Here is a 56,321-nt window from a genome sequence, read left to right on the forward strand (position 1 = left end):
CTCAGCCGAATCCGAATCCGCATCTGAATCCGTATCCGCATCTGAATCCGCAGCCGAATCCGGGAGGACCCTCACCATGGCCATCAGCGACGACCTGCGCAAGACCTTCAGCGACCCGACCCCCTTCTACTTCGCCGCCGGTACCGCCGACCTCGCCTACCAGCAGGCCAAGAAGGTGCCCGCGCTGGTCGAGCAGTTGCGGTCCGAGGCACCGGCCCGTTTCGAGGCCGTGCGCAACACGGACACCAAGGCTGTCCAGGAGAAGGCGGGCGCCCGCGCCAAGGAGGCCGGAGCCCGGGTCAAGGAGACCCAGGAGAACGTCCAGACCAAGGTCAACGAGTTCATCAACAGCCTCGACGGCGACCTCAAGAAGCTCGGCACCACCCTCGACGCCGATCTGAAGAAGCTCGGCGAGAGCGCCCAGGACCTCGCCCTGCGCGGTGTCGGCGTCGCCGCCGAGTACGTCGTCAAGGCGCGCGAGACCTATGAGCGGGTCGCCGAGCACGGTGAGCAGACGGTGAAGACCTGGCGCGGCGAGGCCGCCGAGGAGATCGAGGAGATCGCCGTCGCCGTCGAGCCGGTCGGCGAGCCGAAGGCCACGCCGGTCGCCGAGCCGCCCGTCACCGACTCCGCTGAGTCCGCCGAGTCCGCCGAGGGCGGGTCCGCCAAGTCCCCCAAGGCCGCCGCCGTCAAGAAGGCTCCCGCCAAGAAGGCCCCGGCCGCGCGCCGGACGACCGCGAAGAAGACCACGCCGCCCGCCAAGTGAGAGGCGTGGTTCCGGGGCGGGCCGGGCACTTACCGGGTGCCCGGTCCGTTGATCCGGGTGGCGCCGACACCGTTGGGGGTACGGTGACGGGGTAACGGTGACGGGGTAGAGACGACGATCCGATTCGGGTGGTGGACGTAGTGCTGATGCAGGGCTTCACCGGTTTCCTGTGGCTGCTGAACCTGGGATTGACCGTGTTCAGCGCCTTCGCGCTGGTCGACGCCGCCATTCGCCGCGAGGACGCCTATCGTGCGGCGGACAAGAAGACCAAGCCGTTCTGGCTGATCATCCTGGCGCTCGCCCTCGTGGTGAACCTGATCTTCGGCATCCTGTCCTTCCTGCCGATCATCGGCCTCATCGCGACGATCGTCTACATGGTCGACGTCCGGCCCGCCCTGCGCGCCCTCCCGGGCGGCGGTCGCCCCAACCGGGGCTCCAGCAGCGACGGCCCTTACGGCCCGTACAACGGCGGCAGGTAGAGACACTCTCGGGGTGTTCGGGGTGCCCGGGGCGCTTGGGGCCCCGGGGTCGCGGCTCCGGCGGGCAGTCGGTCCGCGCACCGCCCCGCCTCGCACCACACCGCCCCGCACCGCCCTATGGCAGGCGGAGCCCCCCGCCCCCTACCGCTCCAGCAACACCACAGCCACGTCATCCGTCAGCTCGCCCCCATTGAGCTGCCGCACCTCCTGCACGGCCGCCCGCAGCAGGGCCTCCCCGCGCAGCCCCTCCGCCAGCTGTCGGCGGACCATCTCGACCATGCCCTCCTGGCCCAGCCGCTCCCGGCCACCGCCGATCCGGCCCTCGATCAGCCCGTCCGTGTAGAGCATCAGGCTCCACTCCGGCCCCAGCTCCACCTGCATCCGCGGCCACCTCGCCCCGGGCAGCAGCCCCAGCGCCGGGCCGTTGTTGTCGTACGGCAGCAGCCTCGCCGGGCGGCCCGCGCGGGCGATCAGCGGGGCCGGGTGCCCGGCCAGGCACAGCCCGGCCCGGCGGCCGTCCGGTGCGATGTCGACCGTGCACAGCGTCGCGAAGATCTCGTCGTCGTCGCGCTCGTGCTCCAGGACCTGCTGGAGCGTGCTCAGCAGTTCGTCCCCGCACAGCCCGGCGAAGGTCAGCGCCCGCCAGGCGATCCGCAGCTCCACGCCGAGGGCCGCCTCGTCCGGCCCATGGCCGCAGACATCGCCGATCATGGCGTGCACCGTGCCGTCGGGCGTGCGCACGATGTCGTAGAAGTCGCCGCCCAGCAGCGCGCGGGAGCGCCCGGGGCGGTAGCGGGCCGCGAACCGCAGCGAGGAGCCCTCCAGCAGCGGCGTCGGCAGCAGCCCGCGTTCCAGGCGGGCGTTCTCCTGGGCCCGCAGCCGTCCCTCGGCGAGCCGTCGCTCGGCGGTGTCGGAACGTTTCCGCTCGACGGCGTACCGGATCGCCCGGTTCAGCAGGCGGCCGTCCAGTTCGTCGCGGAAGAGATAGTCCTGCGCGCCCACCCGTACCGCCTCGGTGCCGCGCTCGGCGTCGCCGGACGCGGTGAGCGCGAGCACGGCGTGGCGGGGCGCCAGTTCCAGGACGTCCCGCAGCACGGCCAGCTCGTCACCCCGGCCGCCGCCTTCCTGGCCAGGAAGGGAGGACGTGGCCGCGCCCGAGCCGCCGGAGGCGGGCAGCGCCAGGTCCAGCAGAATGCACTGCACATCGTGAGTGAGCAGCCGCGCGGCCTCGGTGAGATTCCGGGCCGTACGGATCCGGATCGGCTGTCCGGAGGAGTCGAGCATCTCCGGCACGATCGCCGAACCGCCCGGGTCGTCCTCGATCAGCAGCAGCGTGAGGGCTCCAGCGGCGCCGGGGTCTTTGACGGGACCGCCGCTCGCCGGACCGCCGCTCAGCAGGTCGCCGATCACCCGACCCCCGCTCGCCGGATCGCCGTCCACCGGGCCTCCGATCGCCGGATCACCGCTCACCGGGCCGAGCGGGCCGACCGGGTCCACCGTCGCCCCCTCGGGCGCGGCGCCCATGACGGACCCCATGACCGCCCCCGGGACGGAGCACGTGGGCGCTGGCGCGGACGCGGGCGCGGACGCTGACGCAGGCGTGGCGTTCGCCTGACCACTCTCCACAGCCGGGACGGCTCTCTGCCGCGGTACGGGTACGGGCATGGTCCTGGGTTCCTTCCCTCCCCCCGAGGGCACGGCGGACCGAGGGTGCTCGGTCCACCGACGGGGACCATAGCGGGTGGTGGCGCCCGATTGGAATGGTGTGAGGCACGTCGCTCGGCACGGGGCCGCTGTCATATGCCGCGATCCCTACCGCAGTTGGGCAGGGCGCCCACCTGCACGGAATGACGAAGGTCACGTCCGGCGGGGGTTTGGCCCGGACCGGGCGTGCGCCCGGTCACACGGCACCGGTCATGACCGGCCACCGTACCCGTCCGTCCCCCCGCCCGGAAGGCTCATCCCCCAGGGCGCACAACCCCCAATATCGGCATGGAACCGGCACCGGCGATCGTCACCGTCCGCCCCGGACGCGGGGAGTGGACCATCGCCCCGTCGCCCACGTACATCGCCACATGGCTGGCGTCGGAGTTGTAGATGATGAGGTCGCCGGGGCGCATATCGGCGAGGTCGACGCGGGGGAGCTGCCGCCACTGCTCCTGCGAGGTGCGCGGGATGGGCGTACCGGCCGCGGCCCATGCCTCGGAGGTGAGCCCGGAGCAGTCGAAGGTGTCCGGGCCCTCGGCGCCCCATTCGTACGGCTTGCCCAGCTGGGCCTTGGCCCAGGTCACCGCCTGCTCGCCCGCGGCGCTCGCGCCGGCGGGCAGCTCGTCGAGTATCCCGGTGTCGACCCAGGCGGTCTGGGCGCGGGCGGCGGCCCGCCGCTCCAGCTCGGCCAGGCGCTCCTTCTCCTCCTTCGCCAGCCGCGATTCCAGCTTCTCGGCGGCGGAGATCTGCTTCTCGATCTCCTTTCTCGCCGTGTCCTCGGCCTTGCGGTTGGCCTCCAGCTCGTCCCAGCCCGCGGCGGCGTCCCTGGCGTACAGCTCCAGGTCGTCCTGGGTCTGCCGGAGTTCGGTGAGGGTCTTGTCGGTGGCCCGCTCGCCCTGGAGGATGCGCCCGGCGCCGTTCAGGAACTGGCGCGGGTCGTCGCTCAGCAGCAGCTGCGCCTCGGGCGGCAGCCCGCCCGTGCGGTACTGGGCGCGGGCCGCCGCGCCCGCCCGCTCCTTCAGCTCCGCCAGCTCCTCCTCGCCCTTCTCGATCCGCTCGGCCAGCGCCGCGATCTCCTCGGACTGCTGGTCGGCCAGCTCCTCCGCCGCGTTGTACGCGTCGGTGGCCACGGCCGCGTCGTGGTACAGCGTTTCGAGCCGTTCGCGGACGGTCTCCAGCTCGGCGTCGGTCGCCGGGGCGGCGTCCGCGACCGGGTCCGGGACGGTCACCGAGGCGGGCGGGCCGCTCGGGGACGGGTCGGGGGCGGGGGCGGCCAGCGCGCCCCCCGGTATGGCCAGCACGGTCGCCGCGCACACCGCGCAGACCACCATGACCGCCGCCGAGAGTCGCCCGCGCTTGCCCGGTGCCATACCCACCATGCCCCCCAACTGATGAACCGTCAGTAATCTGCGGCGCCCGAGGGATCGTGCCACGCCGCGGCACGAAACGACAGAGGCGGTAACTGCCTCCCCCGGTCACCGCGTCGTACGACGATCTCCCCGACTTTGTGACGAACGACTCAGTCAGATCGTTCCTCGTGGCCGACTCCGCCGGGGGAACGAGAGGGAAATCCGTTACGTCCGGGACCTCAACGGCCGCCATTGCCCCACTCCGCGCCTAGCCGCCCGGCGCCGACCGGCCTCCCCTCGCGCCTAGCCGCCCGGCGCCGACCCGCCTCACCCCGTGCCCAGCCGCCCGGCACCGACCCGTCCCACCCCGCGCTCATCGGCGCGGCGCCGACGCCCTCGCCGGGCCCATCCGTTCGGGCCCGACGCCCCTCGCCGTTCCTTTGTGCGCGGCCGAAGCCCTCCGCCGTGCCCAGGGGATGTCTGACGGATCTCCGCGGCGCCTACCTGCGTGGGCCGAGCCCTCCACCGTGCCTAGCCGCCCAACGCCCACGCCCTCCGCAGTACCTGCCTACGCAGGCCGGACGCTCCCGCCGTGCCCACCCGCCCCGCGACGGTGACGCCTTTCCCGCCCGCCCGACGCCGACGCCCTCCCCCCGTGCCTACCTACGCGGCCAGACACCCCCACCCCGCGCCTACCTCCACAACCCCAACGCGCCCCACCCCGCCCACCTCCACGGCCCCGACGCACCCACGCCCACCTACCCCCGCGGCGCCAACGCCCCCCACCCCACCGTCACTTCCCCCTGCCGCCACCGCCCCGGACGGTCCATCACCGGCCAGTCGGCGGCCAGTTCGCGTACCGCCCGTATCCACCGCTGGCGGGCCCCGTACGCGGCGTAGGGCGCGGCGGCGGACCAGGCGCGGTCGAAGTCCCGCAGGAAGGCGTGCACCGGCTCACCCGGCACATTGCGGTGGATCAGCGCCTTGGGGAGCCGCTCGGCGAGGTCGGAGGGGCGCTCCAGGGAGCCCAGCCGGGTCGCGAAGGTGACCGTCCGCGGCCCCTCGGGGCCCAGCGCGACCCAGACATGCCGGCGCCCGATCTCGTCGCAGGTGCCCTCCACCAGCAGCCCGCCCGGCGCGAGCCGCCCGCACAGCCGCTCCCAGACCCCCGCCACCTCCCCCTCCTCGTACTGCCGCAGCACATTCGCCGCGCGGATCAGCAGCGGGCGCGCGGGGAGCGGGATCTCGAAGCCGCCATGCCGGAAGGACAGGCCCTCGCGCGCGTAGGGCCGTGCCGCGGCGACCCGCTCCGGGTCGATCTCGATCCCGGTGACACGGACGCCGGGCGCGGCGGTGCGCAGCCGCTGGAGCAGTTCGACCGCCGTCCAGGGAGCCGCCCCGTAGCCCAGGTCGACGGCCATCGGGTCAGCCGCGCGGCGCAGCGCGGGGCCATGGGTCGCGGCGATCCAGCGGTCCATGCGGCGCAGCCGGTTGGGGTTGGTCGTACCGCGCGTCACCGTGCCCACGGGGCGGGAGGTCGTACGGGCGGTCATGGCTACGAGGGTAAGCGCCGCCTCGGCATCCTTGGTTCTCCCGGCACCCTTGGGACTCCCGGCGCCCAAGGCACTCCCGGCGACTCCGGTGACCCCGTCGCCCTCGGTGCTCCCGTCGCCCCCGGTGCTGCTCCCGGCCCGCCCGGCACCCTTGCGCACTCCCGGCGCCCCAGGCCCCGCATCACCCCCAGGCACCCCCATCACCCCCGAGCCCCCCATCACCCCAGGCAGCCCCCGCCCCCGAGCCCCCCCCGGGTCTCCCCCCGTCCCCCCGCCGGGTCCCCCCCATCCCCCCTCGAACGGTTGAGCGACCACCGGTAATGATTAGGTAAAAAAACCGCCGACCCAAACACCATGGAAATGGAGCACGGCCTTCCGGCGTTGCACCCCCGTGGAGGGCGCAGGCCGCCCTCCGAGGCATGCCCGCGGCAGGGAGGACGGCACGTGAGCCACTACGTCAGCAGGCTCGGTCGGCGCTCCCCGTCGACCGCCGCCCGACTGAGCGGCAGGCGCCTCGGCCATCGCCGCCCGCGCCGCGTCGCGATGCTCTCCGTGCACACCTCCCCCCTCCACCAGCCCGGCACCGGCGACGCCGGCGGCATGAACGTCTACATCGTGGAGCTGGCCCAGCGCCTCGCCGCGATCGACATCGAGGTCGAGATCTTCACCCGGGCGACCTCCGCCGCCCTCCCGCCCACCGTCGAACTCGCCCCCGGCGTCCTGGTCCGCCACATCGACGCCGGACCCTACGAGGGGCTGGCCAAGGAGGACCTCCCCGCCCAGCTCTGCGCCTTCACCCACGGGGTGATGCAGGCATGGGCCGGACACCGCCCCGGCCACTACGACCTCGTCCACTCCCACTACTGGCTCTCCGGCCATGTCGGCTGGCTCGCCGCCCAGCGCTGGGGCGTCCCCCTGGTGCACGCCATGCACACCATGGCCAAGGTCAAGAACGCCAACCTCGCCGACGGCGACACCCCCGAGCCCGCCGCCCGGGTCATCGGCGAGACCCAGATCGTCGCCGCCGCCGACCGGCTGATCGCCAACACCGCCGAGGAGGCCGACGAACTCGTCCACCACTACTGCGCCGACCCCGGCAAGGTCGCCGTCGTCCACCCCGGCGTCAACCTCGGCCGCTTCCACCCCGGTGCCGGACGCGCCGCCGCCCGCGCCCGGCTCGGCCTGCCCCAGGACGCGCTGATCCCGCTCTTCGCGGGCCGTATCCAGCCCCTCAAGGCGCCGGACGTACTGCTGCGCGCGGTCGCCGTCCTCCTCGACGAGCGCCCCGAACTCCGTTCCCGGATCGTCGTCCCGGTCGTCGGCGGGCCCAGCGGCAGCGGCCTCGCCAAGCCGGAGGGGCTGCACAAGCTGGCCGCGCGGCTGGGGATCGCCGATGTCGTACGGTTCCGGCCGCCGGTCGGGCAGGACCAGCTGGCCGACTGGTTCCGGGCCGCGTCCGTGCTGGTCATGCCGTCCTACAGCGAGTCGTTCGGGCTGGTCGCCATAGAGGCGCAGGCGGCGGGGACACCGGTGCTGGCCGCGGCGGTGGGCGGGCTGCCGGTGGCCGTGCGGGACGGCGAGACGGGGTTCCTGGTGCGGGGGCACGATCCGGCCGCGTACGCCCGGCTGCTGGGCCGGTTCGCCGACATCCCGGGGCTCGCCGACCGGATGGGCGCCGCCGCGGCCCGGCACGCCCGCTCCTTCGGCTGGGACGCGGCGGCAGCCGCCACCGCCGAGGTCTACACCGCCGCCGTACACGCCCACCGCCGCCGCCCCCGCACCCGCCCCGCCTGACGCCCCCCCGGTTAACCAGAAGGAACCACCCCCCTGACGTACGCTCCCCCCATGGCGGAAGCACAGGCGGAGGCGCAGCGGCGCGCGGCCCAGGTCATCGAGGGTGTGCTCGGTGACGACGACATCGAGTGGGAGAGCCCCGAGCCCGGCCACTACGTGGTCAAACTCCCCGGCACCCGCAAGCTGTCCACGACCGTCTCCCTGATCGTCGGCCGCCACTCCCTCTCCCTCAACGCCTTCGTCATCCGCCACCCGGACGAGAACGAGCCCGCGGTCCACCGCTGGCTGCTGGAGCGCAACCTCAAGCTCTACGGCGTGAGCTACGCCGTCGACCCGCTCGGCGACATCTATGTCACCGGCAGGCAGCCGCTCGCCGCGGTCACCCTGGAGAGCGTCGACCGGCTGCTCGGCCAGATCCTGGAGGCTGCCGACGGCGCCTTCAACACCCTGCTCGAACTGGGTTTCGCCACCGCCATCCGCAAGGAGTACGCCTGGCGGACCGAGCGCGGCGAGTCGACCCGCAATCTGGACGCGTTCATGCATCTGATCCAGCGCCCCTCGGACTGACCGAACCCGACCGCTGCGCACCCCCTACCCGGCCTCACCCTCCCGTGGCATGCTCACCATCGACGTGCATATGAACATAGTTCACATCCTTGAAGAGCTGACAGGCGACGGCGGCCGGGCGGCGGCCGTCAGGAGAAGGGCGGACGAGCATGGGCCACGCGCACGACGGCATCACCCGACGCACCCTGCTGGGCACGGCGATCACCGTCGCCGCGACGACCGCCCTCACCCCCCACCCCGCCACCGCCCTCGCGGCACCCGCACCCGCGCCCGGCACCCAGCCCACCACCCCACCCCCCACCTCACCCGCCACCCCCCAGATCCCGACCCCCCAGACCCAGAACCCGACCCCCCAACCCCCCACCCTCTGGCGCGAATTCACCCACACCCCCCACACCCACCCCCAGATCCCCTACATAGCCCAGGCCGGTCACCGCGCGGGAGCGCCCCGCTTCCCCCGCCCCCGCGTCGTCGCCGACATCCGCGACTTCGGCGCGGTCCCCGACGGCACCACCGACTCCGCCCCCGCGATCAACCGCGCCCTCGCCGCCGCGGGCGCGGCCGGGGGCGGTACGGTCACCGTCCCGCCCGGCACCTTCCGTATCGACGACGTGATCCGCCTCGGCCACTCCGACGTCGTCCTGCGCGGCGCGGGCAGCACCCGGACGACCCTCCTCGCCACCCGCAGCCTCACCGAGCTGATCGGCGTCTACGGCTCCCGCTACGGCGGCGACAAGTCGTCCTGGTCCTGGGCGGGCGGTCTGATCTGGCTCGCCCCCGAGGCCCGCTACGCCTCCCTCACCGCCGCGATCCGCGCCAGGGCCTGGCCGTTCGAGGGCTGGACCGGCAACAAGCGCGACGCATGGCGGACCCTGACCGCCGTCGCCCCCGCCCGCCAGGGCGACCGCACGGTCACCGTCACCGACCCCCGCCCCCTGCGCCCCGGCGACCTGGTCCTCCTCCAGCTCGCCGACGACCCCGCCCACTCCCTCCTGAAGCACATGTGCGGCGACGGCCCCGGCACCGACGCCTACGACTGGCCCGCGATGACCAAGCTGACCTCCTACGTCCCCTACGAGTGGCCCGTAAGGATCACCCGGGTCAAGGGCCGCCGGGTCACCCTGGAACGCCCCCTTCCGCTCGACACCCGCCCCGAGTGGAACCCCCGCCTCACCACCCATGTCCCCGCCCTCACCGGCTCCGGCGTCGAGGCGCTCACCCTGGAGGCGGTCCAGACCCCCCAGCAACCCCACCTCCTCGACAAGGGGTACAACGGCGTCACCCTGCAATGCGCCTACGACTGCTGGGTGGACGACGTCACCGTCCGCCATGTCGACAACGGGTTCGGGCTGGTCGCCGCCTCCGCCTGCACCCTGCGCCGCACCCGGGTCGCCGGCCGGGGCGTCCACCACCCCTACTTCTGCCGCGAGGGCTCGCACGACAATCTGATCGAGGACTTCACCGTCGAGCGCCGCACCACCCCCGCCCCGCCCGGCACCCAGCTCCACGGCATCAATGTCGAGGGCCTGTCCTCCTACAACGTCTGGTCGCGGGGCGTGATGGAGATGGGCACCTTCGACAGCCACCGCGGCCTGCCCTTCGCCAACGTCCGCACCGACATCACCGTCGAGAACAACGGCCGCCACGGCGGCGACGCCATCGCGGGCCCCCTCTTCGGCGCCCGCTTCACCCACTGGAACATCCGCGTCACCAACGGCCGCGCGGGCCTGATGAAGATCGACGGCCTCGCCCCGTACTCCGCCACCGTCGGCATCAACGAGGTCCGCGAGTTCGACCAGATCGACGTCCCCGACTTCACCGGCGACCTGAACTCCCGCCTGGAGCTGTACGGCACCACCGGCGCCGTACACCCGCCGAACCTGTACGACGCTCAGCGCGCGCTGCGCTGATACCGGCCCGGGGTCACCCCCACCAGCCGCCGGAAGTGCCGGGTCAGATGCGCCTGGTCGTAGAACCCGGTGCCGCTCGCCGCGTCCGCCGGACGTGCCCCCGCCAGCAGCAGCGCACGGGCCCGTTCGACGCGGCGGGCGGTCAGATACTGGTGCGGGGCGATGGCGTAGGCGGCGCTGAACGCCCGTACGAGATGGGCGGGGTGGGCGTCGAGCAGGGCGCCCGCCTCCGCCAGACCCACCCCCTCGGTCACCCGGGCGTCGAGGAGTTCACGCAGCCGCCGGGCCGGCGCCGGGCCGGTGCCCGGGGCGACGACGGCGGACCGGGGGCGCAGCAGGGTGCCGAGCCGCTCGGCGACGAAGGTCAGCCGGCTCTCCGCCTCCAGTTCCTCACCGGGGCGGGCCAGCGCCGTGTGCAACTGCCCGACCCGGCGCCGCAGCGGCGGATCCCGCAGATCGGGCCCGTCGACGGCGGCGCCGATCAGCTCCTCGGGCAGCCGGGAGGAGTCCAGGTACAGCACCCGCTTGCGGAAGCCGCCCGGGGTGGCGGGGGAGCCGTTGTGCGGGATGTGCGGGGGCAGCAGGGAGACGGTGTCGCCGGGGGTGCCGTGCCGGTGCCGCTCCAGGTCGTAGCGGACGGCCCCGTCGTCCACGATCAGCAGCGTCCACGCCTCATGGACATGCATCGGATAGGCGTACGCGGTGAAATGGGCGTGGAAGACCTCCACGACGCCCGGGACCGGCGGGCGCCAGGCGGAGACGGTGGCGTCCTGCCGCGAAGGGGCCATGCAAAGAACGTACAAGACCGTCCGGCGGCCCAGCGGCGAGGCTGCCGGTCATGAGCGCTTCCGATATCGCCGACGTCCGCTTCGACACCAAGATCGCCGTCCTGCTGCGGGACGACCTGGCGACCTGGCAGCGGCTGAATGTGACCGCGTTCCTGGTCAGCGGCCTGGGCACGGAACTCCCCGAGGTGATCGGCGAGCCCTACGCGGACGCGGACCAGATCGCCTATCTGCGGATGTTCCGGCAGCCGGTGCTGGTCTTCGAGGGCACCGGGGAGACACTCCGGGCGGCCCACACCCGCGCCCTGGCCCGTGCGCTGCCGCGCGCCCTGTTCACCGCCGACCTCTTCACCACCGGCAATGACCGCGACAACCGGGCCGCCGTCCGCGCGGTCGGCACGGCGGACCTGGACCTGGTGGGCCTCGCGGTGTACGGCCCGAGGAACGGGGTGGACAAGGTGGTGAAGGGCGCGCGGATGCACCCGTGAATCCGTGATCCCTAGCCGGTACTGACCCCGGCGGCGGCCGGCGCGGCGGCGGGTACGGCAGCCGGCTCCCCCTCCGGCAGGGCCCGCATCAGCGCCGCGTACCCGGCCGCCGTGACCATGCCCAGCACCGCGCACAGCCCCCACAGCCAGTCCGCGCCCCAGCGGTCGATGACGAAGCCGGACATCAGCGGGGCGATCAGCCCGGCGACCGACCAGGACATGGTGTACATCCCCTGGTAGCGCCCGCGCCCATGGGTGGGGGAGAGCCGGACGACGAGCCCGGTCTGGGTCGGCGCGTTGACGATCTCCGCGAGGGTCCAGACGACGACGGTCAGCGCGAACACCCCGACCGACCCGGCGAACGCGGTCAGCCCGAACCCGTACCCGGCGAGCAGCGAGGACACCACCAGCAGCCGGCGCGGGTCGCGATGCTCGATGAGCCGGGTGATGGGGATCTGGAGGGCGACGATCAGCACCCCGTTGACGGCGAGGGCCATGCCGTAGTCGGCCGGGGTGAACCCGGCGGCGCCCATGGCGACCGGCAGCCCGACGGCCCCCTGCTGGAAGATCAGCGCGATCAGGAAGGACAGCCCGACGACCCCCATGTACCGTCCGTCGCGCAGCACCGTCCCGAGGCCGACGGCGTCGTGCGCGGCGGCCTCCTTCGCGGTCCGCTCGGGCCGGGACTCGGGCAGCTTGATGAAGATCAGCACCGCGCAGACGGCGGTCATCGCGCCCTCGATCAGGAACCCGGCGAGATAGCTGAACTCGGCGATGAACCCGGCCCCGGCCGCCGAGATCGCGAAGCCGAGGTTGATGGCCCAGTAGTTGAGGGAGAAGGCCCGCACCCGGTCCTCGGGCCGCACGATGTCGGCCATCATCGCCTGCACGGCCGGGCGGGAGGCGTTGGAGGTGGCGCCCACCAGACAGGCCACGGCGGCGATGGCCACGGGGTGCTGCATAAAGCCCAGCAGGGCCACGGAGACGGCGGTGGAGCCCTGCGCGATGACCAGGGTGGGCCGCCGCCCGAGCCGGTCGGTCATCACCCCGCCGCCGAGGGAGGAGATGACCCCGCCGAGGCCGTAGAGGGCGGCGACCAGACCGGCGTAGGAGGCGGAGTAGCCGCGCTCCAGGGTCAGATAGAGCGCCATGAAGGTGGCGACGAAGGCACCGAGCCGGTTGACCAGGGTGCTGGTCCACAGCCACCAGAACTCACGCGGAAGACCGGAGACGGTCTCGCTCAGGGCACGTCTGACAGCTCTGACAACTCCGGCAGCTCTGACGGCGGCGACGGACAAGAGGATCCCCCCGAGGACACTGATGGCCGAAGCCGCGATGAGAAGGTCACGCCGACCGGGAAGCGATGTGAGAGGCACGGCGATGTAAGAGGCACTCCCGGCAAGCAGACCTTACGATCGCCGGACCCCCGGAATCGAGCGGATTAACAATTCCCGTCAACTGTCCGAGACCGCTCCGCCGCCGCGTCCGCGGTGCGGGCGGCCCGCGCGGGGCGCGCGACCCTTCGATTACGCTCGACCCCATGGCCGACGCACCGTACAAGCTGATCCTCCTCCGCCATGGCGAGAGCGAGTGGAACGCGAAGAACCTGTTCACCGGCTGGGTGGACGTGAACCTCACCGAGAAGGGTGAGAAGGAGGCGGTCCGCGGCGGTGAGCTGCTCAAAGACGCCGACCTGCTCCCCGACGTGGTCCACACGTCCCTCCAGAAGCGGGCGATCCGCACGGCGCAGCTGGCCCTCGAAGCCGCCGACCGCCTCTGGCTCCCGGTCCACCGCAGCTGGCGGCTGAACGAGCGCCACTACGGCGCCCTCCAGGGCAAGGACAAGGCCCAGACCCTCGCCGAGTTCGGCGAGGAGCAGTTCATGCTCTGGCGCCGGTCCTACGACACCCCGCCCCCGCCGCTGGCCGTCGACGCCGAGTATTCCCAGTTCGACGACGCCCGCTACGCCACCCTCCCGCCGGAGCTGCGCCCGCGCACGGAGTGCCTGAAGGACGTCGTCGAGCGGATGCTCCCGTACTGGTTCGACGGCATCGTCCCCGACCTGCTGACCGGCCGCACGGTCCTGGTCGCCGCCCACGGCAACAGCCTGCGCGGCCTGGTCAAGCACCTGGACGGCATCTCGGACGCCGATATCGCGGGCCTCAACATCCCGACCGGCATCCCCCTCGCCTACCACCTCGACCGCAACTTCAAGCCCCTCAACCCCGGCGGCACCTACCTCGACCCCGAGGCGGCGTCGGCGGCGATCGAGGCGGTCAAGAACCAGGGCAAGAAGAAGTAGGCCCCCCGGCCCCCGAGGCCGTCGAAGCCCCCAAGGCCCTCGAAGCCTTCGTAGCCTCCGCGACCATGCCCCCGACCCGCGCGCACAGCGCGAACCGGGGGCATGTCCCGTTCCCGCGCGCTACACCGACAGCGGCACCTCATGGACCTCGTCCGCCCGATGCCCCGCGCGTTCGTGGACGCGCTGCACCGCCTCGGCGGAGGGTGCCTCGGACAGGCAGTAGACCGTGCCGGACTCCGGGTCCGCCCAGGCGCGCTGGAAGTGGACCCCTTCCGCGCCCTCGGCGGCCAGGTCGGCCTGATGGGCCTGGTGCAGCTGATCGGCCGTGATGCCGTTCATCCCATGGTGGACGTCCATGTACTGGGCCATGATCCACAACTCCCCTCATGACCGCGCTCCTCACTCCATCGTCCGCCTCCCGCCCCGCCGGGGCGACCGGACCGGGAGCGCGCGAAGGGCCCGGTACCGGAGTACGGGCCCTTCGTGATGGAGCGGCGGTGATGAGGTGGGGTCACCCGCACTGACAGGGGTTGCCCTGCTGGCAGCCGCAGCCGCAGCCCGAACCGCAGCCGCAGGCCGCGATCAGGGGAAGGGCGAGCGGCCGGGCCGGCTGTTCGGTGGGGTGGCCCTGGGTGGGGTCGGGCGGGGTGCTGGGGGAATCGGCCATGGGTCCCTCCCTGGGGGACTGGGGGCACGTACCTGTGCCCATTGGACGCCCCCTCCCGCGGTCGCATCAACGGCGCATCGATGCTTGCGCGCGCCCCCGGCGGAATGGGAGATGCCGGGTGCCTATGCGCCCGGTCCGCCCGCCTACGCGCCTTCCACCCCGGGCACCGCCTGCGCGTCCGGCTGGAGCTCGTCCGCGTGCTCACCGGTGACCAGGAAGACGACGCGCTTGGCGACGGCGACCGCGTGGTCGGCGAAGCGCTCGTAGTAGCGGCCGAGCAGGGTGACATCGACGGCGGTCTCGATGCCGTGCTTCCAGCGGTCGTCCATCAGGTGCTGGAAGAGCGTGCGGTGCAGCAGGTCCATCGCGTCGTCGTCGGTCTCCATCTGCATCGCGAGATCGACGTCCTTGGTGATGATCACCTCCGCCGCCTTCGCCATCAGCCGCTGCGCGAGCTGGCCCATCTCCAGGATCGTGGAGTGCAGATCGTGCGGGATGGCCCGCTCCGGGAACCGCAGCCGGGTGAGCTTGGCCACATGCTGGGCCAGGTCGCCGGAGCGCTCCAGGTCGGCGGACATCCGCAGGGAGGTGACGACGATCCGCAGATCCGTGGCGACCGGCTGCTGCCGCGCCAGCAGGTCTATCGCCCGGGCCTCCAGATCGTGCTGGAGTTCGTCGATCTTCTTGTCGTTCTCGATGACGCTCTCGGCCAGCTTCAGATCGGCGTCGAGGATCGCCGTGGTGGCGCGTCCGATAGCCGACCCGACCAGCCGGGCCATCTCGACCAGGCTGTCACTGATCGAGTCGAGTTCCTCGTGGTACGCGTCCCGCATCTTCGGTTCCCTCTCGTACGTCGTTCCAGGGGTTCGGGGCCAGGGTTTTGACCTTGCCCTACGGCATCACACGCCGTCGTCCGGGGGGTGCCCTCGTCCGTGTCCCTGTGGCGCATCAGACACCGTGGACCCCACGCTGTCACCCTCGACCGCGTACGCGTCGGAATCGGCCACCCCAAATGAACCGATACTGGCTCCAAGGTGAACTCTGGGCGACGAGTGTTCGAGGTGGACCGCCGATGGCTGTGGGCATGTCGTACCCCATGCCTAACCTGGGGGCATGGACGTGAACGCGGCGGTTGCCGCAGCGGCAGCGATCGCCGGTGTGCTCACCGGCGTCATCGCCATGCTGGCGTTCCGCTGGAGCGAGCGCGACCTGAAGCGCCCGACCCGCACGTCCCTGCACACCGACCCGGTGCTCCCGCCCGGTGTGGACACGGTGCTGTCGGTCCTGCGCTCCTCGGCCGTCGTCCTCGACGAGGGCGACGCCGTGGTCAAGGCCAGCTCCGCCGCCTACGCCCTGGGACTGGTGCGCGGCGGCAAGCTCGCCGTCGAACCCATGCTCCAGATGGCCCGGGACACCCGCCGCGACGGAGAGATACGCCAGGTCGAACTGGATCTGCCTCGTCGTGGCACCGGCCGCGGTGAGGCTCTCGCCGTCTCCGCCCGGGTGGCCCCGCTCGGCTCCCGGCTGGTGCTGCTGCTGGTCGAGGACCTCACCGAGGCCCGCCGCATAGAGGCCGTCCGGCGCGATTTCGTCGCCAATGTCAGCCATGAGCTGAAGACCCCGGTCGGCGCCCTCTCCCTGCTGTCCGAGGCCGTCATGGACGCCTCCGACGACCCGGAGGCGGTGCAGCGGTTCGCCGGGCGGATGCAGATCGAGGCGACCCGGCTGACCAATCTGGTCCAGGAGCTGATCGACCTCTCGCGCGTCCAGAACGACGACCCGCTGGAGGACGCCGAGCCGGTCCGGGTGGACGAACTGGTCGCCGAGGCCATCGACCGCTGCCGCCACGCGGCCGGCTCGAAACAGATCACCATGGCCGCCGCGATCCAGGGCCCCGAAGTGCCATCCTTCGCGGGTGGCGGGCGCCGGGCGGGCACCACCGACCTGCATGTCTGGGGCAACCGCGGCCAGCTCGCCGCGGCCCTCGGCAACCTGGTGGAGAACGCCGTCAACTACTCGCCCGCCCGCACCCGCGTCGGCATCGCCGCCCGCCGGATCGGCGCCCGGGGCGGCGACGCCATCGAGATCGCCGTCACCGACCAGGGCATCGGCATCTCCGACAAGGACAAGGAGCGTATCTTCGAACGCTTCTACCGCGTGGACCCGGCCCGCTCCCGTGCCACCGGAGGCACCGGCCTCGGTCTCGCGATCGTCAAGCACGTGGCCGCCTCGCACGGCGGGGAGGTCACGGTGTGGAGCTCCGAGGGACAGGGCTCCACGTTCACCCTGCGGCTGCCGGAGGCGGGAGTCGCCCGCGACCGGGCGCAGCAGCAGCACACCCCCGCTCTCGACGAGGCCGGGCAGTCCGCGGGTTCGTCCCACGCCCGATCCCATCCAGCCCCCGACTCACCCGCGTACCAGACGCTTTCCGCCCCGGAGGTCCTTCCGTGACCCGAGTGCTCGTCGTCGAGGACGAGGAGTCCTTCTCCGACGCCCTGTCGTACATGCTCCGCAAGGAGGGCTTCGAGGTCGCCGTCGCGACCACCGGGCCCGACGGACTCGACGAGTTCGAGCGCAACGGCGCCGACCTCGTCCTCCTCGATCTGATGCTGCCCGGCCTGCCGGGTACCGAGGTCTGCCGCCAGCTGCGCGGCCGGTCCAATGTCCCGGTCATCATGGTGACGGCCAAGGACAGCGAGATCGACAAGGTCGTCGGGCTCGAAATAGGAGCCGATGACTATGTCACCAAGCCGTTCTCCTCGCGGGAGCTGGTGGCCCGCATCCGGGCCGTCCTGCGCCGCCGCGGCGAGCCCGAGGAGGTGGCCCCCGCTGCCCTGGAGGCCGGCCCGGTCCGGATGGACGTGGACCGCCATGTGGTCACCGTCTCCGGCTCCAAGGTCGACCTCCCGCTCAAGGAGTTCGACCTCCTGGAGATGCTGCTGCGCAACGCGGGCCGCGTCCTGACCCGGATGCAGCTCATCGACCGCGTCTGGGGCGCCGACTACGTCGGGGACACCAAGACCCTCGACGTCCATGTCAAGCGCCTGCGCGCCAAGATCGAGCCGGACCCGGGCGCCCCGCGCTATCTGGTCACGGTCCGCGGCCTCGGCTACAAGTTCGAGCCGTAGACCGCACCCGCGCCACCGGGACAGTGACGAAGGGCGGGGCCCCCTCAGGGAGGCCCCGCCCTTCGCTGTCACATCGCTGTCCCGCGCCCGCCCACCGGGCTCAGTCGCCGGCCGGGGTCTCCTCCGGCACCGACCCGGAGGCCGCGTCACCCGGCGTGCCCGATCCACCGGACTCGGTGGAGGACGGCTCCCCGCTGGGCTCCCCGGACGCCGCACCGCTCGCCTCATCGCCCGGCGAGGCGGAGGTGGAGGCCGAGGCGGACGGCGTCGGGACCGCGCTCGGGCCCCAGCTGGAGAAGAAGCTCTCGGCGGGGACGACGAACGCCTGGAGGCCGACCTCGCCGGTGCTGCTGAAGGTGAAGGTGACCGGCTGGGCGTCACCGTCGACCAGACCCTCGCCGTCGGTGAGCACCGCGGAGGCGTTGCCCGCACCGCCGATGATCACCGAACCCCCGGCCGGCACGGTCAGCGGGCCGTTGCCGGTCGCGGGTGAGATCTCGGCGTTGCCATGGCCCTCGACGGCGATGGAGTCCAGGGTCTGCGCCGAGCGGCCGGTGTTGAAGAGGGTCGCCGAGACGGCGGCCGGACCGGAGGCACCGGCCTCGGGCTGGGTGATGACGATGGCGTTCTGGATCTTGATGTCACCGACACTGGTGGCCGCGTTGTCCGGCACGATCTGCAGGGTCTGCGCATTGTTTCCGGCGCCGCAGGCGGCGAGCGTGGCGATCGAGAACGCGAGGGCGGAAGCGGCGAGGGCGCCGCGTCGAAGGCTGCTGCTCACGGCGGCGGCAACTCCTTGAACACAGGGGCGGCATTTCTGGTGACTGCCGCCCTAAGGATCTGTCAGCGGCCTCAGGTTACCGAGCCGTTCCCGCCGGGCCGCACCCGACCCTCCCCCCAACCCCTTCGAGTCGCTCGCGAAGACCCACCCGGGTTCCTTTCACCGGACATCTCACCGGACATCGGAAGACACCTGCGCCTCATCCGCCACTTCTGTAACGCGCCCGTCGCCCCGCAACTCGTCCGCAACTCGTCCGCCATTCACATAAGCCCTCCGGACATACCGGCGCGCATATCCGGGGCGGTCCGGGCGCCAATTTCCCGTGAAGGTTCCGGGGAAGGGAAACCCCTCGGGAAACCCCCGGGGAAACGGTCGGGGAAACCACCCTCAAACACCGGGGTGCCGGACCGGCCGCCGGACATCCGGAAATGGATCAACGAGTGTCTCGATCAGACCCGGTGATCAATTCCGGAATCGTCTCGTACACGACCCGCCGTATCGAACGGAGTAGCGGAAGTCGAGCAGATGAAGGCGGACATATGCGGACGTTCGGCCGCTTGGCGGGGCCTCCGGATGTGTGTAACGTGCGGGTTTCTCTCGTCCCGGAGAGCCCCTCCGACCTGCGAATACCTTGTTCCGGGGACCCGGCGAAGCACGTTCCGGTCGCTGTTGTCAAGCCCCGAGATGTGCCCTGACCTGCGAAAACGCCATTCAGAACCCGCCGTTTCCGTGTTACCCTGGATAGCCACGGAAGGGGTACCTGTCACATGACGTTCAAGGTTGGCGACACCGTGGTCTATCCCCATCACGGGGCCGCGCTGATCGAGGCCATCGAAACTCGCCAGATCAAAGGCGTGGACAAGACCTACTTGGTGCTGAAGGTCGCCCAGGGTGACCTGACGGTACGTGTGCCAGCGGACAATGCGGAGTTCGTCGGCGTACGTGATGTGGTCGGTCAGGACGGGCTGGACCGGGTCTTCGAGGTGCTGCGCGCACCGTATGCCGAGGAGCCCACGAACTGGTCCCGTCGCTACAAGGCAAACCTGGAGAAGCTCGCCTCCGGCGATGTCATCAAGGTCGCGGAAGTCGTGCGTGACCTGTGGCGTCGTGAGCGTGAGCGTGGACTGTCCGCCGGTGAGAAGCGGATGCTCGCCAAGGCCCGCCAGATCCTGGTGAGCGAGCTGGCTCTCGCGGAGAACACCAACGAGGACAAGGCCGAGGCGCTGCTCGACGAGGTCCTCGCCTCCTGACCCGGGAACCGAGCCCGCTCGGTCAGCCCGTACACCGAAATGCCGCGGTGCCCGATGACGTCTTTGCAGTCGCCGGGCGCTGCGGCATGTTCGTACCCGGGGCGCGGTGCCACCCCGACACTGAGCCGAAGCCCCGGGGCACCGGACGGACGCCGCGGGAATCACCCACGACCACCCGACCCGCACCCCGCACCGGGCTCGCCCGGCGCACGCGCCGTACGCCGGAGGATTTCTCCCCCGGTACTGTGCGTGCCGGGCTCGGGCAACCGCCTCGACCAGGGTCACGGAAGGGTCCGGTCAGGGGCACGTGCCCGGCACGATGTGGCCATACCCAACTAGGCCGAGCACACAAACCTGACAGGAACCGATGTCTGACGTTTCGCGCCCTTCGCCCGCAGGAGTCCGTACCGCCGCGGTCATCCCGGCCGCCGGCCGGGGCGTACGGCTCGGTCCGGGGGCACCCAAGGCGCTCCGCGCGCTGGGCGGCACCCCGATGCTCATCCACGCCGTGCGTGCGATGGCCGCCTCCAACCATGTCTCCCTGGTGATCGTCGTCGCCCCGCCCGACGGGGCCGCCGAGGTCAAGTCGCTGCTCGACACGCACGCCCTGCCCGACCGCACCGACTTCCTGGTGGTCCCCGGCGGCGCGACCCGCCAGGAGTCCGTCCGGCTCGGCCTGGACGCCCTGCCCCCCGGCTACGGCGTCGTCCTGGTCCATGACGCCGCCCGCCCCCTGGTCCCGGTGGACACCGTGGACGGCGTGATCGAGGCGGTCCGCGCAGGCGCCCCGGCCGTCGTCCCGGCGCTGCCGCTCGCCGACACCGTCAAGGAGGTCGCGCCCGCGGACACCCCCGGCGACCCCGAACCCGTCGTCGCCACGCCCGAGCGGGCCCGGCTGCGGGCGGTCCAGACGCCGCAGGGCTTCGACCGCGAGACCCTCGTCCGCGCCCATGACACGGTCACCGGCGAGGTCACCGACGACGCCGGCATGATCGAGCGGCTCGGCCTCACCGTTGTGGTCGTCCCCGGCCATGAGGAGGCGTTCAAGGTCACCCGCCCGCTGGACCTGGTTCTCGCCGAGGCGGTCCTCGCCCGCCGGAGGCTCAACGATGGCTTCTGAGGCGCTCCCCTTCCCCCTGCCCCAGGTCGGGATCGGCACCGACATCCACGCCTTCGAGGACGGCCGCGAACTGTGGTGCGCCGGTCTGAAGTGGGAGGACGAGGGCCCCGGGCTGGCCGGGCACTCCGACGCCGATGTCGTCGCCCACGCGGCCTGCAACGCCCTCTTCTCCGCCGCCGGTCTCGGCGACCTCGGTCAGCACTTCGGCACCGGCCGCCCCGAGTGGTCCGGCGCCTCCGGGGTGACCCTGCTGACCGAGGCGGCCCGGATCGTCCGCGCGGCGGGCTTCACCATCGGCAATGTCGCCGTCCAGGTGGTGGGCCCCCGCCCGAAGATCGGCAAGCGCCGCGACGAGGCCCAGCGGCTGCTGACCGAGGCGGCCGGCGCCCCGGTCTCGGTCTCCGGCGCGACCACGGACGGCCTCGGCTTCCCCGGCCGCGGCGAGGGCCTCCTGGCCATCGCCACGGCCCTGGTCGTCCGAACCCCCTGAGCAGCCCCCTCCCGAGTCACCCCTGAGCCCCGCCGAGCCCCCCTTGAGCCCCCTTGAGCCACCGCCCGCCCGCCGTTCCCCGGTACGGCGCCACCCACCATCCACCGCCCACTACCCTGGACCCGTGACTATTCGCCTGTACGACACCAGCGCCCGGCAGATCCGTGACTTCATCCCGCTCACAGCGGGCCGTGTCTCGATCTACCTCTGTGGTGCCACCGTGCAGGCGGCCCCGCACATCGGGCACATCCGCTCCGGACTGAACTTCGACATCCTGCGCCGCTGGTTCGACCACCGCGGCTATGAGGTGACGTTCATCCGCAATGTCACCGACATCGACGACAAGATCATCCGCAAATCCGCCGAACAGGGCCGCCCCTGGTGGTCCATCGGCTACGAGAACGAGCGCGCCTTCAACGCGGGCTACGAGGCCCTCGGCTGCCTCCCGCCCACCTACGAGCCCCGCGCCACCGGCCACATCACCGAGATGATCGAGATGATGCGCGGCCTGATCGACCGAGGCCACGCCTACGAGGCCGAGGGCAACGTCTACTTCGACGTCCGCTCCCTGCCCGGCTATCTCTCCCTCTCCCGGCAGGACCTGGACGGACTGCGCCAGCCCGCCGAGGACGGCGAGACCGGCAAGCGCGACCCCCGCGACTTCGCGATGTGGAAGGCGGCCAAGCCGGGCGAGCCCAGCTGGGAGACCCCGTGGGGCCGGGGCCGCCCCGGCTGGCACCTGGAGTGCTCGGCGATGGCCCACAAGTATCTGGGCCCCGCCTTCGACATCCACGGCGGCGGCATCGACCTGATCTTCCCGCACCACGAGAACGAGATCGCCCAGGCCCGCGGCTACGGCGACGACTTCGCCGCCTACTGGGTGCACAACGCCTGGGTCACCATGAGCGGCGAGAAGATGTCCAAGTCGCTCGGCAACTCGGTGCTGGTCAGCGAGATGGTCAAGACCTGGCGCCCGATCGTCCTCCGCTACTACCTGGGCACCCCGCACTACCGCTCCACCATCGAGTACAGCGAGGAGGCCCTGCGCGAGGCCGAGTCCGCGTTCGCGCGGATCGAGGGGTTCGTGCAGCGCGTGGTGGAGCTGGCCGGCGGCCCCGTCGAGCCCGCCGCCGAGGTGCCGCCCGCCTTCGCCGAGGCGATGGACGACGACCTGGGCGTCCCCCAGGCCCTCGCCGTCGTCCACAACACCGTCCGCCAGGGCAACAGCGCGCTGGCCGCCGACGACAAGGAGAGCGCGGTCGCCCGGCTCTCCGAGGTCCGCGCCATGCTCGGCGTGCTCGGCCTGGACCCGCTGGACGCCCAGTGGGCCGGGGAGGCCGACCGGGGCGAGGATCTGCACGGCGTCGTCGACACCCTCGTCCGGCTCGTGCTCGATCAGCGGGAGGCGGCGCGCGGGCGCAAGGACTGGGCGACCGCCGACGCCATCCGCGACCGGCTGAACCAGTCCGGGCTGGCCATCGAGGACGGCCCGCAGGGCCCGCGCTGGACCCTCGGCCCCCGCTGAGCACCACCGTCCCCGCAGATGCCGCCGGCCCGTCCGGACGGCACACTGCACCAGAGAACTCCGCAGTACCCGATTCCCTAGGCAGGTAGATCATGGCCGCTAACAACCGCCGCATGTCCGGCAAGAAGGGCGCGCAGGTCGGCAGTGGCGGCCAGCGGCGCCGGGGCCTCGAAGGCAAGGGCCCCACCCCGCCCGCCGAGATGCGCAAGGGGCACGCCAAGCAGCGCGCCGCGCAGGCCAAGACCCGGCGGGCGACGAGCCGCACCCCGCAGCGCCGCGGCGGCGGCCGGTCCACCTCCGAGCTGGTCGTCGGCCGCAACCCGGTGGTCGAGGCCCTGCGCGAGGGCGTCCCCGCGACGATGCTGTACGTGCAGCAGTTCATCGACAACGACGAGCGGGTCCGCGAGGCGCTCCAGCTCGCCGCCGAGCGCGGTGGCGTCCACCTGATGGAGGCCCCGCGCCCCGAGCTGGACCGGATGACCAACGGGCTCAACCACCAGGGCCTCGTCCTCCAGGTCCCGCCGTACGAGTACGCGCACCCCGAGGACCTCGCCGCCGAGGCCGCCGACGCCGGTCAGGACCCGCTGATCGTCGCCCTGGACGGGGTCACCGACCCGCGCAACCTCGGAGCCGTCGTCCGGTCCGTCTCCGCCTTCGGCGGCCATGGTGTCGTCGTACCGGAGCGGCGGGCGGCCGGGATGACGGCCGGGGCGTGGAAGACCTCGGCGGGGGCGGCGGCCCGGACGCCGGTCGCGCGGGCGACCAATCTGACCCGGGCGCTGGAGGCGTACAAGAAGGCCGGGATCGTGATCGTCGGGCTGGCCGCCGACGGTGAGGCCGAGCTGAGCGAGGTGGCGGCGCTGGACGGACCGGTGGTGATCGTCGTCGGCAGCGAGGGCAAGGGCCTGTCCCGGCTGGTCGGCGAGACCTGCGACATCCGGGTCCGGATCGCGATGCCGGGCGGCGCCGAGTCGCTGAACGCCGGCGTCGCGGCCGGGATCGTGCTCTACGAGGCGGCGCGGCGCCGGAGTTGAGCGGCCCGGACGCCCCGGAGCTGAACGCGCGTGCGTCCGCCCACCCGTCCGGGTCGAATCCGGCGTCCCCGACAAGCTTGACGGGGTCCGGACAGATCCGGCGGGTCAAAGCAGTGTCCTAAACACACATCACTCGGTTAGATGAGTGTGGACACCAGAACACCCCGCACACCCACGGGAGACCGCTCGTCGGGGTTCAGCTCCGGATTCGGCTCCGGCTCCGGATTCAACTCCGGGCTCGACGACGCCCCCGCGCTGAGCATGGTGAAGGTGCCGAGCGATCCGGCCCAGGTCATCGTCAATCACGCCAGCTTCCGCGTGCAGTTGGGCGCGTCCTCGCGGCGCCCCCAGCCGCCGCGCGGGCCCCGCCCCGGGGGCGAGGCCACGGGGCGGATCCCCGCCGGCGCCCCCGCGGGCAGAGCCGGAGCGGCAGGTGGCGCGTCCCGCCGCCGCCCCGTTGTCTGGAGCGGCCGTTCGGCCCCCGACGACACCGGCGCCCACCGGCTGCTCCAGGCCGTACGCACCGCGGGCGTCCGCCACCCCGACGAGCCCCTCACCGACACCGGCTCCACCCAGGTCATCCAGCGCGTGGAAGCCCCCGCCACCGGACACCCCCGGCAGGCCCCCTACGGTCCCTACGACGAGGACGGACTGACCCAGACCGTCGAGACCCCCGTGGTCGGCCCCCAGCGCACCCACGGCGGCGACGGCCCCCGGCTGCTGCCCCAGATGCGCACGGTCGGCAGCATCGACGACGACCCCCCCTACGACGACTCCCGCTACCCCGCCGAGGGCGACCCGGCGGACGACTACGCGGACGACTTCGAGGACGACTACGACGACCCGGAGTCCACCGCCGAGACCCGCGTCCGGCGGCACGGCGACGACACCGCCCGGCACGCGTACTACCCCGGCCGCCGGATGAACCTCGGTGTCGTCCTCCTCCCGCTGCGCATCTTCCTCGGCTTCATCTCCATCTACGCCGGGATGGGCAAGCTGTGCGACCCCGTCTACTTCGACGGCGGCGAGCGCGGCTCCATGGTGAAGTGGCTCAACACCCTGCACCCCTGGCAGGTCGCCGAGCCGCTGCGCCAGTTCGCCCTGGAGCACCCGGTCGGCTCCGGCCTGGTGATCGCCTTCCTCCAGGTCATCGTGGGAGTCCTCACGGTGCTGGGCTGCTGGCAGCGGGTCGCCGCGGTCGGCGGGGCACTGCTCTCCGCCGCGCTGCTGGTCACCGTCAGCTGGAAGAGCGTCCCGGTCTACGACACCCCCGACATCATCTATCTCGCCGCCTGGTCGCCGCTGATCATCGCGGGCGCCCCCGTCTACTCCGTGGACGGGCGGCTCGCGGGCGGTGCCTGGCGCCGGCTCGGCCCCCGGGCCGACCTGTGGGATCTGCGCCGCTATGTACTGCGCCGGGGCGCGCTGGTCACGGCCGTCGTCATCGGCCTGACCCTGCTCGTCGGCTCGCTGCTGGGCGGTGCGGTCCGGGACTCCGACCGGGTGGTCGTGCCGGGGCCGGGCGAGGCCCCGCGCAACGAACTGCCGGGTTCCCGGCTGCCGGGCGAGTCCGGCGAGCGGCGGGCGAGCGGTTCCCCGACCGCCTCCTCCGAGGCCCCGACGCAGGGCGCCACCTCGGCGGCGCCCACGGCGGGCGCGGCCACCACGCCGGGCGCCACCGAGGACACCGGTACGACGACGGGGGGCGCGCCCAGTCAGACGCAGGGCGCGGGCGGCGAGCAGGCCCCGGCCCAGCAGCCGCCGACGCCGGAGCAGCAGGCGCCCAGCACCACCACCGGCCCCGCGTCCGGCGGCCCCGCCGGTGCCCCGCCCGAGAGCACGTCGGGAGCCCCCGGCGGCGCCCCCGACGAGGGCACCTCCTCCTCGTCCGGCCAGCCCGGACTGGTGGGCGGCCTGTTGGGGTAGAGGGGCCGGTGGGCGACCTCCTGGACCCGCCCTCCGGCTGACCAAAACGGCGAGACGCACGAGGACGCCGAGTACGGCTCCGCATTTCCCGGATGGGGAAGGCGGGGCCGTACTCTTTTTGCTTTTCTCGGACTCCCTCGGACCTCTCCGGGTTTCCGACCGGGAATTCCGCGGGGAGGGAGGGGGATGCACCGATGATGGCCGGGCATTCCTGGATGAGCGCGGCCGATAGGCCCGTCGGGGGCCCTCTGTTCCCTCAACGCCCCAGTGCGGCAAGCTCCTTGGCGGCCTCGCTCAAATCCTTCGCGGTGTCGATGGCCCGCCAATAGGCGCCCTGCGGAATGGGGAACCCGGCGAGGCGGAGTTCACGCGCGAGACGCGGAAACGTGGTCCGCTCATGGTCTCCCTGCTCGGGCAGCATCGCGGCGAACTCCGGCGCGAAGACATAGACACCGGCATTGATCTCGTACTGCGTGGGAGGGGCCTCGATGAAGTCGGTGATGTGCCCGAAGCCGTCGGTCTGGACGGCGCCCCAGGGGATGCGGGGGCGGGCGAGGGCGAGGGTGGCGACGGCGTCGCGCTCGGCGTGGAAGTCGGCCATGTCGCGCAGCGAGAACCGGGTCCAGATGTCGCCGTTGGTGGCGTACCAGGGCCGGTCGGGGTGGGGGAGGCGGGCGGCTGCGAACCGGAGGGCGCCGCCGCGGCCGAGCGGCTCGGTCTCCACGGCGGTGGTGACCCGCAGGGGCAGTTCGGCGCTCTCCAGCCACCGTTCGAGGACATCGGCGAGGTGGCCGCAGCTGATCACCACATCGGTGACGCCCTCTTCGGCGAGCCAGGCCAGCTGATGGCCGATGATCGGCGTCCCCGTCCCGGGGATCTCGACCATCGGCTTGGGCCGGTCGTCGGTGTAGGGGCGCAGCCGGGACCCCTGGCCCCCGGCCAGCACGACGGCCTGGACGGGGCGGGAGGCGGCGGTGGGACGGGAGGAGGGGCCGGGATCGGTCATGCCCGCACTGTACGGGGCGGGCATGACCGCGCGGGCGGGCGTCACAGCGGGGGCGGGGGCCGCTGTGACGCCGGGTCGCTTCCGCTGCTGGTGCCGGTGCCGGGTCAGCCGTGGGCGGCGATGACCCCCGTGGCGTAGGCGGTGTCGCAGACGGGGCGGGCGAAGGACTGGGCGCGGGTGGGGCCGTAGATCTGGACCGCGGCGCGGCCCAGGGCGCGGGCGATGGAGGCGCAGTGCTTCGCGAGCGAGGGACGGCCGTTGACGGCCTCCTGGAGGTGGGTCAGGGCGACGCCCGGGTCCTTCTCCTGGACCTCGGTGAGCAGCTTGTCCCGCAGGACCTCGTGGGGTGCGCGGGGGGCGGCCGGCTTGGCGTCGGAGACGGAGGCGTCGGAGGCGGTGAGCACCGCGCCGCCGTCGGGGCTGCCCGACCAGCTGACGCGGGTGACCGCGAGGGTCCCGGAGAGCACCAGGACGACGGGCAGGACAAGGGCGAGGGAGCGGCCGATCCGGCGGGCGGGTCCCCGGCCGCGGCGCGCCGCTTCATCAGTGGAGTGCTTCACGGAGTGCTTCACGCGAGTGAGGGTAGCGCCCGGTGATGATTTGGCGACATTTAGTCACCAATTTGGGGGATGAAGTGGTGCCTCTTTCTGGGTACGAGGTTGACGTACGGTGCTCGAAATGTCTCGTATGCCGGGGTATTGCTCGACAGTCTGAGCGAACGGAAACGACCCCGCAGGGGGTTTGCGGGGTCGTTTCCGTCAATCTGTGGCGGGTGGCACCTCAGGTGTGGTGCCGCACAGCCCTGTTTGACCTGCGGCTCAGTCGGAGAGGCGGGCGCCGGTGGAGGTGGAGAAGACGTGGGTCTCGCCGGAGCGCGGGACGACGTTGAGCTGGCTGCCCTTCTCCGGGACGTCACGGCCGTTGACGCGGACGACGAGGTCCTTGGAGGTGTCGCCGAGCTTGGCGGTGCCGTAGACGTAGGCGTCGGCGCCGAGTTCCTCGACGACGTTGACGGTGACGGCGAGGCCCTCGTCGGACTCGGGGCCGGAGATGTCGAAGTGCTCGGGGCGGACACCGACGGTGACGGCCTTGTCGGTGGTGGCGGAGAGCGCGTCACGGTCGATCGGCACCACGCTGTTGCCGAACTTCACGCCGCCGTCGGTGATCGGGACCTCGACCAGGTTCATGGCCGGGGAGCCGATGAAGCCGGCGACGAAGAGGTTGGCGGGGCGGTCGTACATGTTCCGCGGCGAGTCGACCTGCTGGAGGATGCCCTTGTTGAGGACGGCGACCCGGTCGCCCATCGTCATGGCCTCGACCTGGTCGTGGGTGACGTAGACGGTGGTGATGCCGAGGCGGCGCTGGAGGGACGCGATCTGCGTACGGGTGGAGACGCGGAGCTTGGCGTCGAGGTTGGACAGCGGCTCGTCCATGAGGAAGACCTGCGGCTCCCGGACGATGGCCCGGCCCATGGCGACGCGCTGGCGCTGACCGCCGGAGAGCGCCTTCGGCTTGCGGTCCAGGTACTCGGTGAGGTCGAGGATCTTCGCGGCCTCTTCGACCTTCTGCCGGATCTCCGCCTTGTTGACGCCGGCGATCTTCAGGGCGAAGCCCATGTTGTCGGCGACGGACATGTGCGGGTACAGCGCGTAGTTCTGGAACACCATGGCGATGTCCCGGTCCTTGGGCGGCAGGTGGGTGACATCGCGGTCACCGATGCGGATGGCGCCGCCGTTGACATCCTCAAGCCCCGCGAGCATGCGGAGCGAGGTGGACTTGCCGCAACCGGACGGGCCGACCAGAACGAGGAACTCGCCGTCCTCGATCGCGATCTCCAGCGCGTCGACGGCGGGCTTGTCGGAGCCCGGGTAGACCCGGGTCGCCTTGTCGAACGTAACAGTGGCCATGGCTGTGAAGCCCCCTTCTACCGGCAGGAACGTGCCGGACGATCCGTTGTGGAAGGTGTAGCGCGGCCCACGACACGTGGACCGAATGTGGACGGTACCTTCCGTTCACCTGTTCTGTCAGTAGTCCGGGGCCTGTGAACTTCGCGGAAATTTTCGACGGGGGCGGGGCGGGAGGTGGGTACACTGCACGGGCACGCGCGACACACGCCCGCGTACGCCTCCTTAGCTCAGCTGGTCAGAGCGCCGCTCTTGTAAAGCGAAGGTCGTCGGTTCGAATCCGACAGGGGGCTCTGTGTGCACCTTGCTGACCTGGGATTTTGTTCTTGGGTGGCGCGCTATTCGGCCTCGGACTTCTTGTCCGGGGCCGTTTGCGTGGGCGGTGCGTGGGCGGACGCAGGTTCGATCGATGGCGAGATCGGCTTCCGGGAGGAGTGGCCGAGTGTTTCCTGGATCGCCTTCAGGCCGGCGTCGGCGGCGGGGTGAGGGGCGTCGCGCCGTGGCGGCGGTAGTGAGGGGGGTCGGTCAGATGAGAATGCATTTGTACGCGGACCTCGGCGCACGGGGGGTGTGGACGGCGGTGGGGGCCGGGAACGCGTCGCTCCGCCAGGCGGTGGGCCGCGGTGCGGCTGTGGCCGTCGATGCCGGGGTGAGGGTGGCGGTACGGACGGTCGAGGGTGTGGCCGCGGCGGCGTCCTGGGCGCCGACCGTGGATCCCAGGGCCACTGCCCCCACTATGGCTATGCCGAGCAGGGCGGAGTGTAGTGCGCGGTGGCTCACGGAGAGGGGGACCCTTCAGACCGGTGATCAGGAACAGGAAGATCATCGTCATCTATGGAGGATGCCGACGCCAAATCCCCTTATCCGTATAGGTAGTTCGAGGTCGCGCGGGACGCTGATCATGTGGGGAGAAGTGGTGTCAGGGCACGCCACCGAGCAGGTGACAGCCCTGTCCCCTGGGCTCGCGAGGTGTGATCCGGCGAAACCGGTTTTCCGCTCCCGTGGGTGTCTGCCCGGAGTCTGCAAGCTTCTTGCAAGGGCTTGGCAAGGGTTTCGTCCGGACTGTCGGGCATGTCCCCGGAGGCGGCGGGGTGGCCCGCGCATGGAGATGACTGGGGGACGTCGTGTCGGCGTTGGGGACGATGGAATCACAAGCAGGAGCGGTAGCGCGCCAGTATCGGACGGTTGTCGAGCGCAGGACGGTGCTCGCGGTGGCCCACACGGTCACCTACGCGAAGCGGCTCATCGACGTACTTTCCCACGTGGAAGGGGACTTCAGGATCCAGGTGGTGTTCACCGCGCCGCCGCACGTCTTCGGGCGCGAGGTACCGGCCTTCCTCGCGCGGCTGGGCTGCACTGTGCTGCCCTGGCAGGACGCCGTGCGCACGGAGTTCGATCTCGCGCTGGCCGCCGGGCGGGGCGGCGTCGAGCATGTGCGGGCGCCGCTGATCACCATGCCGCACGGCGCCGCCTACCTGAAGCGGGTGACGGGCCTGCGGGATGCCGACACGAACGGGGTGGCGGGGATGCGCCGCTCCGACCTGCTGCCTGCGGGGCGGGCCCCGGCCGCGGTGGTGCTGCCCCACCAGGCGGAACTGGCGGAGCTGGCGCGGCACTGCCCCGAGGCGCTGCCGTACGCCGAGGTCGTCGGTGACCCGGTGCACGATCTGATCGTCGCGAGCCTGCCGCTGCGCCGTCACTACCGGCGTGCGCTCGGGTTGCAACCGGGGCAGAAGCTGGTGGTGCCGGTCTCCACCTGGGGCCCGCAGTCCACCTTCGCGCGCTTCGAGGCCCTCTTGCCGCGGCTGATGTTCGAATTGCCCGGCGAGACGTACCGCACCGCCCTGCTCATGCACCCCAATGTCTGGTCACGGCACAGCGCTTGGCAGGTACGGGCGTGGCTCCCACGCTGCCGGGAGGCGGGGATGGCGCTCGTGCCGCCCGAGGCGGACTGGCGGAGCGTGCTGATCGCGGCGGACTGGATCATCGGTGACCACGGCTCCGTGACGCTGTACGGGACGCTCACCGAGGCGGCGCTGCTGATGACCGGCTCCCCCGAGGAGGAGATCAACCCGGCGTCACCTGCCGCCGCCCTCGCACAAGCCGCGCCGGCCCTGTCCGCGAGCCACCCGCTGCTGGAACAGCTGGAGTACACCGCGGCCGAGCGGCGCACGGAGGAGCGGGCGGCCATCGCCGCGCGGATCACGTCCGAACCGGGGCGCTTCGCCCGGAACATGCGGCGGTTGATGTACCGGGTGATGGATCTGGGTGAACCCGCCCACAGCCCGGTGACCGGCCTCTTGCCGGATCCCCCCTCCTTGGGGACGCTCACGGGGCCCTGGCGGGGGGCGGCATGAGCGCCTTCGTCACGGTCCACGCGTGGACAGTGCCTGCGGGGCCGCTTGCTCCCGGGGCACTCGGGTCGGGGTTCTCGGTGCTGGAGCGGGCCGCGTCGGGGGCGGGCGCCACCTGGCCGTCCTGCTCCGGAGGGGAATCCCCTGTGCTGCTGCTGCGCGTTCGGGCGGGCGGGCGGTGCCTTCTGCTGCTCGCGCGGCGGGGTCGCCCGGATGACGGGCCCGCGGCGCTCGACGAGCACTTCGTCGTGGACGCCGACCTCGACCCGGGTCTGCGGCGATCGGCCTTCGCCGACGTGGTGACGGCGAACCGGCCCCGGTCGGTCCGTACGGCCGGGCACCGGCTGGCGATGCTGGTCGCGCGGTGCCCCGCTGCCGCCCTCGTCGCAGTTCCCCTGGCGGGGGGCGGCTGGGCGGTCCGCACGCCTCGCGAGAGCCGGCCGGTGCTGCTGGCCCCCGCGGTGCCCCGGCATCCGCTGCTGCCCTCCTGCCTGCACGCCTGGCTGGTGGCAGGCGGGACCTTGGCCGCGCTGACGGACGCGTACCTGGTGGCGGGGCCCGCCGCGGGCGGGGTCACCCCGGCCCGAGCCCGCCCGGCGCCTCGTCCAGGAGATCTCGCAGTCGGCGGGCGTCGCCCGGACTGGTGACCTCGTAGCGGGTCAGCGCCTCGGTCCACAGGTTCCGGGCCGCGGTCCGGTCACCGTGTTCGTGTGCGCTGTGGCCGAGCATCTCCAGCGTGCGGGCCTGCCAGTGCACCGCTCCGGAGGAGGCGAAGACGGCGAGCGCCTCCTCCATCCGGGCGGTGCCGGCCCGGTGGTCGCCCGCGAGGGCCCGTGCCCGCCCGAGATAGGCGAGAGCGCGGGCCGCGTCGTGCGGGTCGTCCACGGCGAGCAGCTCTTGGTGGGCCCGGGTGAAGGCGGCCTCGGCCGCGTCGGTCCGGCCCGCGTCGAGCGCGATCTCGCCCAGGACGGTGCGGGCGAGGGCGACACCGCGCGGGTAGTCGCAGCCCTCCCACACCGTGATGGCCCGTTCCAGGTAGGGCACGGCCTCCTCGGGCCGGCCCGCCTCGCGGAGGCAGCGGCCCAGACCGAGCAGCGCCTGTCCGGCGTCCCTGACGTCGCCGGCGGCGCGGGCGGCGTTCAGGGACTCCTTGTACCAAGCGACGGACTCGTCCCGATGACCGGCGGAATTCAGTCCGATGGCACCGGAGTTGAGCATCTGCCGCACGGCTTCCGGATGCCCGTCGGCGCGGGCGGCGGCCAGCCCGATCCGGTGGGCCTCGATCCACAGGTCGTAGTGGCGCAGCCGGAGGAACAACGGCCACATGGCGTCGACCAGCTGCCAGGCGACGCGGTGCCAGCCGTGCGATGCCGCGGTTCGGGTCAGGGTCATGAGATCGTGCCGGTTGGCGTCCAGCCAGGCGAGTGCGCCGGGGTCGTCGGTGAACGGCTCGGCCGCGGCGAAGGTGTGCGCGTAGTCGCGGGGGAGTACGAACTGGGTGGGGGTCAGGCGCTGCTCGGCGGCGGTCGTGACCCACAGGTACCAGTCGCAGATCCGTCGGAGGGCCTCGTTGCCGGCAGCCGGGCCGTCCGCCGCACCCAACTCCCGGGCGTGGACGCGGACCAGGTCGTGGAAGCGATAGGTGTCGGGACCGATGTTCTCCACCAGGTTGGCCTCGGCCAGCTCGTCCAGCCCGCGGACGGCCCACCGCCAGGACTCGGCGCAGACCGCCGCCGCGGCCAGGACGTCGAAGGCGGGCAACGGCAGTTGGCCGAGCCGCCGGTAGAGCAGGGCGGAGCCGCTGCTGAGCACCGCGTACGACGCGTCCAGTGCCTTGCTCACCGTTGTCTCCCCCTCGATGTCGAGCGCCGCCAGTCCTTCCGCGCCGGGTGCCAGCGCGTCGGCGAGGGCCGCGACGGGCTGTCTGGGGCGAGCCGCGAGCCGCGCGGAGGCAAGGCAGAAGGCGAGCGGCAGCCCGGCGCACAGACTCACGACTCTCTCCACGTCGGGCAGTTCGCCCGCCACCCGGTCGGCGCCGATGCCCCGGGTGATCAGCGCCACCCCGTGCGCCGCGTCGAGCCCGGCCAGGTGGTGGAAGTGCGCGCCGTCCAGGACGAGTCCGGTCAGCCGGCGGCGGCTGGTCACCACCACCGCCCCGCCCGGTCCGGCGGGCAGCAGGGCGCGCACTTGCGCGGCGGTGAACGCGTTGTCGAGGATCACCGCGGCCTTCAGCCCCGCCGTCCGCGATCGCCACAGCGCCTGCTGGTCGGCGAGGTCGGCGGGTACCGATGTCGCGCCCAGCGAGCGAAGGAACCGGCCCAGCACCTCGCCCGGCGCGGCAGGGCCTTCCTCGGTGTGGCCGCGCAGGTCTGCGTAGAGCAGCCCGCCGGGGAAGTCGTCCGCGCGCCCGGCCACCCACCGGGAGACCAGGGTGGTCTTGCCGATGCCCGCCGGCCCGTCGATCACGATCAGCGGCACGCCCGTGTCCGCTCCGTCGTGCGGGGCCAGCAGCCCGTCCAGGGCTGCGAGGTCCGTTGCTCGATTCGTGAAATGGCCGGGAACCGGTGGGTGCTGACGGGGAACCACTGGAGGTATGGCATGCACATGAACACCACCCGTGATGTCCCGCGCCTGAATGGTGAACCCGCCCAACTGGGCTTCTCCGCCAATGCTGTTGCGATGTGTGCCCTGCGGCGATTCACTCATCGTGCCCCCTGCGTGGCGACCGCGGTCAGCCTCTGTCACTTGCGGTCTACCCCGAACAATCGCGTGCTGACGGGTGGGCGGTAGCACGGTCCGGCGAGGGACGGCTATTCGGACAGATGCTGCCGGGCCCGTTGGTGGGGGCCCACCCCGCATGTCATGCTCAGAATCAGGGTCGGACCAGCGAGGAGGGGCGCTGGTGGATATCCACTTACTCGGGCCAGTGGCACTGTGGGTCGACGGCGGACGCCTCGAACTCGGATCGGTGAAGGAGCGGGCCCTGCTGGCCGCCCTCGCCCTGGACATCGGGCGCCCGATGGCGCTGGACGCCCTCGTGGAGCGCATGTGGGACGGCGAACCGCCGCCGAACGCCCGCGGGAACGCGTACACCTACCTCTCCCGCCTGCGCGGACGGCTGCGCAAGGCCGACGAGACCCTCGGCGCACCACACATCGTCAGCCGCGCCCACACCTATACGCTCGAAGCCGACCCCGAGCGCGTGGACTGGCACCGCTTCCAGGGCCTTGTGCACGTCGCCGCGGGCACCGACGACCAGCGGGCCGTGGACCTTTTCCGCACCGCGGACGCGCTGTGGGCGGGCGATGCACTGGCCGGACTGCCCGGGGTCTGGGCCGAGACCACGCGGCGCACGCTTGCCGAACGCCGGCTCTCCGCCACCATCACCCGGATCGCGGCCGAACTGCGGCTCGGGCGGTTCCGGGGAATGGTGGCCGAGTTGTCCGACCTGGCCTCCCGGCACCCCGATGACGAAACGCTGCTGGGTCAGCTGATGCTCGCCCTGTACGGCAACGGGCGCTACACCGACGCCGTGCGCGTCTACGAGCAGGCGCGTCGCGCCCTGCTGCGGGACTACGGCGCCCGTCCCGGACCGGCACTGGAGCGGATCAACCGCGGTGTGCTCAACCATGTGCCCATGGCCGACCTGGTGCGAGCCGCCACGGCAACCGAGCGTGAGCCGGCGGTTGCCGCCACGGTCCGGCCGACCGGACCGATGCGGGACCATCCGCCGCGCAACCTCCCCAGCCAGCAGCCGCTCATCGGCCGGAGCGCGGAACTGCACGCACTCATCGACTCGCTGGACGGGACGGACGGCTCGGTGGTCCTGCTGGAGACCGTCCACGGCATGGCCGGGGTCGGGAAGACCGCCATCGCCGTGCACACCGCGGCCCACCTCGCGGACCGCTTCCCCGACGGCCAGATCTACCTCGACCTGCGCGCGCACTCCCCACTTCAGGAGCCGCTCGCCCCCGGTGCGGCGCTCACCACGCTCTTGCGCGTCCTCGGCGTGCCCTCCGCACACGTCCCGGTCGTTCTCGACGAGCAGGTCGACCTGTGGCGCAGCATGCTGGACCAGCGCAGTGCGATCGTCATCCTCGACGACGTGGCCGACGCCGAGCAGGTCCGGCCACTGCTGCCGGGCCCCACCAGGTCGCTGTTCATCCTCACCAGCCGCCGGCACCTCACGGGACTGCCCGCCGCCCGGTCCGTGCCACTGGACGTCCTGCCGACGGGTGACGCGATCACCCTGTTCCGCCGGTTCGCCGGGGAGCAGCGCACTCGCGATCTCACGGCGGTCGCCGAGATCGTCCGACTGTGCGGGCTGCTGCCGTTGGCCATCGAACTGGTCGCCAACAGGTTCCAGGCCCGCACCGCGTGGACGCTCGCCACCCTGCACGGACGGCTGGCCCGCACCCCGGGTCGACTCGGCGAGATCCACGACACCGCCGACCACGACATGGCACGGGCCTTCGACCTCTCCTACCGCACGCTGACCAGGTCGCAGCGCGTCGCCTTCCGGCACCTGAGCCTGCATCCGGGGTCGGACTTCACCGTCCCCGTGGCCGCCGCGGTCCTCGACCTGCCGGCGGACGCGACCGAGCGGCTGCTGGAGGGCCTGCTGGGCTGCCACCTGCTGCGCGAGCCAGTACCGGACCGGTACCAGTACCACGACCTGCTGCGGGAGTACGCGCACCGGCTGGCCCACTCCGAGGACGACGACGAGACGCGGGACGAGATCGCGCGGCGGCTGATCGGTTTCTACGTCCAGGCGGTCGAGCGGGCCGACCGTCTCGCGTTTCCCCGGCGGCTGCGCGTCACCGAGGACCCGGCCCCCGGCGCGCCCGCCCACGGCCCTGTCTGGCCCGACGCCCCCTCCGCCCGATCGTGGCTGGCCGCCGAGAGGGAGAACATGCTGGCGGCCGTGCGCTTCGCCGACGGGCTGGGCCACCCGGCCCCGTCCGCCCGTGTCGCCTTCTGCCTCGCGGCATTCCTCAACGCGGAGTGCTACTGGCAGGAAACCGTGGATGTGCTCCAGCCGGCCGTCGCACAAGGGGCAGGGACGGAGCACCGGCCGGAGGAACTGTGCCGCGCACTGCTCGACCTGTCGGACGCGCTCGCGAGCACCGGGCAGTACCCGGAGGCCGCCGAAGCCGGACGCAGAGCGCTGCGGATCGCCCGCGACACCGGTGACGAGGACGCGGAGGCCGAGGCGTTGCGCGCGGTCGGGGCGATGGAGTGGCACCGCGGGGAACACGCCTCAGCGCTCGACCACTTCCAGCGGGCCTACGCGATCAAGCTGGCCTCCGGAGACGTCTGGTACCAGGCCCGCCTCCACAACAACATGGGAGTCGCACGGCTCCACCTCGGCGACAACGACGGAGCCTTCGCCCACTTCGAGAACGCCCGGGACGGATTCGCGCGGACCGGCGACCAGAGGTCGGCTGCGATCGCCTTGAACAACATCGGCGACAGGCTCTTCCGCACCAGACAACTCGACCGGGCCCGGGAGGCGTTCGAAACGGCCGTCTCCTTGCTGACCGCCGTCGGCAATCGCTACGAGCAGGCCACAGCCCGGCTCAGCCTCGCCGACGTCCTGACCGAACTCGGCGACACGGCCGGCGCGTTGACTCTGTGCCGGGACGCCCTGCCCGTGTACCGGTCGCTCGCGGACCGCAAGAGCCAGGCCGACACCCTCATCAGCATGGGCGAGGCACACCGCCGTCAGGGTGACCGCGACGAGGCGGTCGGCCTCCTCACCGAGGCCCTCCGTCTCGCCCAGGACATCGGTGCCGCCCACCAGGAGATCCAGGCGCTTCGCGGCATCGGTCAGAGCGAGTTCGAAGCGGGACGGTTCGCCGCCGCCGAGGAGCACCTGCGGTCCTCGGCCGAGACGGCCGCGAGGACACAGGCACTGGACGAGGCGGTGGAAGCGCAGATCGTGCTGGCCGAGGTGCACCTGGCCGCGGGCGACCCGGCTGCGGCACATGCTGAGCTGCGCACAGCCCTCGCCACAGCCGAGGCACAGGACCACCGCAAGACGGACGCCATCCATCGCCGTCTCCAGGAACTGGCAGGCCACCCGGACATCTGACCGCCGGGCGGGAGGGCTACCGGGGTGCCGACGAGCCAGAAGGTGGTTGCCACGCGGTGGGCGCGCAGGGTCGGCGGTGGACAGCGGGTGGGCAGGCGGTGGAAGCCGGTGGACCGATGCGCGGGGCGGGGGGCGGGGCCCGGAGGTGCTCGTCCAGGGTGAGGCGGAGGTTCGACAGGTGGGACAGGTCGGGGGCGCAGGCCGGTCAGGACGAGTCCGTCGCCGGCCCGCTCCACCGCCCGGGTGCGGAAGCCGGTGACGGCAGGGTCGGTCAGGTCGGGGACGCGGTGGGAGATGTGGTCGGTGGTGGCTCGTTCGACGGGTGCGGGGAGGCTGCCGGCGCTCATCGGGGCGGGGCGGGGCGGGACGAGGTGCCGGAGGCGTCGAGGATGCGGGCCCCACCGCCGTCGGGTGCGGTGATGCGCAGGGTGGGAAGAGCCGGACGGGCGCTCAGCGGACGGTCGGGGGTGCGGAGTAACGATGATGGTGCCGATGGCTGTGGAGCACGCCGATCAGGTGCTGGGGATCTACCAGGCCGGTATCGAGGAGGGCGACGCCACCTTTGAGACCAGGGCGCCGACCTGGGAGGTGTTCGACGCGGCGAGGCTGCCCGAGCATCGTTTCGTGGTCCTCGGTGAGGAGGGCGGGGTGATGGGCGGGGTGATGGGCTGGGTCGCCGTCGGAAGGGTCTCGGAGCGGGGCGCGTACGCGGGGGTGGTCGAGCACTCCGTGTACGTCCATCCCGCCGCCCGTGGGCGGGGTGTCGCCGGGGTGCTGCTGAACGCGCTGGTCGCCTCTACGGAGGCGGCCGGGATCTGGACCATCCAGTCCGGGATCTTTCCCGAGAACGCCGCGAGCCTCGCGCTGCACGGACGGGCCGGGTTCCGGGTCGTCGGTATCCGTGAGCGCGTCGGGTGTCTGCGTGGGGTGTGGCGTGATGTCGTTCTGGTCGAGCGTCGCAGTTCTGTCGTCGGCTGACGTTCGTCCGGGCTGGTGGTTCGGCTGGGGGAGGGCGGGGGCGGTCGGGGTGGCAGGGGTCAGTGGGGCGGGGTGGTTCGGTCGTGGGTGGTGAACTTCCGCCGCCAGGCCAGGGACACGTACACCAGCGCCACCAGCACCGGCACCTCGATGAGCGGGCCGACGACGCCGGACAGGGCCTGGCCGGAGGTGACGCCGAAGGTGGCGATGGCGACGGCGATGGCCAGCTCGAAGTTGTTGCCGGCGGCGGTGAAGGCGAGGGTCGCGGTGCGGTCGTAGGGGAGTCCGATGGCCTTGCCGAGGGCGAAGGTGCCGAACCACATCACCGTGAAGTAGATCAGCAGGGGGAGGGTGATCCGGGCGACGTCCAGGGGCCGGGAGGTGATCGTCTCTCCCTGGAGGGCGAAGAGGATGACGATGGTGAACAGCAGGCCGTACAGCGCCCAGGGGCCGATCTTCGGGAGGAACTTCGCCTCGTAGGCGTCGTGGCCGAGCCGCTTCTCGCCGATACGGCGGGTGAGGAATCCGGCGAGGAGGGGGACGCCGAGGAAGATGACGACGTTCAGGGCGATCTTCCCCATCGAGATGTCGAGGTTCTCGCCGTCGCCGAGGCCGAGCAGGCCGGGGAGCAGATCGAGGTAGAACCAGCCGAGCACACCGAACGCGACGACCTGGAAGACGGAGTTGAGGGCGACGAGGACGGCCGCCGCGTCGCGGTCCCCGCAGGCGAGGTCGTTCCAGATGATGACCATCGCGATGCAGCGGGCCAGGCCGACGATGATCAGGCCGGTGCGGTACTCGGGCAGGTCGGGGAGGAAGATCCAGGCCAGCGCGAACATCAGCGCCGGACCGGCGACCCAGTTGATGAGGAGTGAGGAGACCAGCAGTCTGCGGTCGCCGGTGACGGCGTCGAGCCGGTCGTAGCGGACCTTCGCCAGGACCGGGTACATCATGATCAGCAGGCCGACGGCGATGGGCAGGGAGATGCCGCCGATCTCGACCGCGGCGAGGGCGTCGTCCAGGCCGGGGACCGCGCGGCCGAGCCCGAGGCCGAGGGCCATGGCGAGAAGGATCCAGACGGCGAGGAAGCGGTCGAGGGGTGACAGGTTTGCCGTGATGGGGGGTGGGTGATCGGTGGACCCCGTGGTGGGTGCGGTGGGCGCGGGGGTTTCGGGGTCGGTCATGGGCAGGCGCGCTTGCTGCCTGCCGCGTCGCGGGCGGACTCGGCGAGTTCGGCGAACTGCTCCGAGAGCGCGGCGAGGACGTCCGGGCGGAGTCTGTAGTACGTGTACCGGCCGCATGGTTCGGTGTCCACGACACCGGCGTCGCGCAGCACCTTGAGGTGGTTGGAGAGGTTGGTCTGCCGTGCGCCGGTCTCCTCGACCAGGTGCGTGGTGCAGAGGGTCTCCTGGGCCAGGAGGGTGACGATCCGGAGGCGGAGGGGGTCGGCCAGGACCCGCAAGAGATCAGTGTCGACTGATGTCAGCATGGGCTGATACTTTCATGTCGGTTGAGGGTGATGGGGGTGGGGGTGGGGTGGGGTGGGAGTGGGGGGCGGTGTCGGGGGGCGGGGGTGATGGCAGGGGGGTGGTGTCGGGGCGAGTTCATGCCGGACTGGGTTGATGCGGGTCTGCGTTGATGCTGGTCTGGGTTCATGTCGGCCAGGGTTGATGCCCGGTCTGAGCTGATGCCCGGCCAGGGTTGATGCGGACCTGGGTTCCTGTCGGGCTGAGTTGACCCCTGGGGGCCGTACCCGGTCTCCGCCGGATCCGTAGAACGAGCAGTTTGAAGGGCCTTCGTGACCATGTCCCCGCTCCCTGATCGGCCAGATCTCCCCGCCCTCCCCGCCCTGCCCGATTACCGTCTGGCCGCCGGTATCGCCCGCCTGGCCATGCGTCACCGCGGCCACTTCTCGCCGGAGACCATCCAGCGTCTGGTCACCGACTCCTACGACCGCCTCGCCGTTCGCGCCCGCGTCCGCGCCCACCTCGTCGTGCTCGCCGAGCAACTGGCCGCCGAACGCCTCGACGCCCTCGCCCATATCGACGGCGCCTCCGGCACCGGGTTGCCGCGCGTGCTGTTCGTGTGCGGGCACAACGCCGGGCGCTCCCAGATGGCGGCGGCCCTCCTCCATCACCGGGCGGACGGCCGGGTCGCCGTCTCCTCCGCGGGCACCGACCCCGGCCCCGGGGTCGAGCCCGTCGTCGCCCTGGTTCTGACCGAGGTGGGTATCGACCTCTGCGACGCCTTCCCCAAGCCGCTCACCGACGAGATCGTCCGCGCCGCCGACATCGTCGTCACCATGGGCTGCGGCGATGCCTGCCCGGTCGTGCCCGGCCGTCGCTATCTCGACTGGCCGCTCCCCGACCCCGAGGCCGCCCCGATCGCCGTCGTGCGCGCCATCCGCGACGACATCGACGCCCGTGTCACCGAACTCCTCGGCTCTCTCATCCGAGACTGACCTCCCCCTGCGAAGGAAGCTCCCGATGTCCGCGCTCGCCCATCCCCTCGCCTCCGTCCTGTTCGTCTGCGTCCACAACGCCGGTCGGTCACAGATGGCCGCCGGGTTCCTCACCCATCTCGCGGGTGATCGTGTCGAGGTCCGCTCGGCCGGTTCCCTGCCGGGTGATCAGGTGAACCCGGCCGCTGTCGAAGCCATGCGGGAAGTCGGCATCGACATCTCCGCCGCCACGCCGAAGATCCTCACCACGGAGGCCGTCCAGGCGTCCGACTACGTCATCACCATGGGCTGCGGTGATGCGTGCCCGGTCTTCCCCGGCAAGAGGTACGTCGACTGGGTGCTGGAAGACCCGGCGGGCCGGGGTGTTGAGGGGGTCCGGCCCATTCGCGACGAGATCAGGGGCCGTGTTGAGGGTCTTGTGGCGGAGATCGATGCGGGGGGAGAGGGGAGGGGGAGGGGGCGGCAGGGTTGACTGATTAGGGGTGCGGCGGCGTTGACGGGGCTGTTTGGTGAGCGGGTGGTGTCGGGTGGTGACGGGGGTGTGGCGTGGGTCGGGTGGGTGGCTGGGTGGTGACCGACCTGTGTGTGTGGGGTGGGCGTGGGGTGGTGGAGGGCTTCGGTTCTCGTTCTGGTTGACCTGCTCGTTGTCGTCTCCCTCACCGTCGGCATCCTTGCCTCCTCCACCGTGCTGATCGGCTTCGGGCTGGACTCGGTCATCGAGGTCTCCTCGGCCTCCGTGGTGGCCTGGTAGTTCTCCGCCCGCGAGCATGTGGTGCGCGAGGCTGGGAGACGACGACCCTGCGGATCATCGCCGTGTCCTTCTTCGCGCTCGCCGCGTACGTCACCGCCGAGTCGGTCCGCGCCCTCGCCGGTGGAACCGAGGCCGGGCACTTCACCATCGGTGTCGTCATGGCCGCGCTCTCCCGCGCCGTGATGCCGTTCCTGTCCACGGCTCAGCGCCGGGCGGGCCGGGAATTGGGCTCAGTGTCCGCCGTCGCCGACTCCCGTCAGACGTTGCTGTGCGCGTATCTCTCCGCGGTTCTGCTTCTTGGTCGCTGGCCGACAGCCTCCTTGGCTGGGCCTGGGCCGAGCCTGCCGCCGCCCTTGTCATTGCCGGTGTCGCTGTCAAGGGAGACCGCGATGCTTGGCGGGGTGAGGGTCGCTGCGCGGTCTCCGTCGCCGGTACTCCGGCGGAGAGGGGCGTCTGCGGCTGGGGAGTCGGGTGGGATTGCTGCGGTTGGGCGGCCAGGTGGGGAGAAGGGGCTGGGTCGGAACTCTCCGCGAGCTGTTGACCTGTGGTTTTGTGAGGATCAGCCTCGCGTGCGTGGCGGCGTCACCTCGCGCGGGCAGGACAGCGCCGCCGTGATGAAGCGGGCGGCCGGTATCCCGCCCGTCCGGTCACGGGTGCGGGGCGCGAGCGACATGTGATCCGTCGCCTCGGGCTCCCGTAGACGGCGTGCAGCGCGTCGATGTCGTCGATGGTCGGCTAGGGGCGGTGGACCGGGTGCATGGGCGGGCGCCTATCGCCGGGTTTCCGGCGTGGAGGGGCCCTGAGACGGGGTGCCGTACGTCTCCCTCCGCCCGGGTAGGGGGTGACCCGATGGGCCCCGGCCCTGCCCTCGAAGGGGCCCGGGTGACCCTCGTCCAGGCCGCCCACCACGGCATCGCCCGCGCCGCGCGCCTCCGTCCAGGGCCTCGACCTGCCCGCCCCCGTCCCCTATGAGGTCCGGTTCCGGTACTCCGCCGACGCCGACAGCCGGGGACCCTCGGACCTTCCCGGCAGACAGTCACCGGCTGAGCAGCCCGGCAGACAGTCACCCTCAGCCCCCTGACGCCCCAGTCCCCCTGACGCCCCAGTCCCCTCACCCCCACCCCCTCACCCACCTCCCGATCTCCACCACCTCCGCCCCCACCACCCCCACCACCCCCTCCCCACCCCCGATATCCCACAAGCAGTTCTGAAGCACCCGCCCCAGCGTCCAGGCCCGTGCCCGTTCCCGGTCCAGGGACAGTGCGTCCGTCAGGGCGTCCAGGCGCCAGGGGATGTCGGGCGGGTCGAAGCGGTTGGCGAGGGCGGGGTAGAGGTCGAAGCCGGGGTCGCCGGCGAGCGGCTTGGGGTCGATCGCCAGCCAGGGGGCGCGCTCCGCGCCGAGGACGTTCCCGTAGTGCAGGTCCCAGTGCAGGAGACGGTCCCCGGACTGCGGCAGTACCTCCCGTACGGCCGCCGCGCAGTCGGCGACCAGGCGGCGGACGGCGGGGTCCGGGACGCGGCGCAGGGCCCAGGGGGTGCGGTCGAGCATCTCGGCCGCGATGTCCCGGAGGGTCCGCGTGCCCTCCGGTGCCGGGAGCCGGGTGAGGTGGGCCAGGAGACGGGCGATGACGGTGACCGCCTCGTGGGGGTCGGGGAGCTGGGCGAGGGTGCGGGCCGGGTCCAGGCGTTCCAGAAGCAGCGCGCCGGTCGCCGGGTCGTGGGCCAGGAGGCGGACCGCGCCGTCGCCGTCCCAGGCGCGCAGCGCCGCCGGTTCGGCCGCGGTCTCCTCGTCGCGGAACGGGAGCTTCAGGACGGCGGGGGTGGTGTGGGGTGCCTGGACGACCGGGAGGACCAGCGCCGTCATGCCGCTCATCGGCGGGCCGTCGGGGCGGAGGTTCCAGTGGTCCAGGGTGTGCGCCGCCAGGGCGGGCAGGCCGGCCAGGAAGGCGCGTCCGGCCTCGCCGTTGTACCGGGCCTGCGCGGTGGCCAGTTGCTCCGGGATCTCGATCACAGCCCGGACCCTACGGGCGTTGCCGGCGTTGCCGCGCTGTCCCACCGTCATTCATTTCTCCGGGTCCCGGCGTCGAGCGACACCTCGAAAAACACGAAATCCGAAGGAGACAGGCGCCCTGGCCACGGGTTACCGTCCCGGCCATGAGCAGCAGTGTCGTGAACGGTGGTGTCTCCTTCTGGTACGCCCAGGACGGCTTCCCGCCGCCCCGGGAGCCGCTGCCCGGTGACTCCGAGGCGGACGTGGTGATCGTCGGCGGCGGGTACACCGGGCTGTGGACGGCGTACTACCTCAAGCGGGCCGCGCCCTTTCTGCGGATCACCGTGCTGGAGCAGAAGTTCTGCGGCTACGGGGCCTCCGGGCGCAACGGCGGCTGGCTCTACAACGGCGTCGCGGGCCGCGACCGGTACGCGAGACTGCACGGCAAGGACGCCGCCGTACGGCTCCAGCGGGCCATGAACGACACCGTGGGCGAGGTGGTGCGGGCCGCGGCGGCCGAGGGCATCGACGCCGACATCCACCAGGGCGGTGTCCTGGAGGTGGCGTGCACCCCGGCCCAGCTCGCCCGGCTGAGGGCGCACCATGCGCACGAGCTGTCGTACGGGGAGCAGGACCGCGAGCTGTACGGGGCCCGGGAGACGGCCGCCCGGGTGCGGGTGAGCGACGCCGTCGGCTCGTCCTGGACCCCGCACGGGGCCCGGATCCACCCGGTGAAGCTGGTCACCGGGCTCGCGGCGGCCGTCGAGGCGCTCGGCGTGATCATCCATGAGTCGACGCCGGTCACCGAGATCCGGCCCCGGCACGCGGTCACCCCCTCCGGCACCGTCCGGGCGTCGTACGTGCTGCGCTGCACCGAGGGCTTCACCGCCTCCCTCAAGGGCCAGCGGCGCACCTGGCTGCCCATGAACTCCTCGATGATCGCCACCGAACCGCTCACCGACGAGCAGTGGGCCGCCGTCGGCTGGGACGGCCGCGAGACCGTCGGCGACCTGGCCCACGCCTATATGTACGCCCAGCGCACCGCCGACGGGCGGATCGCGCTCGGCGGGCGCGGAGTGCCGTACCGCTTCGGCTCGCGCACCGACAACGACGGCCGGACCCAACCGGCGACGGTGGCCGCGCTGCGCGAGATCCTGGTGCGGATGTTCCCGGCGCTGGCCCCGGTCCGGGTCGCGCACGCCTGGTCGGGGGTGCTGGGCGTACCGCGCGACTGGTGCGCGACCGTCACCCTGGACCGGTCGACGGGGCTCGGCTGGGCGGGCGGTTACGTCGGCTCCGGGGTCGCCACCGCCAACCTCGCCGCCCGCACCCTGCGCGATCTCGTCCAGCAGGACTCGGGGCAGGGCGGGCCGACCCCGCTCACCGATCTGCCGTGGGTCGGCCACCGGGTCCGCAAGTGGGAGCCGGAGCCGCTGCGCTGGCTGGGCGTCCAGGGCATGTACGCCACCTACCGCGCGGCCGACCGGCGGGAGGTCACGGCACCGGGCGCGGGCACCTCCCGGCTGGCCCGGATCGCGGACCGGGTGGCGGGGCGGGACTGACCCGGGGGCCCGTCAGGAGGGCACCCGAGCATTACCTGTGCATTACCTGTCGTACACATGTGTCACCATCCCCTCACCGCTGTATCAGGCGCCTCAACTGCCACCGATCCTGGGGGGATTGCATGACCGATGTCGTCTTCGGGCCGATCAGAAGAAGACGGGAGAGATGGGAGAGACGGGAGAGATGGGAGGGAGGGGAGGGGCGTCGGCGGCCGGGTGCCGTCCCCATCGGGCGCGACCCCATCGGGCTCGTCCCCATCCGGCGCGCCCCCATCGGGCTCATCGCCGTCGTCTCCCTCCTCGCCTCGCTGCTCACCCTCACCACCGCCACCGCCACCGCCGCCCCGGCGACTACCACCCCTGCCACCCCTGCCGCCCCCGCTCAGGCCGACTGCGCGCCCCTCGCCCTCGCCCCCTTCGGGGATCCCGGTGACGCGGTCGGTACCGCGGACATCCCGGTCGACGGGACCGCCTGCTTCGCCGTGAGCGTCCCGGCGGCCGGGCTGCATCTGGCGTCGCTGAAGGACCCGAGGAGCAGCTCGTACACGCGGCTGACCGCGGCCGACGGCACCCCGGTGGAGTGCGACGGGGAGCGGGTCCGGAACACCTGCCAGGTGCCCGCCGCCGGGGACTACACCCTCACGGTCACCAACCACGGCTGGGAGACCACCGGCATCCAGCTCACCCTCGTCCCGCTCGGCACGACCACCGGCGGCTGCTTCGCCCCGGTCGGCACCGGCTGGGAGGCGCCCACGGTCAGCCGCTGGGCGGGTAGCCCGGTGCAGGTCGACTGCCAGCCCTTCACCGGCGAGCCCGGCGAACGCGTGCTGCTCAGCCGGAACACCCGGGCCTACGGGAGTATCACCCCCTGGATCACCGACACCACCGGCGCCCGGATCTGCCCGCGCGTCTCGGGGGACGACGAGCACTGGGCGTCCTGCGTCCTGCCCGGCGACGGCCCCTACCGGGTGATCTCCCAGGTCACGGAGGCCGATCGGGGCTTCCCCGCCGAGTACGCGGTCAAGGCCCGCTCGCTGTCGGATCCGCGTGGCTGCCGGGCCGCCGCCGTCCGCCCCTACGGCCCCCTGGACGGCCTGGACTTCCGTACCGACCCCTGCTTCACCTTCACCGTCGACCGGGCCCGTGATCTGCTGGTCCACGCGGTGGACACGGAATCCGCCCGGCCCGTCATGGTGTTCGGCCCGGCCGGGACGATCGCCTGCCGGGCCGCCGACCCCTGCCGTCTGCCCGCCGCGGGCCGCTACACCGCCGTCCTGGACGAGGCGTACGTCTTCAACGACATCCCGGACGATCTGCTGCTCCACGACCGGGCCTCCACCGCCGGTTGCGTGCCGACCGGCACCGGGCTGTACCGGGGCGAGCTGAAGTCGCCCGGACAGTACGACTGCCTGGCGCTGGACCTGCCCCTCGGCGCCCGGCTGGCCGCGCTGACCCCGCTCGCCGTCTCCGGCGTCGATGTCGAGGTGGAGGTCGTGGACGCCACCGGCACCGGCCAGTGCTCCTCCTCCCAACTGGCGGTCGGCGACTGCGCGCTGACCGGCACGGCCCCGTACCGGATGCTGGTGCACACCGAGGACGGCGGCGAGGGCGCGATCGGCGCCTACTCCCTCGCCCTGTACCGCACCGACGGCGCGAGCGGCTGCCCGGCACTGCCCGCCGGTTCGTTCGCCGACGGGGGCGACCGGGCCGCCTTCACCACCGGCGCCGGGGTCTTCGCGCACTGCTTCACGGTCCCCGCCGCCCCGGACACCCGGACCGAACTGTTCCAGATGACCGCCACCTCGGGCGGGATCGGCGCCCGGTTCTCGGTCCTGGACGGGTCCGGCGGCAGCGTCTGCGACCGGTCCACCGCCATCGACGGCTGACCACCTGCCGGCTGACCGCCGGTCAGGGCCACACCGTGCTGGTCACCGGCCGCGACCAGAGCGCCGCCTACACCCTGGCCCGGCGGGACATCACCGCGGGCGCCAAGGGCTGCGCCGCCAGCGCGGCGGGCCGGGTCGGCGGGCCCTCCCTGGCGGGCACGTCCGGCGGCCCCGGCACCCTGCGCTGCCACCGGATCACCACCCCCGCCGCCACCGACATCGTCCACGCCGACGTACGGGACGCGCAGGGCACCGCCAACCTCGCGGTGTTCGCCGGGAACGGCGACAGCGTCTGCTCCTACCGCAACCGCTCCTGCGGGCTGACCGGCTCCACCAGCTACCAGGTGTTGGTGCAGACCCCGATCACCCTCCCGGCCGCCCCCGCCTACCGGCTGGACGCCCTGCGGATCGCCACCGCGGACGGCCCGGCCCCCGAGTGCGCCCGGGTGCCGTCGGTGGCCTACGGGTACGGGCCGGTCACCGGCACCCTCGACGAGTCCCGCACGGCGATGTGCGCGGCCCTCCCGACCGCCGGGTACGACCGCTTCGCGGTGGACATCACCGACACCACCGACACCACCGGCGCCACTACGAAGGCGGTGCCCGCGCTCTACAACGCCGCCGGGACCAACGGCTGCGGCCGGTCCTCCAACGGCTGGGAGTGCGCGGCGGGCGGCTCGACCTCCGGGGCCGCCCCCAGCGTGCTGCTGCTCGGCCTGCCCGAGCAGGCGTCCCGCACCGCCTACCGCGCCACCCTCACCTGCCGCGCACCGCTGTGCGGGCCGGACCGGGTCGCGGTCACCGGGATCAGCCCCGCCACGGGCGTCTCCGGCACCAAGGCGCAGGTCACCGTCACCGGCACCGCGCTGGGCCCGGCCACCGAGGTCCGGATCAGCGCGAACGGCAGGACGATCAGGTCGGTGCCCGCCTCGGTCGCCCCCGACCACCGGTCGGTGACCGTGACACTCGATCTGACCGGCGCCGCGCCCGGCTCCTGGAACGTCAGTGTCTTCGCGGGCTGCTGCGAGTTCCCGCGCGGCACCTTCACGGTGACCGAACCTCAGCTGACCAGCACCGGCGCACCCAAGGTGACCGGTACCGCCAAGACCGGCGCCAAGGTGAGCGCCGATCCGGGCACCTGGTCGGCGGCGCCCACCTCGTACACGTACCAGTGGAAGGCGGACGGGCGGGTGCTGGCCGGGGCGACCGGGAAGACGTACACCGTGCCCGCCTCGGTCGTCGGCAAGAAGCTGACGGTGACCGTGACCGCCCTCCGGAGCGGCTGGCGCAGCGGGTCGGCGACCTCGGCGCCGGTGACCGTGGCGAAGGGGGACGCGCCGAAGGCGTCCAAGGTCCCGGTGATCACCGGGACGGCGAAGGTGGGCCGGACACTGAAGGCCGGCAAGGGCACCTGGAGCCCGGCGCCGACCTCGTACTCCTACCAGTGGTACGCGAACGGCCGGGCGATCGGCGGGGCCACCAAGTCCTCGCTGGTGCTGAAGTCCGCGCAGCGGGGCAAGAAGATCACCGTGAAGGTGACCGCCAAGCTGACCGGTCACAAGGACGGATCGGCGGTGAGCAAGGCGACGAAGCCGGTGGTGAAGTGACGCGCCGCTGAGCGGTGATGGGGCGTCCCCCGGACGAACGGGGGGCGTCCTCCGGACGAACGGGGGGCGCCCTTCGGGGCTCAGCGCACCGACTCCGGGTCCGGGACCGTGCTGCTGGTCCGCGACTCGTACTTCGGGGCCTTCGCCGTGACCATCAGACCGGCCACCAGGGCCGCGAGGACCATCACACCGGCCGCCCACCAGATCGCGCTGGTGTAGCCGTGGACCGTGCCCTCGGCGACGACCCGGGCGCGGTCGGCGGGGTTGAGGAGATGGGCGGTGATGTAGGCCGTCGTGCTGGTGGTGGCGATGGTGTTCAGCAGGGCGGTGCCGATGGAACCGCCCACCTGCTGGGAGGTGTTGACGGTCGCCGAGGTCACCCCGGAGTCCTCGGGGGCGACCCCCGCGGTGGCCGTGGCGAAGACCGGCATGAAGGTCAGGCCCATGCCCAGGCCCATCAGCGTCAGGGCCGGGAGGATCTCGCTGGCGTAGTCGGAGTGGACCGTGATCCGGGTCAGCAGCAGCATGCCGGCCGCCGCGAGCAGCATGCCCGGCACCATCAGGGTGCGCGGCGCCACATGCTGGAGCAGCCGGGCCGAGATCTGGGTCGAGCCGATGATGATGGCCACCGTCAGCGGCAGGAAGCCCAGACCGGTCTTGACCGGGGAGTAGCCCAGGATGACCTGGAGGTAGTAGGTCAGGAAGAGGAAGAGACCGAACAGGCCGATGGTGGCCAGGGTCATGGTGAGGAAGCAGCCCGCCCGGTTGCGGTCCTTGATGATGTGCAGCGGCAGCAGCGGCCGGGGCGCCCTGGTCTGCCACCACACGAACGCCACCAGCAGCGCGACACCGCCCGCGAACAGCCCGAGGACCAACGAGTCGGTCCAGCCGCGCGACTCGGCCTCGCTGAAGCCGTACACGATCGCCACCAGGCCACCGCAGCCGAGGACAGCGCCGGGGATGTCCAGCCGGGCGCCGGGCTGGCCGGGCTGCTCGTGCAGCAGCGACAGCGCGCCGAACACCGCGATGATCGCGATCGGTACGTTGACGTACAGGCACCAGCGCCAGTTCAGATACTCGGTGAGCAGTCCGCCGACGATGAAGCCGATCGCCGAGCCGCTGCCCGCGATGGCCCCGTAGATACCGAACGCCTTGCCGCGCTCGCGGGGGTCGGTGAAGGTCGTCGTCAGCAGGGACAGCGCGGAGGGCGCGAGGACGGCGGCGAAGACGCCCTGGAGGGCGCGGGCGCCGAAGAGCATCCCGGAACTGACGGCGGCCCCGCCGAGCGCCGAGGCCCCGGCGAAGCCGATCAGCCCGATCACGAAGGTACGTCTGCGGCCCACCAGGTCGGCGATCCGGCCGCCGAGCAGCAGCAGACCGCCGAAGGCGAGGGTGTAGGCGGTGATGACCCACTGCCGGTTGCCGTTGGACATCCCCAGGTCGGCCTGGGCCGACGGGAGCGCGATGCTCACGATGGTCGCGTCCAGGACCACCATCAGCTGGGCGAGGCCGATGATCACCAGCCCCCACCAGCGGCGGGGGTCGTGCGGCGCGGCGGGCTCACCTGTCCGGGTTGTCCGGGTGCCACTCACTCCGTCAGTCGACCATGGATACCACCCACCCGCATCCGGGACGGAACCCCGGCCGGGGGCTTTTGCTGAGGCTTTGTCGGGGTGTGGGGTGGGGTGTTCTCGGGGGGTGGGGGCGGTGTTTTCCGGGGGTGTGTGGCGGGGTCGGGGGCGGGTGCTCTCCGGGGGTGTGTGGCGGGTCGGGGGTGTTGCTCTCCGGGAGGTGTAGCAGCGGCCGTCGGGGGTGGTGCTTTCCGGGAGGTATGTGGCGGGGTCGGGGCGATGCTCTCCGGGGGGCGTCGCGGGTCGGGGGCGGCGGAGCCGCGGGGCGCCGGTCCTCGTATGGTTCGACTTCTCCCCATGCGTTTCGACTTCACCCCATACGAGAGGAACGATGCCGTGCTCGGCTACTGGCTGGCGGTCGTCCGACGGCTGGCCCTGCCCGCGCTGGCGGCCGGCGTGGTGTGCGCGGCTGCCATGACCGCCGTGCTGGTCCTGGGCGACGGCACGCCCTGGAGCGGGGCCGTCCCCCAGGCCCTGGCCGTGGGCGCGGTGGTCGCCCTCGCTGCCGTGCTGTCCACCTCCACCGCGGTGAGCGCGGCCCGCACGGCCCGCCGGTACGGGTTCACGCTCGGCCCCGAAGCCGTGGCCCTGCCCTCTGTCCGTGAGGTGCGGGTACCCGCCATCGCGGGCAGGACCGCCTTCCAGCTGACGGACAGCGTGCGGCACGCGGTCGAGAGGGACCCCGTCCTGCGGTTGGACGAGATCACCGCGTTCGGGCACGGCACCCTGGATCTGACCCTGCGCGGGCCGTCGGACACGACGGTTTCCGTACAGGTCCGCGTCACGACCGGGGCAGAGGGGACGGCCGCCGTCGTGGAGGCGCGTCCGGCGGCCACGTACAAACGGCTGGACGCCGCGGCCTGCTGGGTCGTCGCCCGCGCCGTCGAGGAGCGCGTGGCGCAGACCCTGCGCGCCGAGGCCGCGGACGGCACCGCCGCCCGCTGACACCGGGCCGCCCGGGTGCGTCCGGGGGGACTACCGGGTCACCGGCAGGTAGTCCCGCTCTCCCGCTCTCCCGCCCGCTCGCACGCTCTCCCGACTCTCCGAGCTCAAGCCCCCTTGAGGTCAAGGCGGTCGTCGTCCCGCTGCCCCCGGGGGTGTACGGTCCCGTCCCGGCCCAGCGCCAGCGACACCGCCGTCAGCGCGCTGGTGAACGACACCTCCGACAGCACCCCCGGCGCCGCCACCTCGTCGCCCGCCAGATACACCCCGTCGCCCCGGTCCACCGCGGGCCGGTCCCGCCAGCTCGTGCCGGGCAGGTCCACCGCGCCGGTACGGCCGTGCGCGAGCGCCTCGCGCCGCCAGGTCACCCGCTCGCGCCAGCCCTCGAAGGCCAGGTCGAGCAACTGCTCGGCGCGGGCGACACCGTCGGCGCGGGACTCGTGCGGGGCGATCGGGACCTGGCCCTGGATCAGCTGCTCACCGGCGGGGGCGAGGGTGCGGTCCTGCGCGGTGAACCGTTCCAGCCAGCCCGGCGCGTCCAGGTCGGACAGCACGAAGGGATCGCCGCGGTGGGTGCGTAGGGCCAGGTCCAGGAGGGCGGTACGGCCGCCCGGCCAGGTCAGCGAGGAGTCCTGGAGCAGCCGGCGGGCGGCGGCGAGGGAGGTCGCCACGACGACGGGGGTGTCGGTGGGCAGGGTGTCGACCCGGGAGAGGGTCTCCACCCGGACGCCGAGGTTCCAGGCGTGGGCGGCCATCCGGTCGATCATCGTGGCCCAGCCGCCGCGCGGGTACTGCGCCTCGGGCGGCAGCTTGGCCGCCCGGCGCAGCCGCTCCTGCACGAACGCGGCGGACAGCGTGCCGGGGTCGTGGTGGAAGAGGGCGACGGCGGCGTAGTGCGCGGCGGCACGGGCGCCCTCCGCACCGGCCCGCGCGGTGGCCCAGGTGTGGAAGTCGACGTCGACGGGTGCCCGGTGGGCGCTGTGGCGCAGCAGCCGGAGCAGGGCCAGCGGCGGGGTCCGGCGCAGCCGCCCGTGATGGCGCAGCCGGAACCGGGCCGCCTCCCGGGCCGGGATCGGGGCGAGGGGGCCGATCAGATCGCGGCGGGTCAGCCAGGACCAGTGGGGGCCACCGTTGTAGAGGGCGTGCGGGCCGTCGTTCGTCCGGTAGGGGCCCTCGGTGGTCCGGGCCCGGCCGCCGAGGGTGTGGTGCGCCTCGTGGACGGTGACCTTGGCGCCCGCCTCGGCGGCGCTGATCGCGGCGGTCAGCCCGGCGAATCCGCCGCCGATGATGGTGATGCGGTGCATGGGCGTCTCCTTGGGTGGATGCGGTGCTGTGCCTGGTGGTGCTTGGGGGTGGCTGGTGCTGCCTGAGGGTGGCTGAGGGTGATCAGGGGTGACTGGCGTGGGTTCTCGGGTGGGGCTTGGACAGGACTTCGTGGGTACGACCGCTGGAGCGGGCGGGAATGTGACATCCGGGCCGGGGAGCGGGTGTTTTCGCAGGTCAGGGGGATTGTCAGTGGTGGGGTGCAGGATGGGGTGATGGTGAGGCGAGCGGCGGGGCGGACGGCGGCGGGCGGCGGACCGGAGGGCGAGGGCGGTGGTGGGCGGGAGGTACGGGTGAAGCCGGCGCGGCGGCCGGAGCTGCGGCTGCCGGAGCTGGAGCCGTTCGCGGGCGAGAGCCTGGAGCCGGACGGGGACTACGACGGGGTGGCGTTCCGGGACGGCGACTTCGGCGGGGCGGACGGCGGCGGGGCGCGGTTCATGGACTGCGCGCTGACGGGGTGCGCGCTGGACGAGACCCGGCTGCACCGCGCCCGCTTCCTGGACTCGGTGATCGAGGCGCCGCGCGGGGTGGGCACCAACCTCGCGGAGGCGACGCTGCGGGATGTGGAGGTGCGGGAGGCGCGGCTCGGCGGGGTGCAGTTGCACGGGGCGGTGCTGGAGCGGGTGCTGATCCGGGGCGGGAAGATCGACTACGCCAATTTCCGCTCGGGGCGTCTGAAGGACGTGGTGTTCGAGGGGTGCGTACTGGTCGAGCCGGACTTCGGCGGGGCCCGGCTGGAGCGGGTGGAGTTCGTGGACTGCACGCTGAAGGGCGCGGACTTCAGCACGGCGACGCTCACGGACGTGGATCTGCGGGGCGCGACCTCGCTGGACATCGCGAGAGGGGTGGACCGGCTGGCGGGCGCGGTGATCTCACCGGGCCAGCTACTGGAACTGGCACCGGTACTGGCGGCGGAGCTGGGGATCAGGGTGGTGGTGTAGGGGGCGGCTGTGGGTGTGGTCCAGGAGATCCCGGTGCCGACGAGACCTCCAGGTCAGCCAGGTCCCGGTGCCGACCTGACCTGGAGGTCTGCCGGGTCCCGGGGTCTACGAGACCTGGGGGTCTTCCACGTCCCGGTGTCTATGAGACCCGGGGGTCTTCCACGTCCCGGTGTCTACGAGACCCGGGGGTCAGCCGGGTCCCGGTGCCGACGAGACCTGGAGGTCTTCCAGCTTCCGGTGCCGACGAAACCCGGAGGTCTGCCAGCTCCCGATGTCTACGAAACCCGGGGAAAGCGGGCCTGGAGGGTCCAGATCGCCGGGTTCTCGCCCAGGTCGTCATGGAGGTCGACCAGATCGGCCAGCAGATCGTGCAGAAAGTCACGGGCCTCGCGGCGCAGTTCGGTGTGGGAGAAGCTGAGCGGGTGCTCGTCGCCCGGCATCCAGTCGGCGTCGATGTCCACCCAGCCGAAGCGGCGCTCGAAGAACATCCGGTCGGTGGACTCGGTGAAGTCCAGTTCGGCGTGCTGGGGGCGGGCGGCGCGGGAGCCGGCCGGGTCGCGGTCGATCTGTTCCACGATGTCGCACAGGGCCCAGGCGAAGTCGAGCACGGGCACCCATCCCCAGGCTGTGGACAGCTCCCGGTCCGTCTCGGTGTCGGCGAGATAGACATCGCCGCAGAACAGATCGTGCCGCAGCGCGTGCACATCGGCGCGGCGGTAGTCGGTCTGGGGCGGGTCCGGGAACCGGTTGGAGAGGGCGTAGCCGATGTCGAGCACGGAGGTGATGGTGTCACGGCCGTCCTAGGATCGAAGACGTGCCCCGATTCACGGCTGTTGTCCTCGTCCTCGGCCTCACCCTGACCGCAGGCTGCGCCACGGCCGACGAGGCGCCGGGTGCCGTGGGCGGGGCGGGCGTCGGAGACCCGTACTTCCCGAAGGCCGGCAACGGCGGTTATGACGTCACCCACTACGCCCTCGACCTCGCCTACACCCCCGAGGACCGCCACCTCACCGGCCGGGCCCTGCTCACGGCGAAGGCCGCCGAGGATCTCTCCGCCTTCAATCTGGACCTGGAGGGCCTGACCGTCGAGACCGTGGAGGTGGACGGCGAGAAGGCGCGCTGGGAGCGCGACGGCCAGGAGCTGACCGTCCACCCGCCGGGCGGCCTCGCCGAGGGCGCCGACTTCCGGGTGGCGGTCGCGTACGCGGGGCAGCCGCGCACGATCACGGACCCGGACGGTTCCGAGGAGGGCTGGCTGCCCACGCCGGACGGGGCGCTGGCGCTGGGCCAGCCGGTGGGCTCGATGGCCTGGTTCCCCGGCAACCACCACCCCTCCGACAAGGCGGCCTACGACATCGCGGTGACCGTGCCGGAAGGGCTGACGGCCGTCTCCAACGGCGAGCCGGCCGGACAGCGCACGGCCGGCGGTCGCACCACCTTCACCTGGTGGACCGCCGAGCAGATGGCGTCATATCTGGCGACCGTGGCGATCGGCCGCTACCGGGTGAGCCGGACCTCGACCGAGGACGGTCTGCCGGTCCACACCGCCGTGGACCCGGCGGAGGCCGCGCCGAGCCGCGCGGTGCTGGCCCGGCTGCCGGAGGTGCTGTCCTGGTCGCAGGACCGTTTCGGCCCGTACCCCTTCTCCTCCACTGGAGCCGTCGTCGACCGGGCCGGGGCCCTGGGCTACGCCCTGGAGACCCAGAACCGCCCGGTCTTCCCCGGCGCCCCCACCGTCCGCCTCCTCGTCCATGAACTCGCCCACCAGTGGTACGGCAACTCGGTCACCCCGAAGTCCTGGCGGGACATGTGGCTCAACGAGGGCTTCGCCACCTACGCGGAGTGGCTCTGGGAGGAGGACCAGGGCGGCCTGACGGCCCAGCAGACCTTCGACGCCCTCTACGACGGCACCTACTACCCCGACCCCGCCGGGAACCGGGCCGTCTGGAGCTTCCCGCCCGGCGACCCGCCCGACGCCGCGCACATCTCCGGCCGCCCGGTGTACGACCGGGGGGCGATGGTGGTGCACAAGATCCGCGAGACGCTCGGCGAGCCCGCCTTCGAGGCCCTGCTGAGGGACTGGCCGGCCACCCACCGCGAGTCCACCGCGAGCACCCGGGACTTCATGACGTATGTGGAGTCGAAGGCCCCCGGCAAGGACCTCACCCCCATCTGGGAGGACTGGCTGATGGGCGAGGAGAAACCGGAACGGCCCTGAGCGCCGCCGCGGGCCGCTCAACCGCTCCCAGTGGCCGTGACCCACGGCCGCAGCGCGCTCTCCGTGGCCTCGCGCATCCGCCTCCGCAGCCGCCCGGGGTCGTCCAGCGCCCCCGGCTCGTCGAGCAGCACCTGAAGTGCGCCGGTGACCGCCCCGACGAACGCGCCGACCAGCGCCGCGGCCTGGACGGCGTCCAACTCGCCGGGGAAGGCAGCCCGGAGCCCCCGGGCGATGTCCGCGCCCGCGTCGGCCTGCATCTGGAGCGCCTTGCCCCGGACCGCCGGGACGGTCCGCGCCATCCGCAGCCGGAGCAGCGTGGTCGGTCCGGCCAGCTCGGTGCCGGTCTCGTTCGCCTCGCGCAGGGCGCGCAGCAGGACGTCGACGGGGCGTTCGCCCGGCCGGCGGGTCTCGATCGCGGCGAGGGCGGCGGCGACCCGGGCGTCGTTCTCCGGGAAGAGCACGTCCTCCTTGCTGGCGAAGTAGCTGAAGAAGGTGCGGGTGCCGATCTCCGCGGTGGCGGCGATATCGGCGACGGTGGTGCCCTCGTAGCCATGGCGCCGGAACAGGTCCACGGCGGCGTCGATGACAGCCTGCCGTGTCCGCTCGCGTTTGCGCTCCCACAAGGACGACTGGACCATGCGGACACGGTAGGGCATCCGCTGCGGGCCGCGCCGAACGCGTAATGGCAGGGGCGAAGCCATGTCAAGACGCCCCCACCGCCGCCCCGACCAGTGGCGCGGCGGCATGGCCCGGAAGCCCCCGGCCCAGGAGCCAGAGCCGAGGCCCGGACACACGAAGACCCCCCGACACCCGTTGGGGGGTCGTCAGGGGGTCTTCGTGAAGCTCCGAGCCCGCTCGGCCCCGAGGCCGGACCGCGTCGGAGAAAGAGGGGCGTGCCGCCCCCGGGCCGTCCTTAGACGTTCACCCCGAAGTCCTGCGCGATGCCCGCGAGCCCGGACGCGTAGCCCTGGCCCACCGCGCGGAACTTCCACTCCGCGCCGTTGCGGTACAGCTCGCCGAAGACCATCGCGGTCTCCGTCGCCGCGTCCTCG

49 protein-coding genes, 1 tRNA gene and 1 pseudogene (1 of these 51 only partly in view) are annotated in these 56,321 nt (G+C 72.4%); 29 read left to right on the plus strand and 22 right to left on the minus strand.

What is annotated here, in order from left to right; all coding sequences use genetic code 11:
• The first annotated feature begins 76 nt into the window (after nt 1-76).
• Both ABZX40_RS09675 and ABZX40_RS09680 read left to right on the plus strand, forming a co-directional pair.
• Nucleotides 77-766 carry a hypothetical protein gene (locus ABZX40_RS09675; protein ID WP_355734093.1) on the plus strand — a complete coding sequence of 230 codons (690 nt, stop codon included), beginning with the start codon at nt 77-79 and terminating at the stop codon, nt 764-766.
• 146 nt (nt 767-912) lie between these two features.
• Entirely contained in the window at nt 913-1,245 is a 333-nt protein-coding gene (locus tag ABZX40_RS09680; protein WP_355734504.1) for a DUF2516 family protein, read from the plus strand.
• Nucleotides 1,246-1,386: 141 nt separating this feature from the next.
• Here ABZX40_RS09680 and ABZX40_RS09685 read toward each other — a convergent pair whose 3' ends face one another.
• From ABZX40_RS09685 to ABZX40_RS09695, 3 genes are all read right to left on the minus strand, one after another.
• A complete protein-coding gene (locus ABZX40_RS09685; protein WP_355734096.1) occupies nt 1,387-2,910 on the minus strand; it encodes a fused response regulator/phosphatase in 1,524 nt (507 codons plus the stop codon).
• 293 nt (nt 2,911-3,203) lie between these two features.
• Complete coding sequence (locus tag ABZX40_RS09690; protein ID WP_355734098.1) at nt 3,204-4,322, minus strand: NlpC/P60 family protein; 1,119 nt, start codon at nt 4,320-4,322, stop codon at nt 3,204-3,206.
• A gap of 737 nt (nt 4,323-5,059) precedes the next feature.
• Nucleotides 5,060-5,854, minus strand: a complete 795-nt coding sequence (locus tag ABZX40_RS09695) for a class I SAM-dependent methyltransferase (RefSeq protein ID WP_355734101.1) — start codon at nt 5,852-5,854, stop codon at nt 5,060-5,062.
• A gap of 444 nt (nt 5,855-6,298) precedes the next feature.
• Here ABZX40_RS09695 and mshA point away from each other — a divergent pair, with 444 nt between their 5' ends.
• The 3 genes from mshA (at nt 6,299) to ABZX40_RS09710 (ending at nt 10,125) form a co-directional block, all read left to right on the plus strand.
• On the plus strand, nt 6,299-7,648 hold the full coding sequence (gene mshA / locus ABZX40_RS09700) for a D-inositol-3-phosphate glycosyltransferase (RefSeq protein WP_355734103.1): 1,350 nt from the start codon (nt 6,299-6,301) through the stop codon (nt 7,646-7,648).
• Nucleotides 7,649-7,699: 51 nt separating this feature from the next.
• Nucleotides 7,700-8,215 carry a YbjN domain-containing protein gene (locus tag ABZX40_RS09705; protein ID WP_355734106.1) on the plus strand — a complete coding sequence of 172 codons (516 nt, stop codon included), beginning with the start codon at nt 7,700-7,702 and terminating at the stop codon, nt 8,213-8,215.
• Nucleotides 8,216-8,364: 149 nt separating this feature from the next.
• On the plus strand, nt 8,365-10,125 hold the full coding sequence (locus ABZX40_RS09710) for a glycosyl hydrolase family 28-related protein (protein WP_355734109.1): 1,761 nt from the start codon (nt 8,365-8,367) through the stop codon (nt 10,123-10,125).
• On the opposite strand, the gene ABZX40_RS09715 is transcribed toward ABZX40_RS09710, so the two are convergent.
• A complete protein-coding gene (locus ABZX40_RS09715; RefSeq protein WP_355734112.1) occupies nt 10,107-10,913 on the minus strand; it encodes an AraC family transcriptional regulator in 807 nt (268 codons plus the stop codon). The genes ABZX40_RS09710 and ABZX40_RS09715 overlap by 19 nt on opposite strands.
• Nucleotides 10,914-10,963: 50 nt before the next feature.
• On the opposite strand from ABZX40_RS09715, the gene ABZX40_RS09720 reads away from it, so the two are divergent.
• The gene (locus tag ABZX40_RS09720; protein WP_355734115.1) at nt 10,964-11,398 is read left to right on the plus strand and encodes a DUF2000 domain-containing protein; all 435 of its coding nucleotides are present in this window, start codon (nt 10,964-10,966) and stop codon (nt 11,396-11,398) included.
• Nucleotides 11,399-11,409: 11 nt separating this feature from the next.
• On the opposite strand, the gene ABZX40_RS09725 is transcribed toward ABZX40_RS09720, so the two are convergent.
• Nucleotides 11,410-12,696 (minus strand): MFS transporter, encoded by a 1,287-nt coding sequence (locus ABZX40_RS09725; RefSeq protein ID WP_355734116.1) that lies wholly within the window; start codon nt 12,694-12,696, stop codon nt 11,410-11,412.
• A gap of 242 nt (nt 12,697-12,938) precedes the next feature.
• On the opposite strand from ABZX40_RS09725, the gene ABZX40_RS09730 reads away from it, so the two are divergent.
• Nucleotides 12,939-13,700 carry a phosphoglyceromutase gene (locus tag ABZX40_RS09730; protein ID WP_355734117.1) on the plus strand — a complete coding sequence of 254 codons (762 nt, stop codon included), beginning with the start codon at nt 12,939-12,941 and terminating at the stop codon, nt 13,698-13,700.
• 120 nt (nt 13,701-13,820) lie between these two features.
• Here the strand turns inward: ABZX40_RS09730 and ABZX40_RS09735 are convergent, their stop codons facing one another.
• The 3 genes from ABZX40_RS09735 to phoU all read right to left on the minus strand — a co-directional run bounded on the left by ABZX40_RS09735 (nt 13,821) and on the right by phoU (nt 15,200).
• Nucleotides 13,821-14,069, minus strand: a complete 249-nt coding sequence (locus ABZX40_RS09735) for an SCO4226 family nickel-binding protein (RefSeq protein ID WP_355734119.1) — start codon at nt 14,067-14,069, stop codon at nt 13,821-13,823.
• 142 nt (nt 14,070-14,211) lie between these two features.
• Nucleotides 14,212-14,367 (minus strand): hypothetical protein, encoded by a 156-nt coding sequence (locus tag ABZX40_RS09740; protein ID WP_355734121.1) that lies wholly within the window; start codon nt 14,365-14,367, stop codon nt 14,212-14,214.
• A 143-nt stretch (nt 14,368-14,510) separates the two neighbouring features.
• Nucleotides 14,511-15,200 (minus strand): phosphate signaling complex protein PhoU, encoded by a 690-nt coding sequence (phoU, locus tag ABZX40_RS09745; RefSeq protein ID WP_355734123.1) that lies wholly within the window; start codon nt 15,198-15,200, stop codon nt 14,511-14,513.
• Between the two features lie 280 nt (nt 15,201-15,480).
• Here phoU and ABZX40_RS09750 point away from each other — a divergent pair, with 280 nt between their 5' ends.
• Together ABZX40_RS09750 and ABZX40_RS09755 are read left to right on the plus strand one after the other, a co-directional pair.
• Nucleotides 15,481-16,818 carry an ATP-binding protein gene (locus ABZX40_RS09750; RefSeq protein ID WP_355734124.1) on the plus strand — a complete coding sequence of 446 codons (1,338 nt, stop codon included), beginning with the start codon at nt 15,481-15,483 and terminating at the stop codon, nt 16,816-16,818.
• On the plus strand, nt 16,815-17,495 hold the full coding sequence (locus tag ABZX40_RS09755; RefSeq protein ID WP_073941673.1) for a response regulator transcription factor: 681 nt from the start codon (nt 16,815-16,817) through the stop codon (nt 17,493-17,495). Before ABZX40_RS09750 ends, ABZX40_RS09755 begins: the two co-directional genes overlap by 4 nt.
• 100 nt (nt 17,496-17,595) lie before the next feature.
• On the opposite strand, the gene ABZX40_RS09760 is transcribed toward ABZX40_RS09755, so the two are convergent.
• Nucleotides 17,596-18,276 (minus strand): DUF461 domain-containing protein, encoded by a 681-nt coding sequence (locus tag ABZX40_RS09760; RefSeq protein ID WP_355734127.1) that lies wholly within the window; start codon nt 18,274-18,276, stop codon nt 17,596-17,598.
• 767 nt (nt 18,277-19,043) lie between these two features.
• Between ABZX40_RS09760 and ABZX40_RS09765 the strand changes: the two genes are divergently transcribed.
• The 6 genes from ABZX40_RS09765 (at nt 19,044) to ABZX40_RS09790 (ending at nt 25,621) form a co-directional block, all read left to right on the plus strand.
• A complete protein-coding gene (locus tag ABZX40_RS09765; RefSeq protein ID WP_003953493.1) occupies nt 19,044-19,526 on the plus strand; it encodes a CarD family transcriptional regulator in 483 nt (160 codons plus the stop codon).
• 367 nt (nt 19,527-19,893) lie between these two features.
• On the plus strand, nt 19,894-20,646 hold the full coding sequence (ispD, locus tag ABZX40_RS09770; RefSeq protein WP_355734130.1) for a 2-C-methyl-D-erythritol 4-phosphate cytidylyltransferase: 753 nt from the start codon (nt 19,894-19,896) through the stop codon (nt 20,644-20,646).
• Nucleotides 20,636-21,136, plus strand: a complete 501-nt coding sequence (gene ispF / locus ABZX40_RS09775; protein WP_355734133.1) for a 2-C-methyl-D-erythritol 2,4-cyclodiphosphate synthase — start codon at nt 20,636-20,638, stop codon at nt 21,134-21,136. The genes ispD and ispF overlap by 11 nt, the downstream gene beginning before the upstream one ends.
• Nucleotides 21,137-21,260: 124 nt before the next feature.
• Entirely contained in the window at nt 21,261-22,661 is a 1,401-nt protein-coding gene (gene cysS / locus ABZX40_RS09780) for a cysteine--tRNA ligase (protein ID WP_355734136.1), read from the plus strand.
• 92 nt (nt 22,662-22,753) lie between these two features.
• Nucleotides 22,754-23,695 carry a 23S rRNA (guanosine(2251)-2'-O)-methyltransferase RlmB gene (rlmB, locus tag ABZX40_RS09785; RefSeq protein WP_355734139.1) on the plus strand — a complete coding sequence of 314 codons (942 nt, stop codon included), beginning with the start codon at nt 22,754-22,756 and terminating at the stop codon, nt 23,693-23,695.
• Between the two features lie 141 nt (nt 23,696-23,836).
• Nucleotides 23,837-25,621 (plus strand): DoxX family membrane protein, encoded by a 1,785-nt coding sequence (locus ABZX40_RS09790; protein ID WP_355734142.1) that lies wholly within the window; start codon nt 23,837-23,839, stop codon nt 25,619-25,621.
• A gap of 256 nt (nt 25,622-25,877) precedes the next feature.
• Here the strand turns inward: ABZX40_RS09790 and ABZX40_RS09795 are convergent, their stop codons facing one another.
• The 3 genes from ABZX40_RS09795 to ugpC all read right to left on the minus strand — a co-directional run bounded on the left by ABZX40_RS09795 (nt 25,878) and on the right by ugpC (nt 28,534).
• Nucleotides 25,878-26,627, minus strand: a complete 750-nt coding sequence (locus ABZX40_RS09795; protein ID WP_355734144.1) for a nucleotidyltransferase family protein — start codon at nt 26,625-26,627, stop codon at nt 25,878-25,880.
• Nucleotides 26,628-26,731: 104 nt separating this feature from the next.
• The gene (locus tag ABZX40_RS09800) at nt 26,732-27,187 is read right to left on the minus strand and encodes a hypothetical protein (RefSeq protein WP_355734507.1); all 456 of its coding nucleotides are present in this window, start codon (nt 27,185-27,187) and stop codon (nt 26,732-26,734) included.
• A 258-nt stretch (nt 27,188-27,445) separates the two neighbouring features.
• Complete coding sequence (ugpC, locus tag ABZX40_RS09805; RefSeq protein WP_355734146.1) at nt 27,446-28,534, minus strand: sn-glycerol-3-phosphate ABC transporter ATP-binding protein UgpC; 1,089 nt, start codon at nt 28,532-28,534, stop codon at nt 27,446-27,448.
• A gap of 216 nt (nt 28,535-28,750) precedes the next feature.
• On the opposite strand from ugpC, the gene ABZX40_RS09810 reads away from it, so the two are divergent.
• Nucleotides 28,751-28,824, plus strand: a tRNA-Thr gene (locus ABZX40_RS09810).
• A gap of 232 nt (nt 28,825-29,056) precedes the next feature.
• On the opposite strand, the gene ABZX40_RS09815 is transcribed toward ABZX40_RS09810, so the two are convergent.
• Nucleotides 29,057-29,257, minus strand: a complete 201-nt coding sequence (locus ABZX40_RS09815; protein WP_355734149.1) for a hypothetical protein — start codon at nt 29,255-29,257, stop codon at nt 29,057-29,059.
• A 416-nt stretch (nt 29,258-29,673) separates the two neighbouring features.
• On the opposite strand from ABZX40_RS09815, the gene ABZX40_RS09820 reads away from it, so the two are divergent.
• Nucleotides 29,674-30,888, plus strand: coding sequence for a hypothetical protein (locus ABZX40_RS09820; protein ID WP_355734151.1), 1,215 nt, complete (start codon nt 29,674-29,676; stop codon nt 30,886-30,888).
• Complete coding sequence (locus tag ABZX40_RS09825; RefSeq protein WP_355734153.1) at nt 30,885-31,532, plus strand: hypothetical protein; 648 nt, start codon at nt 30,885-30,887, stop codon at nt 31,530-31,532. Before ABZX40_RS09820 ends, ABZX40_RS09825 begins: the two co-directional genes overlap by 4 nt.
• Here ABZX40_RS09825 and ABZX40_RS09830 read toward each other — a convergent pair.
• Complete coding sequence (locus ABZX40_RS09830; protein WP_355734155.1) at nt 31,459-33,363, minus strand: tetratricopeptide repeat protein; 1,905 nt, start codon at nt 33,361-33,363, stop codon at nt 31,459-31,461. The genes ABZX40_RS09825 and ABZX40_RS09830 overlap by 74 nt on opposite strands.
• Nucleotides 33,364-33,787: 424 nt before the next feature.
• On the opposite strand from ABZX40_RS09830, the gene ABZX40_RS09835 reads away from it, so the two are divergent.
• Nucleotides 33,788-36,979: a tetratricopeptide repeat protein gene (locus tag ABZX40_RS09835; RefSeq protein WP_355734157.1), complete on the plus strand. Its 3,192-nt coding sequence runs from the start codon at nt 33,788-33,790 to the stop codon at nt 36,977-36,979.
• A 492-nt stretch (nt 36,980-37,471) separates the two neighbouring features.
• A complete protein-coding gene (locus ABZX40_RS09840) occupies nt 37,472-37,957 on the plus strand; it encodes an N-acetyltransferase family protein (protein WP_355734160.1) in 486 nt (161 codons plus the stop codon).
• Nucleotides 37,958-38,016: 59 nt separating this feature from the next.
• On the opposite strand, the gene arsB is transcribed toward ABZX40_RS09840, so the two are convergent.
• Nucleotides 38,017-39,141: an ACR3 family arsenite efflux transporter gene (gene arsB / locus ABZX40_RS09845; RefSeq protein WP_355734162.1), complete on the minus strand. Its 1,125-nt coding sequence runs from the start codon at nt 39,139-39,141 to the stop codon at nt 38,017-38,019.
• Nucleotides 39,138-39,446 (minus strand): metalloregulator ArsR/SmtB family transcription factor, encoded by a 309-nt coding sequence (locus tag ABZX40_RS09850; RefSeq protein ID WP_355734165.1) that lies wholly within the window; start codon nt 39,444-39,446, stop codon nt 39,138-39,140. Before ABZX40_RS09850 ends, arsB begins: the two co-directional genes overlap by 4 nt.
• 315 nt (nt 39,447-39,761) lie before the next feature.
• On the opposite strand from ABZX40_RS09850, the gene ABZX40_RS09855 reads away from it, so the two are divergent.
• From ABZX40_RS09855 to ABZX40_RS09865, 3 genes and pseudogenes are all read left to right on the plus strand, one after another.
• Entirely contained in the window at nt 39,762-40,418 is a 657-nt protein-coding gene (locus tag ABZX40_RS09855; protein ID WP_355734168.1) for an arsenate reductase ArsC, read from the plus strand.
• Between the two features lie 25 nt (nt 40,419-40,443).
• On the plus strand, nt 40,444-40,890 hold the full coding sequence (locus ABZX40_RS09860; RefSeq protein WP_355734510.1) for an arsenate reductase ArsC: 447 nt from the start codon (nt 40,444-40,446) through the stop codon (nt 40,888-40,890).
• Nucleotides 40,891-41,064: 174 nt separating this feature from the next.
• Nucleotides 41,065-41,710: pseudogene (locus tag ABZX40_RS09865) on the plus strand (cation transporter); the annotation flags it as partial.
• A gap of 570 nt (nt 41,711-42,280) precedes the next feature.
• On the opposite strand, the gene ABZX40_RS09870 reads toward ABZX40_RS09865, so the two are convergent.
• Nucleotides 42,281-43,180, minus strand: coding sequence for an aminoglycoside phosphotransferase family protein (locus tag ABZX40_RS09870; RefSeq protein ID WP_355734171.1), 900 nt, complete (start codon nt 43,178-43,180; stop codon nt 42,281-42,283).
• 143 nt (nt 43,181-43,323) lie between these two features.
• Between ABZX40_RS09870 and ABZX40_RS09875 the strand changes: the two genes are divergently transcribed.
• The 3 genes from ABZX40_RS09875 (at nt 43,324) to ABZX40_RS09885 (ending at nt 48,214) form a co-directional block, all read left to right on the plus strand.
• On the plus strand, nt 43,324-44,721 hold the full coding sequence (locus tag ABZX40_RS09875; RefSeq protein ID WP_355734174.1) for an FAD-dependent oxidoreductase: 1,398 nt from the start codon (nt 43,324-43,326) through the stop codon (nt 44,719-44,721).
• Nucleotides 44,722-44,843: 122 nt separating this feature from the next.
• Entirely contained in the window at nt 44,844-46,607 is a 1,764-nt protein-coding gene (locus ABZX40_RS09880; RefSeq protein ID WP_355734176.1) for a hypothetical protein, read from the plus strand.
• Nucleotides 46,608-46,642: 35 nt separating this feature from the next.
• On the plus strand, nt 46,643-48,214 hold the full coding sequence (locus ABZX40_RS09885; RefSeq protein ID WP_355734179.1) for a hypothetical protein: 1,572 nt from the start codon (nt 46,643-46,645) through the stop codon (nt 48,212-48,214).
• Nucleotides 48,215-48,294: 80 nt separating this feature from the next.
• Here the strand turns inward: ABZX40_RS09885 and ABZX40_RS09890 are convergent, their stop codons facing one another.
• A complete protein-coding gene (locus tag ABZX40_RS09890) occupies nt 48,295-49,806 on the minus strand; it encodes an MFS transporter (protein ID WP_355734182.1) in 1,512 nt (503 codons plus the stop codon).
• A gap of 336 nt (nt 49,807-50,142) precedes the next feature.
• Here ABZX40_RS09890 and ABZX40_RS09895 point away from each other — a divergent pair, with 336 nt between their 5' ends.
• A complete protein-coding gene (locus tag ABZX40_RS09895; protein ID WP_355734185.1) occupies nt 50,143-50,790 on the plus strand; it encodes a hypothetical protein in 648 nt (215 codons plus the stop codon).
• A 104-nt stretch (nt 50,791-50,894) separates the two neighbouring features.
• Here the strand turns inward: ABZX40_RS09895 and ABZX40_RS09900 are convergent, their stop codons facing one another.
• The gene (locus ABZX40_RS09900) at nt 50,895-52,091 is read right to left on the minus strand and encodes an NAD(P)-binding protein (protein WP_355734187.1); all 1,197 of its coding nucleotides are present in this window, start codon (nt 52,089-52,091) and stop codon (nt 50,895-50,897) included.
• Between the two features lie 234 nt (nt 52,092-52,325).
• Between ABZX40_RS09900 and ABZX40_RS09905 the strand changes: the two genes are divergently transcribed.
• Nucleotides 52,326-53,051, plus strand: coding sequence for a pentapeptide repeat-containing protein (locus tag ABZX40_RS09905; RefSeq protein ID WP_355734189.1), 726 nt, complete (start codon nt 52,326-52,328; stop codon nt 53,049-53,051).
• A gap of 275 nt (nt 53,052-53,326) precedes the next feature.
• Here the strand turns inward: ABZX40_RS09905 and ABZX40_RS09910 are convergent, their stop codons facing one another.
• Entirely contained in the window at nt 53,327-53,827 is a 501-nt protein-coding gene (locus ABZX40_RS09910) for a hypothetical protein (protein WP_355734192.1), read from the minus strand.
• A gap of 80 nt (nt 53,828-53,907) precedes the next feature.
• Here ABZX40_RS09910 and ABZX40_RS09915 point away from each other — a divergent pair, with 80 nt between their 5' ends.
• The gene (locus ABZX40_RS09915; protein WP_355734513.1) at nt 53,908-55,269 is read left to right on the plus strand and encodes a M1 family metallopeptidase; all 1,362 of its coding nucleotides are present in this window, start codon (nt 53,908-53,910) and stop codon (nt 55,267-55,269) included.
• Between the two features lie 17 nt (nt 55,270-55,286).
• Here the strand turns inward: ABZX40_RS09915 and ABZX40_RS09920 are convergent, their stop codons facing one another.
• Together ABZX40_RS09920 and ABZX40_RS09925 are read right to left on the minus strand one after the other, a co-directional pair.
• Nucleotides 55,287-55,907, minus strand: a complete 621-nt coding sequence (locus ABZX40_RS09920; protein WP_355734195.1) for a helix-turn-helix domain-containing protein — start codon at nt 55,905-55,907, stop codon at nt 55,287-55,289.
• 275 nt (nt 55,908-56,182) lie between these two features.
• Nucleotides 56,183-56,321 carry the final stretch of a TerD family protein gene (locus tag ABZX40_RS09925; RefSeq protein WP_355734197.1) on the minus strand. The gene runs 437 nt beyond the window's last position, so the window shows 139 of its 576 coding nt (coding positions 438-576); its start codon lies off the right edge, out of view; its stop codon occupies nt 56,183-56,185.

The organism is Streptomyces sp. NPDC004610, assembly GCF_040609715.1.
GTDB lineage: Bacteria > Actinomycetota > Actinomycetes > Streptomycetales > Streptomycetaceae > Streptomyces.

Excerpts from the sequence above, each read along its gene's own strand:
- ABZX40_RS09795 (WP_355734144.1), bottom strand. The coding sequence starts at position 26,627 with ATGACCGATCCCGGCCCCTCCTCCCGTCCCACCGCCGCCTCCCGCCCC.
- ABZX40_RS09695 (WP_355734101.1), bottom strand. The coding sequence starts at position 5,854 with ATGACCGCCCGTACGACCTCCCGCCCCGTGGGCACGGTGACGCGCGGT.
- ABZX40_RS09705 (WP_355734106.1), top strand. The coding sequence starts at position 7,700 with ATGGCGGAAGCACAGGCGGAGGCGCAGCGGCGCGCGGCCCAGGTCATC.
- ABZX40_RS09895 (WP_355734185.1), top strand. The coding sequence starts at position 50,143 with ATGCGTTTCGACTTCACCCCATACGAGAGGAACGATGCCGTGCTCGGC.
- ABZX40_RS09735 (WP_355734119.1), bottom strand. The coding sequence starts at position 14,069 with ATGGCCCAGTACATGGACGTCCACCATGGGATGAACGGCATCACGGCC.
- ABZX40_RS09900 (WP_355734187.1), bottom strand. The coding sequence starts at position 52,091 with ATGCACCGCATCACCATCATCGGCGGCGGATTCGCCGGGCTGACCGCC.
- ABZX40_RS09675 (WP_355734093.1), top strand. The coding sequence starts at position 77 with ATGGCCATCAGCGACGACCTGCGCAAGACCTTCAGCGACCCGACCCCC.
- rlmB (WP_355734139.1), top strand. The coding sequence starts at position 22,754 with ATGGCCGCTAACAACCGCCGCATGTCCGGCAAGAAGGGCGCGCAGGTC.
- ugpC (WP_355734146.1), bottom strand. The coding sequence starts at position 28,534 with ATGGCCACTGTTACGTTCGACAAGGCGACCCGGGTCTACCCGGGCTCC.
- ABZX40_RS09720 (WP_355734115.1), top strand. The coding sequence starts at position 10,964 with ATGAGCGCTTCCGATATCGCCGACGTCCGCTTCGACACCAAGATCGCC.
- ABZX40_RS09860 (WP_355734510.1), top strand. The coding sequence starts at position 40,444 with ATGTCCGCGCTCGCCCATCCCCTCGCCTCCGTCCTGTTCGTCTGCGTC.
- ABZX40_RS09750 (WP_355734124.1), top strand. The coding sequence starts at position 15,481 with ATGGACGTGAACGCGGCGGTTGCCGCAGCGGCAGCGATCGCCGGTGTG.
- ABZX40_RS09765 (WP_003953493.1), top strand. The coding sequence starts at position 19,044 with ATGACGTTCAAGGTTGGCGACACCGTGGTCTATCCCCATCACGGGGCC.
- ABZX40_RS09855 (WP_355734168.1), top strand. The coding sequence starts at position 39,762 with ATGTCCCCGCTCCCTGATCGGCCAGATCTCCCCGCCCTCCCCGCCCTG.
- ABZX40_RS09875 (WP_355734174.1), top strand. The coding sequence starts at position 43,324 with ATGAGCAGCAGTGTCGTGAACGGTGGTGTCTCCTTCTGGTACGCCCAG.
- ABZX40_RS09730 (WP_355734117.1), top strand. The coding sequence starts at position 12,939 with ATGGCCGACGCACCGTACAAGCTGATCCTCCTCCGCCATGGCGAGAGC.
- ABZX40_RS09820 (WP_355734151.1), top strand. The coding sequence starts at position 29,674 with ATGGAATCACAAGCAGGAGCGGTAGCGCGCCAGTATCGGACGGTTGTC.
- ABZX40_RS09840 (WP_355734160.1), top strand. The coding sequence starts at position 37,472 with ATGGCTGTGGAGCACGCCGATCAGGTGCTGGGGATCTACCAGGCCGGT.
- ABZX40_RS09740 (WP_355734121.1), bottom strand. The coding sequence starts at position 14,367 with ATGGCCGATTCCCCCAGCACCCCGCCCGACCCCACCCAGGGCCACCCC.
- ABZX40_RS09710 (WP_355734109.1), top strand. The coding sequence starts at position 8,365 with ATGGGCCACGCGCACGACGGCATCACCCGACGCACCCTGCTGGGCACG.
- ispD (WP_355734130.1), top strand. The coding sequence starts at position 19,894 with ATGTCTGACGTTTCGCGCCCTTCGCCCGCAGGAGTCCGTACCGCCGCG.
- ABZX40_RS09790 (WP_355734142.1), top strand. The coding sequence starts at position 23,837 with ATGAGTGTGGACACCAGAACACCCCGCACACCCACGGGAGACCGCTCG.
- ABZX40_RS09880 (WP_355734176.1), top strand. The coding sequence starts at position 44,844 with ATGACCGATGTCGTCTTCGGGCCGATCAGAAGAAGACGGGAGAGATGG.
- ABZX40_RS09690 (WP_355734098.1), bottom strand. The coding sequence starts at position 4,322 with ATGGCACCGGGCAAGCGCGGGCGACTCTCGGCGGCGGTCATGGTGGTC.
- ispF (WP_355734133.1), top strand. The coding sequence starts at position 20,636 with ATGGCTTCTGAGGCGCTCCCCTTCCCCCTGCCCCAGGTCGGGATCGGC.
- ABZX40_RS09920 (WP_355734195.1), bottom strand. The coding sequence starts at position 55,907 with ATGGTCCAGTCGTCCTTGTGGGAGCGCAAACGCGAGCGGACACGGCAG.
- ABZX40_RS09715 (WP_355734112.1), bottom strand. The coding sequence starts at position 10,913 with ATGGCCCCTTCGCGGCAGGACGCCACCGTCTCCGCCTGGCGCCCGCCG.
- phoU (WP_355734123.1), bottom strand. The coding sequence starts at position 15,200 with ATGCGGGACGCGTACCACGAGGAACTCGACTCGATCAGTGACAGCCTG.
- arsB (WP_355734162.1), bottom strand. The coding sequence starts at position 39,141 with ATGACCGACCCCGAAACCCCCGCGCCCACCGCACCCACCACGGGGTCC.
- ABZX40_RS09905 (WP_355734189.1), top strand. The coding sequence starts at position 52,326 with ATGGTGAGGCGAGCGGCGGGGCGGACGGCGGCGGGCGGCGGACCGGAG.
- ABZX40_RS09685 (WP_355734096.1), bottom strand. The coding sequence starts at position 2,910 with ATGCCCGTACCCGTACCGCGGCAGAGAGCCGTCCCGGCTGTGGAGAGT.
- ABZX40_RS09825 (WP_355734153.1), top strand. The coding sequence starts at position 30,885 with ATGAGCGCCTTCGTCACGGTCCACGCGTGGACAGTGCCTGCGGGGCCG.
- ABZX40_RS09850 (WP_355734165.1), bottom strand. The coding sequence starts at position 39,446 with ATGCTGACATCAGTCGACACTGATCTCTTGCGGGTCCTGGCCGACCCC.
- ABZX40_RS09680 (WP_355734504.1), top strand. The coding sequence starts at position 913 with ATGCAGGGCTTCACCGGTTTCCTGTGGCTGCTGAACCTGGGATTGACC.